50 protein-coding genes and 3 pseudogenes (2 of these 53 only partly in view) are annotated in these 56,303 nt (G+C 73.2%); 37 read left to right on the top strand and 16 right to left on the bottom strand.

Annotated features, from left to right (window positions below):
• Window positions 1-321, bottom strand: partial view of an MSMEG_6728 family protein gene (locus ACFV9M_RS17345; protein ID WP_385079513.1) — the 5' portion only. It extends 159 nt beyond the left edge of the window; 321 of the gene's 480 nt are visible here — the first part of the coding sequence; the start codon lies at window positions 319-321; the stop codon falls past the left edge of the window.
• 177 nt (window positions 322-498) lie between these two features.
• Here ACFV9M_RS17345 and ACFV9M_RS17340 point away from each other — a divergent pair, with 177 nt between their 5' ends.
• Window positions 499-1,356 (top strand): DMT family transporter, encoded by an 858-nt coding sequence (locus ACFV9M_RS17340; RefSeq protein ID WP_385079516.1) that lies wholly within the window; start codon window positions 499-501, stop codon window positions 1,354-1,356.
• 87 nt (window positions 1,357-1,443) lie between these two features.
• Here the strand turns inward: ACFV9M_RS17340 and ACFV9M_RS17335 are convergent, their stop codons facing one another.
• On the bottom strand, window positions 1,444-1,989 hold the full coding sequence (locus tag ACFV9M_RS17335) for a heme-binding protein (protein ID WP_385079803.1): 546 nt from the start codon (window positions 1,987-1,989) through the stop codon (window positions 1,444-1,446).
• A 248-nt stretch (window positions 1,990-2,237) separates the two neighbouring features.
• Between ACFV9M_RS17335 and ACFV9M_RS17330 the strand changes: the two genes are divergently transcribed.
• The 4 genes and pseudogenes from ACFV9M_RS17330 to ACFV9M_RS17315 form a co-directional block, all read left to right on the top strand.
• Complete coding sequence (locus tag ACFV9M_RS17330) at window positions 2,238-3,629, top strand: sensor histidine kinase (RefSeq protein WP_385079800.1); 1,392 nt, start codon at window positions 2,238-2,240, stop codon at window positions 3,627-3,629.
• Window positions 3,626-4,285, top strand: a complete 660-nt coding sequence (locus ACFV9M_RS17325) for a response regulator (RefSeq protein ID WP_385079797.1) — start codon at window positions 3,626-3,628, stop codon at window positions 4,283-4,285. Before ACFV9M_RS17330 ends, ACFV9M_RS17325 begins: the two co-directional genes overlap by 4 nt.
• Before the next feature lie 208 nt (window positions 4,286-4,493).
• Window positions 4,494-5,156, top strand: coding sequence for a YceI family protein (locus tag ACFV9M_RS17320; RefSeq protein WP_385079795.1), 663 nt, complete (start codon window positions 4,494-4,496; stop codon window positions 5,154-5,156).
• Between the two features lie 142 nt (window positions 5,157-5,298).
• Window positions 5,299-5,685 (top strand): annotated as a pseudogene (locus ACFV9M_RS17315) (NAD(+)/NADH kinase); the annotation flags it as partial.
• 111 nt (window positions 5,686-5,796) lie between these two features.
• Here the strand turns inward: ACFV9M_RS17315 and ACFV9M_RS17310 are convergent.
• The 5 genes from ACFV9M_RS17310 to ACFV9M_RS17290 all read right to left on the bottom strand — a co-directional run bounded on the left by ACFV9M_RS17310 (window position 5,797) and on the right by ACFV9M_RS17290 (window position 10,599).
• Window positions 5,797-6,363 carry a universal stress protein gene (locus tag ACFV9M_RS17310; protein ID WP_385078163.1) on the bottom strand — a complete coding sequence of 189 codons (567 nt, stop codon included), beginning with the start codon at window positions 6,361-6,363 and terminating at the stop codon, window positions 5,797-5,799.
• A 268-nt stretch (window positions 6,364-6,631) separates the two neighbouring features.
• The gene (locus ACFV9M_RS17305) at window positions 6,632-7,177 is read right to left on the bottom strand and encodes a TetR/AcrR family transcriptional regulator (RefSeq protein WP_385078160.1); all 546 of its coding nucleotides are present in this window, start codon (window positions 7,175-7,177) and stop codon (window positions 6,632-6,634) included.
• 13 nt (window positions 7,178-7,190) lie between these two features.
• Window positions 7,191-7,772, bottom strand: coding sequence for a sugar O-acetyltransferase (locus ACFV9M_RS17300; RefSeq protein WP_385078158.1), 582 nt, complete (start codon window positions 7,770-7,772; stop codon window positions 7,191-7,193).
• A gap of 152 nt (window positions 7,773-7,924) precedes the next feature.
• Window positions 7,925-9,217 carry a cytochrome P450 gene (locus ACFV9M_RS17295; RefSeq protein ID WP_385078155.1) on the bottom strand — a complete coding sequence of 431 codons (1,293 nt, stop codon included), beginning with the start codon at window positions 9,215-9,217 and terminating at the stop codon, window positions 7,925-7,927.
• A gap of 26 nt (window positions 9,218-9,243) precedes the next feature.
• Window positions 9,244-10,599 (bottom strand): glutamine synthetase family protein, encoded by a 1,356-nt coding sequence (locus ACFV9M_RS17290; RefSeq protein WP_385078152.1) that lies wholly within the window; start codon window positions 10,597-10,599, stop codon window positions 9,244-9,246.
• 336 nt (window positions 10,600-10,935) lie between these two features.
• Here ACFV9M_RS17290 and ACFV9M_RS17285 point away from each other — a divergent pair, with 336 nt between their 5' ends.
• From ACFV9M_RS17285 to ACFV9M_RS17240, 10 genes are all read left to right on the top strand, one after another.
• Window positions 10,936-11,124 carry a ferredoxin gene (locus ACFV9M_RS17285; RefSeq protein ID WP_086728499.1) on the top strand — a complete coding sequence of 63 codons (189 nt, stop codon included), beginning with the start codon at window positions 10,936-10,938 and terminating at the stop codon, window positions 11,122-11,124.
• A 4-nt stretch (window positions 11,125-11,128) separates the two neighbouring features.
• Window positions 11,129-12,337, top strand: coding sequence for an NAD(P)/FAD-dependent oxidoreductase (locus tag ACFV9M_RS17280; RefSeq protein WP_385078149.1), 1,209 nt, complete (start codon window positions 11,129-11,131; stop codon window positions 12,335-12,337).
• 12 nt (window positions 12,338-12,349) lie between these two features.
• Complete coding sequence (locus tag ACFV9M_RS17275; RefSeq protein ID WP_385078146.1) at window positions 12,350-13,156, top strand: acetoacetate decarboxylase family protein; 807 nt, start codon at window positions 12,350-12,352, stop codon at window positions 13,154-13,156.
• Between the two features lie 32 nt (window positions 13,157-13,188).
• Window positions 13,189-14,652: an aldehyde dehydrogenase gene (locus tag ACFV9M_RS17270; protein ID WP_385078143.1), complete on the top strand. Its 1,464-nt coding sequence runs from the start codon at window positions 13,189-13,191 to the stop codon at window positions 14,650-14,652.
• Window positions 14,645-15,568, top strand: a complete 924-nt coding sequence (locus tag ACFV9M_RS17265; protein WP_385078140.1) for a 3,4-dihydroxyphenylacetate 2,3-dioxygenase — start codon at window positions 14,645-14,647, stop codon at window positions 15,566-15,568. Before ACFV9M_RS17270 ends, ACFV9M_RS17265 begins: the two co-directional genes overlap by 8 nt.
• Before the next feature lie 13 nt (window positions 15,569-15,581).
• Window positions 15,582-16,427 (top strand): fumarylacetoacetate hydrolase family protein, encoded by an 846-nt coding sequence (locus ACFV9M_RS17260; protein WP_385078138.1) that lies wholly within the window; start codon window positions 15,582-15,584, stop codon window positions 16,425-16,427.
• A gap of 28 nt (window positions 16,428-16,455) precedes the next feature.
• Entirely contained in the window at window positions 16,456-17,070 is a 615-nt protein-coding gene (locus ACFV9M_RS17255) for a TetR/AcrR family transcriptional regulator (protein ID WP_385078135.1), read from the top strand.
• 277 nt (window positions 17,071-17,347) lie between these two features.
• Entirely contained in the window at window positions 17,348-18,829 is a 1,482-nt protein-coding gene (locus ACFV9M_RS17250; RefSeq protein WP_385078132.1) for an APC family permease, read from the top strand.
• Window positions 18,830-18,928: 99 nt separating this feature from the next.
• Window positions 18,929-20,419: an aldehyde dehydrogenase gene (locus ACFV9M_RS17245; protein WP_385078130.1), complete on the top strand. Its 1,491-nt coding sequence runs from the start codon at window positions 18,929-18,931 to the stop codon at window positions 20,417-20,419.
• Window positions 20,416-21,141 carry a gamma-glutamyl-gamma-aminobutyrate hydrolase family protein gene (locus ACFV9M_RS17240; protein ID WP_385078127.1) on the top strand — a complete coding sequence of 242 codons (726 nt, stop codon included), beginning with the start codon at window positions 20,416-20,418 and terminating at the stop codon, window positions 21,139-21,141. The genes ACFV9M_RS17245 and ACFV9M_RS17240 overlap by 4 nt, the downstream gene beginning before the upstream one ends.
• Before the next feature lie 63 nt (window positions 21,142-21,204).
• Here the strand turns inward: ACFV9M_RS17240 and ACFV9M_RS17235 are convergent, their stop codons facing one another.
• Window positions 21,205-21,777, bottom strand: coding sequence for a MarR family winged helix-turn-helix transcriptional regulator (locus ACFV9M_RS17235; RefSeq protein WP_385078124.1), 573 nt, complete (start codon window positions 21,775-21,777; stop codon window positions 21,205-21,207).
• Window positions 21,778-22,074: 297 nt separating this feature from the next.
• Between ACFV9M_RS17235 and ACFV9M_RS17230 the strand changes: the two genes are divergently transcribed.
• Together ACFV9M_RS17230 and ACFV9M_RS17225 are read left to right on the top strand one after the other, a co-directional pair.
• A complete protein-coding gene (locus tag ACFV9M_RS17230) occupies window positions 22,075-22,428 on the top strand; it encodes a hypothetical protein (protein WP_385102479.1) in 354 nt (117 codons plus the stop codon).
• 110 nt (window positions 22,429-22,538) lie between these two features.
• A complete protein-coding gene (locus ACFV9M_RS17225) occupies window positions 22,539-22,736 on the top strand; it encodes a hypothetical protein (protein WP_385078118.1) in 198 nt (65 codons plus the stop codon).
• 145 nt (window positions 22,737-22,881) lie between these two features.
• Here ACFV9M_RS17225 and ACFV9M_RS17220 read toward each other — a convergent pair whose 3' ends face one another.
• Complete coding sequence (locus tag ACFV9M_RS17220) at window positions 22,882-23,592, bottom strand: TetR/AcrR family transcriptional regulator (protein WP_385079317.1); 711 nt, start codon at window positions 23,590-23,592, stop codon at window positions 22,882-22,884.
• A gap of 261 nt (window positions 23,593-23,853) precedes the next feature.
• Between ACFV9M_RS17220 and ACFV9M_RS17215 the strand changes: the two genes are divergently transcribed.
• The 6 genes from ACFV9M_RS17215 to ACFV9M_RS17190 all read left to right on the top strand — a co-directional run bounded on the left by ACFV9M_RS17215 (window position 23,854) and on the right by ACFV9M_RS17190 (window position 33,021).
• Window positions 23,854-25,131 (top strand): CaiB/BaiF CoA transferase family protein, encoded by a 1,278-nt coding sequence (locus tag ACFV9M_RS17215; protein ID WP_385079314.1) that lies wholly within the window; start codon window positions 23,854-23,856, stop codon window positions 25,129-25,131.
• Window positions 25,131-26,156: an LLM class F420-dependent oxidoreductase gene (locus ACFV9M_RS17210; RefSeq protein WP_385079311.1), complete on the top strand. Its 1,026-nt coding sequence runs from the start codon at window positions 25,131-25,133 to the stop codon at window positions 26,154-26,156. Before ACFV9M_RS17215 ends, ACFV9M_RS17210 begins: the two co-directional genes overlap by 1 nt.
• Window positions 26,157-26,217: 61 nt before the next feature.
• The gene (locus ACFV9M_RS17205; protein ID WP_385079309.1) at window positions 26,218-27,360 is read left to right on the top strand and encodes an acyl-CoA dehydrogenase family protein; all 1,143 of its coding nucleotides are present in this window, start codon (window positions 26,218-26,220) and stop codon (window positions 27,358-27,360) included.
• 84 nt (window positions 27,361-27,444) lie between these two features.
• A complete protein-coding gene (locus ACFV9M_RS17200; RefSeq protein WP_385079306.1) occupies window positions 27,445-28,659 on the top strand; it encodes an acetyl-CoA C-acetyltransferase in 1,215 nt (404 codons plus the stop codon).
• A gap of 149 nt (window positions 28,660-28,808) precedes the next feature.
• The gene (locus ACFV9M_RS17195; RefSeq protein WP_385079304.1) at window positions 28,809-30,995 is read left to right on the top strand and encodes a 3-hydroxyacyl-CoA dehydrogenase NAD-binding domain-containing protein; all 2,187 of its coding nucleotides are present in this window, start codon (window positions 28,809-28,811) and stop codon (window positions 30,993-30,995) included.
• Window positions 30,996-31,185: 190 nt separating this feature from the next.
• Entirely contained in the window at window positions 31,186-33,021 is a 1,836-nt protein-coding gene (locus ACFV9M_RS17190) for an AMP-dependent synthetase/ligase (protein WP_385079301.1), read from the top strand.
• A 101-nt stretch (window positions 33,022-33,122) separates the two neighbouring features.
• Here ACFV9M_RS17190 and ACFV9M_RS17185 read toward each other — a convergent pair whose 3' ends face one another.
• Window positions 33,123-34,262 carry an acyl-CoA dehydrogenase family protein gene (locus ACFV9M_RS17185; protein WP_385102476.1) on the bottom strand — a complete coding sequence of 380 codons (1,140 nt, stop codon included), beginning with the start codon at window positions 34,260-34,262 and terminating at the stop codon, window positions 33,123-33,125.
• A gap of 181 nt (window positions 34,263-34,443) precedes the next feature.
• On the opposite strand from ACFV9M_RS17185, the gene ACFV9M_RS17180 reads away from it, so the two are divergent.
• A complete protein-coding gene (locus ACFV9M_RS17180; protein ID WP_385063404.1) occupies window positions 34,444-35,070 on the top strand; it encodes a TetR/AcrR family transcriptional regulator in 627 nt (208 codons plus the stop codon).
• Window positions 35,071-35,092: 22 nt separating this feature from the next.
• Here the strand turns inward: ACFV9M_RS17180 and ACFV9M_RS17175 are convergent, their stop codons facing one another.
• The 4 genes and pseudogenes from ACFV9M_RS17175 to ACFV9M_RS17160 form a co-directional block, all read right to left on the bottom strand.
• On the bottom strand, window positions 35,093-36,598 hold the full coding sequence (locus ACFV9M_RS17175; protein ID WP_385063402.1) for an aldehyde dehydrogenase family protein: 1,506 nt from the start codon (window positions 36,596-36,598) through the stop codon (window positions 35,093-35,095).
• A 443-nt stretch (window positions 36,599-37,041) separates the two neighbouring features.
• Window positions 37,042-37,917, bottom strand: a pseudogene (locus ACFV9M_RS17170) (oxygenase MpaB family protein); the annotation flags it as partial.
• Window positions 37,918-37,929: 12 nt separating this feature from the next.
• Complete coding sequence (locus ACFV9M_RS17165; protein ID WP_385063400.1) at window positions 37,930-39,477, bottom strand: DUF6114 domain-containing protein; 1,548 nt, start codon at window positions 39,475-39,477, stop codon at window positions 37,930-37,932.
• Between the two features lie 24 nt (window positions 39,478-39,501).
• Window positions 39,502-40,134 carry a DUF6230 family protein gene (locus ACFV9M_RS17160; RefSeq protein ID WP_385063398.1) on the bottom strand — a complete coding sequence of 211 codons (633 nt, stop codon included), beginning with the start codon at window positions 40,132-40,134 and terminating at the stop codon, window positions 39,502-39,504.
• A 136-nt stretch (window positions 40,135-40,270) separates the two neighbouring features.
• Here ACFV9M_RS17160 and ACFV9M_RS17155 point away from each other — a divergent pair, with 136 nt between their 5' ends.
• From ACFV9M_RS17155 to ACFV9M_RS17145, 3 genes are all read left to right on the top strand, one after another.
• Window positions 40,271-41,200, top strand: coding sequence for an oxygenase MpaB family protein (locus ACFV9M_RS17155; RefSeq protein ID WP_385063396.1), 930 nt, complete (start codon window positions 40,271-40,273; stop codon window positions 41,198-41,200).
• A gap of 1 nt (window position 41,201) precedes the next feature.
• Window positions 41,202-42,086, top strand: a complete 885-nt coding sequence (locus ACFV9M_RS17150; protein WP_385063394.1) for an oxygenase MpaB family protein — start codon at window positions 41,202-41,204, stop codon at window positions 42,084-42,086.
• Between the two features lie 391 nt (window positions 42,087-42,477).
• A complete protein-coding gene (locus ACFV9M_RS17145; protein WP_385063430.1) occupies window positions 42,478-43,332 on the top strand; it encodes an endo alpha-1,4 polygalactosaminidase in 855 nt (284 codons plus the stop codon).
• A 39-nt stretch (window positions 43,333-43,371) separates the two neighbouring features.
• Here the strand turns inward: ACFV9M_RS17145 and ACFV9M_RS17140 are convergent.
• Window positions 43,372-43,533, bottom strand: a pseudogene (locus tag ACFV9M_RS17140) (FCD domain-containing protein); the annotation flags it as partial.
• Between the two features lie 126 nt (window positions 43,534-43,659).
• Between ACFV9M_RS17140 and ACFV9M_RS17135 the strand changes: the two are divergent.
• Complete coding sequence (locus ACFV9M_RS17135) at window positions 43,660-44,400, top strand: class I SAM-dependent methyltransferase (protein WP_385063391.1); 741 nt, start codon at window positions 43,660-43,662, stop codon at window positions 44,398-44,400.
• Between the two features lie 255 nt (window positions 44,401-44,655).
• Here the strand turns inward: ACFV9M_RS17135 and ACFV9M_RS17130 are convergent, their stop codons facing one another.
• A complete protein-coding gene (locus ACFV9M_RS17130) occupies window positions 44,656-47,685 on the bottom strand; it encodes a glycosyl hydrolase (protein ID WP_385063389.1) in 3,030 nt (1,009 codons plus the stop codon).
• A 410-nt stretch (window positions 47,686-48,095) separates the two neighbouring features.
• Here ACFV9M_RS17130 and ACFV9M_RS17125 point away from each other — a divergent pair, with 410 nt between their 5' ends.
• From ACFV9M_RS17125 to ACFV9M_RS17085, 9 genes are all read left to right on the top strand, one after another.
• The gene (locus ACFV9M_RS17125) at window positions 48,096-49,094 is read left to right on the top strand and encodes a polyphosphate polymerase domain-containing protein (protein ID WP_385063387.1); all 999 of its coding nucleotides are present in this window, start codon (window positions 48,096-48,098) and stop codon (window positions 49,092-49,094) included.
• Window positions 49,091-49,768 carry a DUF4956 domain-containing protein gene (locus tag ACFV9M_RS17120; protein ID WP_385063386.1) on the top strand — a complete coding sequence of 226 codons (678 nt, stop codon included), beginning with the start codon at window positions 49,091-49,093 and terminating at the stop codon, window positions 49,766-49,768. Before ACFV9M_RS17125 ends, ACFV9M_RS17120 begins: the two co-directional genes overlap by 4 nt.
• Window positions 49,768-51,654 carry a CotH kinase family protein gene (locus ACFV9M_RS17115; protein WP_385063384.1) on the top strand — a complete coding sequence of 629 codons (1,887 nt, stop codon included), beginning with the start codon at window positions 49,768-49,770 and terminating at the stop codon, window positions 51,652-51,654. The genes ACFV9M_RS17120 and ACFV9M_RS17115 overlap by 1 nt, the downstream gene beginning before the upstream one ends.
• Window positions 51,655-52,068: 414 nt before the next feature.
• Window positions 52,069-53,700, top strand: a complete 1,632-nt coding sequence (locus tag ACFV9M_RS17110) for an ATP-binding protein (RefSeq protein WP_385063382.1) — start codon at window positions 52,069-52,071, stop codon at window positions 53,698-53,700.
• Entirely contained in the window at window positions 53,697-54,104 is a 408-nt protein-coding gene (locus tag ACFV9M_RS17105; RefSeq protein ID WP_385063380.1) for a roadblock/LC7 domain-containing protein, read from the top strand. The genes ACFV9M_RS17110 and ACFV9M_RS17105 overlap by 4 nt, the downstream gene beginning before the upstream one ends.
• Window positions 54,101-54,448, top strand: coding sequence for a DUF742 domain-containing protein (locus ACFV9M_RS17100; protein WP_385063379.1), 348 nt, complete (start codon window positions 54,101-54,103; stop codon window positions 54,446-54,448). The genes ACFV9M_RS17105 and ACFV9M_RS17100 overlap by 4 nt, the downstream gene beginning before the upstream one ends.
• 13 nt (window positions 54,449-54,461) lie before the next feature.
• Window positions 54,462-55,055, top strand: coding sequence for an ATP/GTP-binding protein (locus ACFV9M_RS17095; RefSeq protein WP_385063428.1), 594 nt, complete (start codon window positions 54,462-54,464; stop codon window positions 55,053-55,055).
• Window positions 55,052-56,269: a cytochrome P450 gene (locus ACFV9M_RS17090; RefSeq protein ID WP_385063378.1), complete on the top strand. Its 1,218-nt coding sequence runs from the start codon at window positions 55,052-55,054 to the stop codon at window positions 56,267-56,269. The genes ACFV9M_RS17095 and ACFV9M_RS17090 overlap by 4 nt, the downstream gene beginning before the upstream one ends.
• Window positions 56,270-56,271: 2 nt before the next feature.
• A protein-coding gene (locus ACFV9M_RS17085; protein WP_385063377.1) for a cytochrome P450 crosses the window boundary here: on the top strand, window positions 56,272-56,303 show its beginning. 1,204 nt of this gene lie beyond the right edge of the window; 32 of the gene's 1,236 nt are visible here — the first part of the coding sequence; it begins with the start codon at window positions 56,272-56,274; its stop codon lies off the right edge, out of view.

The raw sequence follows: 56,303 nt of genomic DNA, 5'->3' as shown, positions 1-56,303 counted from the left end.
CTCACCGTCCTCGGCGAGCTGCTCCTGCGTGCGGACTTCCGCGTCGGCGCGCCGCCCGGCGAAGTCGGTCACCAGGGAGGCGGCGCAGGTGTCGGCGCGTCCGATCGCCGTCCAGGTGGCGCACATCTGGAGGCCGTAGCGCACCAGCGCCTCCTCGTACCCGGTCCACATGCGCACCGCCGGGTGGTGCCGCCAGCCGTAGCCGGGGACCGTCAGGCCGCGCAGCACCTGAAGCGTCTCGACGCGCTGCTTTCCCAGCCGGCGCGGGTCCAGGGCGGCGGCCGACGCGGCGAAATCGGGGTACGGCAGGAAAGTCTGCATGGTCCATCCCCGGCACGGCGGCCCGCCGTCCGCAACCGCGCGTGCGTCGAACGGGCCGTACGCCGCGCGGCGCCACCGCCCGCGGCCACCGTGACGGCGCGGTTCGGTCCGAGAGGGCGCCCGGGCTGAGCGGGCGCCCGGGCTGAGCGGGCGGCGAAACGGATGCATGGTGGACTCATGATCGAGCTCGCCGTGCTCTTCGCCGTCCTGGGGGCCGCCAGCAACGCCGTGGGCACCGCCTTCCAGCGCAAGGCCGCCTCCACCGTGGCCCAGGGGGGCGGACTGCGGCTGCTGCGCGCGCTGGTGCGCAAGCCCGCGTGGTCGATCGGTATCGCGGGCGTGGTGGGAGCCGCGCTGTTCCAGGCCCTCGCCCTGGTCAACGGGCCCATGGCGCTGGTCCAGCCCCTGTTCATGCTCGAACTCCCGTTCGCCCTGCTGATCGCCGTGCCCCTGCTGCACCGCCGGCTGTCGGCCGCCGCCTGGTGGGCGGTCGCCGCGGTGGTGGCCGGGCTCGCCCTGCTCCTGATCGCGGCGGCCCCCTCCGGAGACCTGCACCAGGCCTCCATGGAGCGGTGGATCCCCGTGCTGGTGCTCACCCTGGGAGCGATGACGGTGGCGGTCGTCCTCGCCCGCTCAGCGTCCTCGCCGCTGTTCCGCGCCGCCGCGCTGGCGACGGCCGCCGCGGTCGGCAACGCGCTCACCGCGGCCCTGCTGAAGTCGGCCACGGACCGTCTCGCCGACGACGGGCTGCCCGCCTTCCTCACCACCTGGCAGACCTACGGATTCGCGCTCACCGGCGTCGCCTCCGTCCTGCTCCTGGAGAACGCGCTCCAGGCCGGCCCGCTGGTCGCCTCGCAGCCCGCGCTGACCGTCGGGGACGCGGCGGTGAGCCTGGTCCTGGGCGTCGCGCTGTTCGACGAGACGGTCCGCGCGGGCTGGTGGCTGGTGCCCGAGGCGATCGGCGCACTCCTGATCCTGTGGGGCGTGATCCGGCTGACCCGGGTGGTGCCCCGGCTCGCCGACGTCGTGGGGTGATGCCGTACGACACACGGCACCGGCCGGCGACCTTCCACGGTCGCCGGCCGGTGCCCGCCCACGGTCGCCGGCCGGCGACCGTCCGTGCTAGCGGCCCAGGGCCGCGGCGCCCGCCTGCGCGTACTTCTCGTCCAGCGTGCCGGACGGCGCGCCGGCGACGCCGATGCCGGCGATCGGCGCGTTGCGGGAGGTGACGGGGACGCCGCCGCCGAGGAACAGGGTGCCGGGGATGTCCTTCAGGTTCGGCGTCTGCTCCAGGCGCCCGGCCAGCTCGGAGGTGGGCGCGTTCCAGGACACCGCGGTGAACGCCTTGCGCTCGGCCGACTCGTACGACTGCGGACCGGCGCCGTCGCCGCGCAGGGTGACGACCGTGCTGCCGTTGCGGTCGACGACGGCGACCGTCACCCGCTGGCCGTCCTCCTCGGCCGCGTGGAGGGCGGCCTGCGCGGCCTTGGTGGCGGCCTCGATCGTCAGGTGGGTGGAGGCGGTGGTGGTACCGGCCGCGGCGGCCGCGGCCGGGACGGTGGCCGGAGCGGAGGCGTTCGCGGACACCGTGCCGAAGGCCGCGGCGCCGACGACGGCGAGGGCGGCGGCGCCGGTGGTGATGCGGGCACGCCTGGAGAGGGACTTCATGCTGGTCTGCTCCTCGGATCGGATGGGGCGGCCGCTGTGTGGTCCCGGCTGCCCGTCTGCTCTCCACCCTCGCCCCGCACCAGGGGCCGGAGGGTCGGTGGTCCGGCTGCTCCCGGCCTGCGGAACGGGTGACGGCGGTGTCATCCGATCGGTTGACCCGCCGGTTGTGCGGAGCCCGCACAATGGGAGTGTTTGCGCAGTTCAGCGCGGCAGGACCGAGGAAACGGGCGGAAGGGAGACGGGTGCGCGTGCCGAAGCCGTACGACCCGGACAACCGGTGGCCGGGTGCCGTCATGCACACGGCGTTCTTCCTGCTGCTCGGCGGTGCCCTGGCCCGCTTCCTGCTGCGCCACCCCGGCGAGCCCCGCACCCCGTGGATCATCGCCCTGTCCGTCGCCCTGGCCGCACTGCACCTGCTCGACCTGCTCGGTCCCGCCCTGGGCGGCGCCGCGGCGAGACGGGACCGAGGACGGACGGGCCCCCGGGTACCGGACCACCAGGATCACCGGGAGCTGGATCACCGGGCACTGGATCACCGGGCACTGGATCACCGGGAGCTGGATCACCGGGCGCCGGACCATCCAGCATCCCGCCCGCCGCTCTCCGCCGTGCCCGGACCCGCCGTGCCCGGACCCGCCGCGCCCGGACCCGCCTGGCTCGGACCAACCCGGCTCGCCGCCGTCGTCGTGGTGTGGATGGTGCTCGTGGTGCTCGCGCCCAGTTTCTCCTGGTGCGCGGTGCCGCTCTTCTACACGGGCCTGCGCACCCTGCCGACCCGCGCGGCCCTCGCCCTGGTGGCCGTCCTGACGGCGTTCGTCGTCGCCGCGCAGTTCCGGCTGGCCGGCACCTTCGACCCGAACCTGCTGCTCGCGCCGCCCGCCGTCGCCGCCATCGCCACGGCCGTGTTCCTGCGGACCGAGGATCAGGCCGCCCGGCAGCGCGCCCTGATCGACGACCTGATCCGCACCCGCCGCGAACTCGCCGCGTCGGAGCGCCGCACGGGCACCCTCGCCGAACGCCAGCGGCTGTCCATGGAGATCCACGACACCCTCGCGCAGGGCCTGTCCAGCCAGCGCATGCTGCTCCAGGCGGCGGAGCGGGTGTGGGAGTCCGACCCGGACAAGGCGCGGGCCCACGTCCGGTCCGCCGCGTCCGTCGCGGAGCACAATCTCGCCGAGGCCCGGCGTTTCGTGCACGATCTCGCCCCCGCCGACCTCGCCCGCGGCGACGGTCTCGACGCCGCGCTGCGCGCCCTGGCCGCACGGGAGTCCGGCGACCGCCTCACCGTACGCGTCCACGTCGACGCCGGCGGCCGGCCCCCGCGACTGCCGGACCGCGTCCAGTCGGCCCTGCTGCGCATCGCCCAGGGAGCCCTGGCCAACGTCCGGGAACACGCGGGCGCGTCCTCCGCCGCGCTCACCCTCACCGTCCTGGACGACCAGGTGGTCCTGGACGTCACCGACGACGGACGCGGCTTCGACCCGGCCGCGCCGCCCGCCTCCGTCGCCGGGGCGCGCGGTCACGGCCTGCCCGCGATGCGTGCCCGGCTGGGACAGCTCGGTGGCACCCTGACCGTCGAGTCGGCGCGGGGCGAGGGCACCGTCCTGTCCGCCGCCGTCCCCCTGGAGGCAACCCGATGACCGACCCCGCGGGACCGGCCGCCGTCCGGCCCCCCGTGCGCATCCTGGTCTGCGACGACCACGTCGTCGTCCGGGCCGGGCTGCTCGCCCTGCTCGACAGCGCCCCCGGCATCGAGGTGGTCGGCGAGGCGGGAACCGGCGAGGAGGCGCTCGCCCTCGCCGCCAAGCTGACGCCGGACGTCGTGCTGATGGACCTGCAACTGGGCGCGGGCATCGACGGGGCGGAGACCACCCGCCGCCTCACGACCGCCCCCGGACCCCGCCCGCACGTCCTCGTGCTGACCACCTACGACACCGACGCCGACATCACCCGTGCCATCGAGGCGGGCGCGACCGGCTATCTGCTGAAGGCCGAACGCCCCGAGGAACTGTTCGCCGCGATCCACGCCGCCGCCCAGGGCCGTACGGCGCTCTCCGCGCCGGTCGCCGGCCGGGTCATGGCCAACATGCGCAGCCCGCGCCCCTCCCTCACCAACCGCGAACGCGACATCCTGGCCCAGCTCGCCCGCGGCCTCGGCAACCGGGAGATCGCCCGGGCCCTGTTCATCAGCGAGGCCACGGTCAAGACGCACCTGCGCCGGATCTACGACAAACTCGGCGTGGACACCCGCGCGGGCGCCGTCGCGGTCGCCAAGGAACAGCGCCTGCTGCCGTGACACCCCCGCACGCCCCGCCTGCCCGGCCGGCGCCCTTTCCGGTCGACGGCCCGTCCGTGAATTCTTGCGGATTCGGTGACGGCTTCATGGATTTCCGTGCGTCGAATATGTGAAGGAAGTGCAGGAGCGGTCCGCCCCGGAATCCGAAATCCCCTTATGTCGACGGGGACTTGATCGCGCGAACTCCCGTGCAGTAATCAAATGAATCATGAATCTGTTCAGTCGCGGTACGTCGTCCCGCCGCCCCGCACTCCCGGACGCGCCCGAACCCGGCTTCGGTGCCTCCGCATCCGCCACCGCCGTGCTTCCGGACCCCGCCCTGGCGGAACTCACCGGGGACTGGGTCATCGACCCCGCGCACAGCAGGATCGGGTTCTCCGTCCGGCACGCCATGGTGACCACGGTCCGCGGGGCGTTCACCGAGTACGAGAGCCGCCTCTGGTTCGACGGCCGCGACCCGGCCCGGTCACGCGCGGAGATCGTGCTGTCGACCGCCAGCGTCGACACCGGGGTGGAACAGCGCGACGCCCATCTGGTGGGCCGCGACTTCCTCGACGCCGCGGCCTACCCGCACATGCGGTTCACCAGTACCGCCGTCGAACTCGACGGTACCGACGTCTACCGCATGACCGGTGACCTCACCATCAAAAGAGTCACCCGTCCCGTCGTGCTGGAACTCACCTACATCGGGCACGTCACCGACCCGTTCGGCTATCAGCGGGCCGGGTTCGACGGCACGACCACCATCGACCGTTGCGCCTGGGGCCTGTCGTACAACTCCAGACTGGCCGAGGGCGGGGCGATGGTGAGTGAGAAGGTGCGCCTCCAGTTCGACATCGCCGCCATCCGTACCACCCCGTCGGCCGGCTGACGTCACGGAAGCCGACGTCAAGGTGTGCGGGACGGCCGCCCGCCGACCGGCTCGCGCCCCCGCCCCCGCCCCCGGCGTGGCACGCCGGGGGCGGGGGCGGGGGCGGTGCACTGAGGGCCGGCCGCGACGCTGGGAGGCGGACGTGACGGTGAGCCGGCTCGGCCTGGTCGTGCACGGTGGGCGCCCGGAAGCCGTGGCGGCCGCCCGCACCGTCCGCGCGTGGTGCGCGGACCAGGCCGTGCCCTGTGCGGACATCGACGTGTGGCGGGACCGCGGACGGCGCAGCGCGGGTGAGGAGGTCGACGCCGCCGGCGATCCCGACCTCGTCGTCACCCTGGGAGGCGACGGCACCTTCCTGCGCGGCGCCCGGCTGGCCGCCGAGCACGACGCCCTCGTCCTCGGCGTCGACCTGGGGCGCGTGGGCTTCCTGACGGAGGTGCCCGTCGCCGACGTCCGCACCGCCCTGGACGCCGTACGGGAGGACCGGCTCACGGTGGAGCACCGCATGCTGCTCACCCTGCGAGGCAGCTCCTGCTGACACCGGCGGCCCGGCCGCGCCGCGCCGGGCTCCGGACCGTGCCGCGCCGGGCCCCCGACGCGTCGCCCGCCCGCCACCGCGCTCCCGCGGCGTGCGGGACCGTCAGACGTCGGGCGGTACGGACGCGAACTCGCGCTCCAGGTGGCCGGTGTCCAGCCGCAGCCGCCACAGGTTGCGACGGCGTGCCCTCGCCAGCTCGGCCTGGAGCGGGGAGGGCGGCACCGCGAGGACGGGGCAGGCGGCGTGGGCCAGGCAGTACCGGCCGACCGACGGCCACAGCGCCCGGCCCAGCGGGCCGCGCCGGCCGGCTCCCACGACGAGCAGGTCGTCCTCGCGGCCCGCGATCCCCACCAGCGCACGGCCCGGCGCGCCCCGGGCGACGCGGGCCCGGACGGGCAGGTCGGCACCGCTGTCGCCGAACACGTCACGCAGCGCGGACAGCAGGATCCGCCGTGCCAGCCGCTCATGGTCCTCGCCCGCGACGGACGCGTCCGGGAGCCGGTGCGCGGCGAGGTTCCCGCCGGGCGGCTCCCAGGCGAGCACGGGCCACAGCTCCGCCCGCCGCTGCCGGGCCTCGTCGGCGGCCCGGCGCAGCGCCGTGAGGCTTCCGGGCGAGCCGCTGACTCCGACGACGACACGAGTGACCGGGCGCCCGTCGGACACGGACATCGCCTCCCCGTTCTCCCGGCGCCGGCGGACGGGCCCTCCCGTTCGCCGAGCGTCACCGCGACCTCTTCCATCCCCGCTCCTGCCCCGGATCCCCGCGGACTTGCCACCCCGGCCGCACGGTCGTCGGCGGCAGTGGGCCCGTGAGGACGCGGTGTCAGGCCCGCGCCCCCACGGGCGGTCTCGGATGCCGGGGGTGTCCCGTCCGGTTCGGGTGCCGGGAGGTGTTCGGCCGGGTAGGCGTGTGCCAGGGCGTGCCGGAGGAGCCGTCCTAGTCGGTCGAGGTGACGCGGGTGACCGCCAGCAGGGTCAGGTCGCGGCTCTGGGGGGCGGTGTCCAGGGAGCGGTGCAGTGCGAGGCCCTCGATCAGGGCGTCGAGCTGCCGGGCGGTGTCGGCGTCGAAGTGCCGTTCCAGGAGCCGGCGGCTGCGGTGCATCCAGTTCTGGGTGAGCTCGCGGTACTCCGGACGCCGGGCGGCGAGGGTGTACAGCTCGTGGGCGAGGATCAGGTCGCGGCGGGGGCCCTCGGACAGGGCGTGGACGAGGTCGGTGACGGCTTCCCGGGCCTCGGCGGGGGTGCGGGCCGGGCTCAGATGGTGCTCGAAGACGGTGACGATGCGGTCGGCGAAGCGCCGGAACGCCTCGTGGAGCAGGTCGTCGATGCCGGCGAAGTGGTAGGTCATCGATCCGAGGGGGACGCCGGCCCGGCCCGCGATCCTGCGGTGGGAGACGCCGGCGACCCCCTCGTCGGCGATGTGGTCGAGGGTGGCGGCGAGGATGCGCTCGCGCCGCTGCGGGTCGGTGTGTCCGGTGGCCATGGGCGTGCGCCGGTCAGATGTCCCGGACGGGCCGGGCCGGGTTGCCGACGGCGACGACGTTCGCGGGGACGTCCCGGGTGACGACCGCGCCGGCTCCGATGACGGAGTTGTCGCCGATCGTCACGCCCGGGCAGACGATGACGCCACCGCCGAGCCAGACGTTGTCGCCGATGGTGATCGGCCGGGCGGCTTCCAGCTTGTCCCGGCGCGGGCCGGGCTCCACGGGGTGGGTGGGGGTGAGGAGCTGGACGTCGGGGCCGATCTGGCAGTCCTCGCCGATGGTGATCGCCGCGACGTCCAGGGCGGTCAGGTTGTAGTTGACGAAGGTGCGGGCCCCGATGGTGATGTTGCTGCCGTAGTCGACGTGGAGCGGCGGGCGCAGGTCGACGTCGGCGCCGACGGAGGCGAGCAGTTCCGCCAGGAGCGGCCGGGCGGCACAGGCGTCCTCAAGGTAGGCGGCCTGGTAGCGGGCGGCGAGCCGCATGGCGCGCTGCTGGCGCCGGGCGATCTCGGGGTCGTCGGCGATGTAGAGGTCGCCCGCGAGCATGCGTTCGAGGTTGGTGCGCGGGTCGCCCGCGAAGTGGTCCGTCGGCATGCGTACGATCGTACACTCCAGAACGTACGGTCGTACACTCCGGAACGTACGGTCGTACACTCCGGTGCCGCACATGACGCTCGCTCCCGCGAACGCGGGGTGGCCGGTCCCCGTTGCGGGAGCCGGCCACCCCAGTCGTCCTGTCCGTGCCCTCAGGCGAGGGTCACCTCGACGGGCAGTTTCTTGATGCCGTTGACGAAGTTGGACCGGACGCGCGGGACGTCTCCCGCGAGCCTGATGTCCGCGAGGCGCGGGATCAGCTCCTCGAACATGATGCGGATCTCGGTGCGGGCCAGCAGGTTGCCCAGGCACAGGTGCGGGCTGCCCTTGCCGAAGGTGACGTGGTCGTTGTCCCGGCGGGCGACGTCGAAGTCGTAGGGGTTGCCGAAGACCTCCTCGTCGCGGTTGCCGGAGGCGAACCACATGACGACCTTGTCGCCCTCCTTGACCCGCTTGCCGCCGAGCTCGACGTCCCGGGTGGCGGTGCGGCGGAAGTGGTAGACGGGGGAGGCCCAGCGCAGGAACTCCTCCACCGCCGTCGGGATGAGGGAGGGGTCCTCCTGGAGCCGGGCGAGCTGCTCGGGGTGCTGGAGGAGGGCCAGCATCGAGTGGGTGATGGTGTGGCGGGTGGTCTCGTTGCCGGCGACGACCAGGAGCAGGAAGTAGTTGTCGAAGTCCTGGGGGGAGAGGGGGACGCCGTCGCGCGGGGTCTCGTTGACGAGCCGGGAGATCAGGTCGGTGCCGGTGCCGCCGCGCCGCTGCCGGGCCAGTTCCCGGCCGTACTCGAAGACCTCCAGGGAGGCGGGGGAGCGGAAGGGCAGGTCGCGGTACTTCTCGCTCTCCTCGCTGTGCAGGAGGACGTCGGCGTAGTCGGGGTCGGTGTTGCCGATGATGCGGTTGCCCCAGTCGATGAGCTGCTGGTTGTCCTCCGGCGGTACGTCCAGGAGGCGGGCGAGGACGTTGATGGGGAAGTCGGCGGAGACCTCGCTCACGAAGTCGAAGGTGCCCTTGGCGAGGGCCGCGTCCAGGGTCGAGGCGGTCAGTCCGCGCAGGAAGTCGGTGTAGCCGTTGATCACGGTCGCGCCGAACTGGCGCTGGAGCAGGCTGCGCATGGCCCGGTGACGGACCCCGTCGAGCTCCAGGATGGAGGCACGCTTCTTGATCTGGTCGTCGTCGACCTCTTCGAGGTTGACGAACCGGGTGGAGGTGAAGGTCTCGGCGTCGCGGTCGACGCGGGCGATGTCGGCGTGCCGGGTGACGGCCCAGAACCCGGAGTTCGGGGCCTCCTCGGGCTGCCAGTGGACGGGGTCCTCGTGGCGCAGGGTGTGGAACATGCGCCACGGGGTGACGCCGTCGGTGAAGTTGTCCAGGTTCGCGAGGTCGACGTCGGCCAGGGGCAGCGGCTCGCGCACGGCCTCGGTCGCGGACTGGGCGGTGGTGGTCATGGGGTGTGGGCTCCTCGGCGTCGATGTCACAGGTGGTAGGCGTACTCGGTGAACTCCCAGTCGGTGACGTGCCGGTGGAAGCGCGCGACCTCGTCGCGCTTGTACGAGAGGTAGGAGGCGGTGAAGTCCTTGCCGAGCACCTCGGTCAGCGCGGTGTCCGCCTCCAGGGCGTCCAGCGCCGCGGGCAGGGTCGTCGGCAGGACGGCGGCCTTCGTGGTGTCGTAGCCGTAGCCCTCCAGCGGGGCGCAGGGCTCCTCGCCGGCCAGGATGCCCAGAAGGGCCGCGGCGATGGTGCCGGCGATCAGCAGGTAGGGGTTGGCGCTCGCGTCGCCCAGCCGCAGTTCTAGGCGGGCGCCGGAGCCGCGCTCGGGCGGGATGCGGACCATGGCGCTGCGGTTGTCCAGCCCCCAGTCGATCAGCCAGGGCGCGAGGGTGTCGGGGCCGAAGCGTTTGTAGGAGTTGACCGTGGGGTTGGCCAGCGCGGCGAGTGCGGGGGCGTGGGCGAGGACGCCGGCGACCGCGTGGCGCGCGGTGGCGGACAGGCCGTAGGGGGCGGCCGTGTCGTCGAAGGTGTTGTCACCGCGGTCGTCGACGCAGGACAGGTGGAGGTGGAAGCCGGAGCCGCCCGCGCCGTTGAACGGCTTGGCCATGAAGGTGGCGAGGCGGCCCTCCTTGCGGGCCAGTTCCTTGACCGCCGCCTTGAAGCGGAAGGCGCGGTCCGCGGCCCCGAGGGCGTCCGAGTGGGTCAGGTTGATCTCGAACTGGGACCCGTCGAACTCGTGGTTGCCGCTGGTGACGCCGATGTCCAGGTCGCGCAGCAGGCGCAGGGTGCGCAGCAGGTGGTTGTCGCCGTCCGCGCGCAGGCCCGCGGTGTAGACGACTCCCTCGGCGTCGCTGTAGCGGCGCCAGCCCGCGGGGGTGTCGGGGGCCGCGTCGCAGAGGAAGTACTCCAGCTCCGGGCCCACCACCGGGCGCAGGCCGTGCTCGGTACACCGGTCGATCACGGCGCGCAGCAGGTCGCGGGGGGACTCCGGCGCGGGCAGCCCGGTGGCCGGGTCGGTGACGTCGCCCAGACAGCCGGCGACGCCCGGCTCCCACGGCAGCGCGGTCAGGGTGTCGAGGTCGGGGCGCACACAGATGTCGGGCAGGCCGGCGTCCAGGCCCCCGGCCACCGGGACGACGTCGCCCTGGGGGCTGGTGTGGTAGACGGCGCGGCAGAAGGCGAGGCCGTGGTCGCAGGCCGAGGGCAGATGGTCCAGCAGGACGTCCCGGGCCCGTTCGGTGCCGATGAGGTCGGGATAGGTCACCCGGACCACGTCGATGCCCTCGGCGGCGAGCCGCTCCATGTGGTGCCGGACGGATGGGATGTCGGATGCGCTCACCGGTGTCTCCTCCAGTGAAAGGGGGCGCCTCCCGGAGCACTGGGCGCTGGGGGAGAGGCAAGGGGGCGCGGCTTTCGGACTGCGGGGAAGTGCGCAGGACGCCGCTTGTTTGGTGCCAAACGGTATGGACGTCTTCACCTTCCCGCAAGGGGTCTGTCCCAGAAATTTATCCATCCGGATAGCTATTGACCAGACCTTCGCCGCTTCCTATGTTGTTTGAAGCCAAACGAGTTGGGGTCGGCGTCAGCCCACCCCTTTGGCCGGGGCCCGGCCCCCAGCGGTCCGGGCCCCTCTTCCCCTCTCCCCGACGCCCCCTCAGCACCAGGAGGACCGGCCATGAAGGTCGTCGTCGACATGAACAAGTGCCAGGACCACGGCCAGTGCGTCTTCGCCGCACCCGACGTCTTCAGCTTCGACGACGCCGGGCACCTGGCCTACGTCCCCGACCCCGACGAGGCGCTGCGCGACGAGGTCGAGGAGGCAGCCGACGTCTGCCCCCTCCAGGCCATCCGGATCGAGGACTGAGCCGATGAGCGCATCCGTCGTGGTGGCCGGCGCCTCCATGGCCGGCCTGCGCGCCGCCGAGCAGCTGCGCGCCGCCGGCTGGGACGGGCCGATCACCCTGGTCGGCGACGAGCCCCACATGCCCTACAACAGGCCCCCGCTGTCCAAGGAGGTCCTGGCCGGCAAGGCATCCTTCGACTCGCTCGCCTTCCGGCCCCGCGCCAGCGTCGCGGACGTGCGGTGGCGCCTGGGCACCAGGGTCGTCGCCGCCGACCTCGACCGGCACGTCGTCGAACTCGACGACGGCGAGGTCCTGCCCTACGGCGGCCTGGTCGTGGCCACCGGCATGCGGCCCCGGCGGCTGCGCTGCCCCGGCCCCCGCACCGGCCGGCACACCGTCCGCACCCTGGCCGACGCCCGGGGACTGCGGGAGGCGCTCACCCGGCCCGGCGCGCGCGTGGTCGTGGTCGGGGCCGGGTTCATCGGCTGCGAGGTGGCCGCCACCGCCGTGGCCCTGGGCGCCGCCGAGGTCACCGTGGTCGACCCGCTGCCGCTGCCCATGGCCGGCCCGCTGGGCGACCTGCTCGCCCGGGCACTGCTCGACCGCCACCAGCAGCGGGGCGTGCGCTTCGCCCTCGGCACCGGGGTCACCGGCTTCGAGGGCGACGACCGGGTCACCGGCGTGGTCCTGGCCGACGGCACGGTGCTCGCCGCCGACGTGGTCGTGGAGTCGGTCGGCTCCGTCGCCAACACCGAGTGGCTCGACGGCAACGGCCTGGACCTGACCGACGGCGTGCTCACGGACGAGCACCTGCGGGCCGGCGGCCGCCCCGACGTCATCGCCGTCGGCGACGTCGCCCGCTTCCCCAACGCCCGCTACGACGGCGTCCCGCGCCGCGTCGAGCACTGGTCGATCCCCACGGACACCGCCAAGCACGCCGCCAAGGTGCTCGCCGCCCACCTCATCGGCACCGACGCCGGCCTCCCGCCGTTCGCCCCGCTGCCCACCTTCTGGAGCGACCAGCACGACTTCCGGCTCCAGTCCTTCGGCGCCCCCGCCCTCGGCAAGGAGGACGTGCGCGTCCTGGACGGCGACCTCGACGGCGACGTCCTGGTCGGCTACCACACCGGCGGCCGCCTGGTCGGCGTCGTCGCCCTCGGCGGGCAGGCCGCCGCGGCCGCCGCCGCCCGCCACCGCGCCGCACTCCTCCAGCAGCCCGCCCTCACCGCATAAGGAAAACCCCCAGTGACCAGTGTCCGTGGATTCTTCCACCCCAAGACGGCGACGGGTGCCTCGTCGCTGATCCCCTCTCCGCCCTGGCGCTACTCCGGCGACCTGCTCACCGTCGAGTACCGCACCGATCCGGCCCGCGTGCGCGAACTGCTGCCCGAGCCGCTCGAACTCGCCGACGAGGACCCCGGCGCGGTCGCGCTGATCTGGGCCGACTGGCAGTCCTGTTCCGCGTCGGGCCAGGAGCTCCTCGACCCGGTGCTCGCCCAGTACAAGGAGGCCTTCGCGGTCGTCCGCTGTCAGTACAAGGGCCGGACCTACACCCGCTGCGTGTACATCTGGGTCGACAAGGACTTCGCGATCGCCCGCGGACTGCACCAGGGCTATCCGAAGAAGCTCGGCTCGATCCACCAGACCCGCCCGCACCCCTACGGACCGGCCCCGCGCATCGAGGCCGGCGCCCGCTTCGGCGCCACCCTCGCCGCCGCCGACCGCCGCCTCGCCCAGACGGTCGTCACCCTGCGCGAACCGTCGGACACCAACGGCTTCGTCAACGGCCACCCGATGGCCCACCACCGCTGGCTGCCCTCCATCGAGAAGGGCAAGGGCCTGGCCCTCGACGAGCTGATCGAGTCCGGCGCCGCCTCCTTCGAGGGCGGACAGCCCTGGGTCGGCGACGCCGAGCTGGAGCTGTTCGAGGCGCCCACCGAGGAGCTGGCCCGGCTGGAGATCCGCGAGCCGATCGCCGCGTACTACCGGCAGGTCGGCGTGGTGTGGGACGGCGGCCGACTGCTTGAGTCCCCTTCCTCCGGCGCCGAGTGACCCCTTCGTCCCACCACCTGGAGCCCGTGAACATGAGCGCACACATCACGACGGTGGCCGGAGTCGCCGTCGACACCCGGCACTGGATCGGCGGCGAACGCGTCGCCTCCACCGACACCTTCACCGACGTCTCCCCGATCGACGGCAGTGCCCTCGGCGAGATCGCCCGCGGTACCGCCATGGAGGCCGCCGCCGCGGTCGCCGCGGCGAAGGCCGCCTTCCCCGGCTGGGCCGCCACACCGCGCGCCGAGCGCGCCCGCATCCTGCACGCCATCGCCGACGGCGTGGAGAAGCGCATCGAGGACCTCGCCGTCGTCGAGACCAACGACAACGGCGCCCTGCTGCGCTCCCACCGCCGCGGCGTCATGCCCCGGGTCGCGCACAACTTCCGCTTCTTCGCCGACTGGCTGCTGACGCTGGACCACGAGGACTTCGACACCCGGGGCCACACCAACCACGTCTCCTGGGACCCGGCCGGCCCGTGCGTGCTGATCACCCCGTGGAACGCCCCGCTGATGCTCGCGACCTGGAAGGTCGCCCCGGCCCTCGCCGCCGGCAACACCGTCGTCCTCAAGCCCGCCGAGTGGTCCCCGCTCACCGCCTCGCTGCTCGCCGACATCGCCGCCGAGGCCGGCCTGCCCGCCGGTGTCCTCAACGTCGTCCAGGGACACGGCTCCGAGATCGGCGACGCCCTCACCTCCCACCCGGACGTGCGCCGCATCAGCTTCACCGGGTCGGTGCCCACGGCGAAGCACATCGCCGCCTCCGCCGCCGGCAACCTGACCCCGCTCAGCCTCGAACTCGGCGGCAAGTCCCCGCTGCTGGTCTTCGCCGACGCCGACCTGGACCTCGCCGTCGACCTCGCGGTGGAGCAGTACGACAACGCCGGCCAGGTCTGCCTCGCGGCCACCCGCATCCTCGTCGAGGAGCCGGTCGCCGAGGAGTTCACCCGCCGGTTCACCGAGAAGGCGGCTCGGCTGCGGCAGGGCGACCCGCGCGACGAGGCCACCGACATCGGCCCGAACATCCACCCCCGACAGCTGGAGAAGATCGACGGGTTCGTGCGGCGGGCGCTCGCGGCGGGCGCCCGCGCGGTCATCGGCGGCCACCGGAAAGACGGCGGGTACTACGCGCCGACCCTCCTCACGGACGTGGCCCAGGACTCCGAGATCGTGCAGGAGGAGGTCTTCGGTCCCGTCCTGACCCTCCAGACCTTCACCACCGAGGACGAGGCCGTGAGCCTGGCCAACGACACCCGCTTCGGCCTGGCCGCCACCGTCGCCACCGGCGACCCAGAGCGCGCCGAACGCGTCACCGCGCAACTGGTCGCCGGCACCGTCTGGGTCAACTGCTTCTTCGTCCGCGACCTCCAGGCGCCCTTCGGCGGCTCCCGCCACTCGGGCGTCGGCCGCGAGGGCGGCACCTGGAGCTTCGACTTCTACTGCGACCTGAAGAACACCGTCACCGCACCGAAGGGCTGGAAGGACCATGGGTGAGATCGTCGGGGCGGGCCTGCTCGCCCACGTCCCCACCATCGTGCTGCCGGAGGCCGACCGGCTGGAGCTGAACGAGGGCAAGGAGATCACCCTCGTCACCGGCCTGGAGCAGCTCCGGAAGGACGTCTTCGCGCGCGACGACTACGACACCGTCGTGGTCCTCGACTCCCACTGGGCCACCACCGTCGAGTTCGTCGTCACCGCGCAGGACCGCAGGGCCGGCCTCTTCACCTCGGAGGAACTGCCGCGCGGCATGTGCCGGATGCCCTACGACTACCCGGGCGACCCCGAACTCGCGGCGAACATCGCCTCGTTCGCCGACCAGCACGGCACCTGGATCACCCCGATCGACGACGCGTACCTGCCGGTCTACTACGCCACGATCAACCTGTGGAAGTTCCTCGGCGAGGGACTGCCCGACAAGCGGTGGGTGACCATCGGGGTCTGCCAGACCGGCGACATGGAGGACCACCTGCGCCTCGGCCGCGCGCTCGCCGACGGCATCGCGGCCACCCCCGGCCGCCGCGTCCTGCTGATCGCCTCCGGCGCCCTGTCGCACACCTTCTGGCCGCTGCGCGAGCTGCGCGACCACGAGGCCAGCGACCCGGTCCACATCTTCACCCCCGAGGCCCGTGAGGCCGACCACGAGCGGATCGCCTGGTTCAAGGAGGGCCGCCACGACAAGGTCCTCGACACGATGGACGAGTTCTGGAAGTACAAGCCCGAGGCGAAGTTCTTCCACTACCTGATGATGGCCGGCGCCCTCGGCGAGCAGGCGTGCACGGCGAAGGCCCGCCAGTACGGCGCGTACGAGAACTCCATCGGCACCGGCCAGGTCCACCTCTGGTTCGACCGCCCGGCCGACGGCTGGACCGGCACCGGCCGGCCCGCATCCGCTCCCACCGACCGCGCCTAGAAGGACACCCGACATGCCCGAGTACCGCCGCATCCTCCTCGACGGCGCAGCCGTCCAGGTCACCGTCGACGGTGACGAACTCGTCGCCGGCGACGGCCGCCGCATCAAGATCGACGACGCGCAGCACCTCCCCCCGGTGGTGCCGTCGAAGGTGATCGCCGTCCACCTCAACCACCGCAGCCGCGTCGACGAGTTCCGCATCGGCCTGCCCGACACCCCCACCTACTTCCACAAGCCGACCTCCGCCCTCAACTCCCACAAGGGCGCGATCGTCCGCCCCGAGGGCTGCAAGTGGCTCAACTACGAGGGCGAGGTCGCCATCGTCATCGGGAAGACCGCGCGCAACATCGCCCCGGCCGACGCGGGCGAGTACATCGCCGGCTACACCGTCGCCAACGACTACGGCCTGCACGACTTCCGCGACACCGACGCCGGCTCCATGCTCCGCGTCAAGGGCTCCGACACGCTGTGCCCGCTGGGCCCCGGCCTGGTCACCGACTGGGACTTCCACGGCAAGCGGCTGCGCACCTACGTCAACGGCGAGGTCGTCCAGGACGGCTCCACCGACGAGATGACGTGGGACATGCACTACCTCGTCGCCGACATCGCCCGCACCATCACCCTGTACCCCGGCGACGTGCTGCTGTCCGGCACGCCCGCCAACTCCCGGCCCGTCCAGCCGGGGGACGTCGTCGAGGTGGAGGTCGAGGGCCTGGGGCGGCTCACCAACCACGTCGTCACCGGCCCCACGGCCGTCCGGACCGACGTCGGCGCCCAGCCCACCGAGTCCGAGGAGGTGCTCTCCACCGCCCTCGGCGGCGACTGGGAGTTCCGTGGCATCAGGCCGCCGAAGCGCTGACCGGAGGCCCGCCGGTAGGGTCGACGCCATGACCGACCCCGTCGACCCCACCGGCGAGCACCGCCCCCGCAAGCGCGTGACGAACTACGGCACCGGGCGGGTCGCCCTGCTGGACGCGGCCGTGCGCGTGGTGGCCCGGGGCGGTCTGCGCAAGCTCACCTACCGGGCCGTCGCCCAGGAGGCCGGAGTCACCCACGGGCTCGTCGTTCACCACTTCGGTTCCCGTGACGCGCTGATCGAGGAGGCCGTCACCCACGCCATCCGCTCCTCGCTGAACAGCAGCGCGCTCGACATCGGCACGGGCCGGGCGATCGACTTCGCCACCGGCCTCCCGGACATGGTCGAGTCCGGCCCCGAGCTCCAGGCCTTCCAGTACGAGCTGCTGCTGGAGGCCCGGCGCAGGCCGGAGCTGCTGCCGCACCTGCGGAGCCTGTACGAGGAGTACTTCGAGGCCAGCCGGCGTGAGCTGTCCCGGCTGCTGCCCGAGCCGGTGGGCCGGGGCATGTCCCGGCTGGTCTTCGCCGCACTGGAGGGGCTGGTCCTGCACCAGCTCGTCTTCGGTGAGCGCGAGGTCACCGAAGAGGCGCTGACGGAGCTGCGCGCCCTGCTGGAAGGGCTGGCCGAGCGCCCGTCCGGGAACTGATCCCGAGCTCCACGAGGTCGTCCGCCCGCCCGATCGCGGTGGCGTGGCGTTGCCCCCCGGTCGGGGTGGCGTGGCGTTGCCCCCCGGTCGGGGTGGCGTGGCGTTGCCCCCCGGTCGGGGTGGCGTGGCGTTGCCGCCCGGTCGCGTGGCGTAAGGATTCGCCGCGCCGCGGGATTCCCTGCCCCCACCCCCTTGTCAAACGGATAGTTCCGCCCCACGATGAGGCAACTCGTTTGGCCTGAAACGACTTCTTCCCTTTCTCTGGCAGGTGATCCGAGTGGACAGTCAGACGGTTTCCGCCCAGCGGACCGTGCGGGACGCCCCCACTGCAGCCACACTCAAACCCAACGCCCTGGGTGTTCTGGGCATCCTCTTCTTCGTGCTGTCCGGCCAGGCCCCGCTCACGGGAATCGCCGGCGCGGCCCCCCTCTCGGTCGCCCTCGGCAACGGAGCCGGCACCCCCGCCGCCTACGTGCTGGCCGGAGCCGTGATCCTGCTCTTCTCCGTCGGCTTCGTCGCCATGGGCCGGCACGTCGTGGACGCCGGCGCCTTCTACACGTACGTCGGCACCGGCCTCGGCCGGACCGCCGGCGCGGGCAGCGCGAGCGTCGCCCTGTTCGCCTACTGCGTCATCCAGGCCTCGATGTACGGCCTGTACGGCTCGATCGTCGGCGCCCTCGTCGCCGACCACACCGCACTCGACCTGCCGTGGTGGGTGTACGCGCTGGTCACCATGGCCGTGGTGCAGGCGCTGGGCGCGGCCGGCATCGAGATGGGCGCCCGCGTCCTGGCCGTGTTCGTGCTCGCCGAGTTCAGCATCCTGCTGGTGTTCGGCCTGGTCACCCTGGTCACGGGCGGCGGGCCCGAGGGGCTCGGCGTGGCCGACAGCTTCTCCCCGTCCGCCGCCCTCCAGGGCGCACCGGGCGTCGCCGTGATGTTCGCCGTGGCGTCGATGTTCGGCTTCGAGGCCACCGCCATCTACGGCGAGGAGGCCAGGGAGCCGAAGAAGACGGTGCCGCGCGCCACCTACCTGTCGGTCGTCGTGGTCACCGGCTTCTTCGCCCTCACCTCCTGGATGCTGATCTCGTCCTACGGCGCCTCGAAGGCTCCCGAGGCCGCGGGCCGGGCGCTGGCCGCCGGGGACTCCTCCGGCTTCGTCTTCGCCCCCATCGCCGACCGGTTCGGCGGCTGGGCCGGCGACGTCCTGCCGGTCCTCCTGGCCACCTCCCTGTTCGCCGGCATCCTCACCTTCCACAACTCCGCCAACCGCTACCTGTTCTCCCTCGGCCGCGACGGGCAGCTCCCCGCAGGCCTGTGCCGCCTCAACCGCCGGCACGCCCCGTGGCTCGCGGGCTGCGCGCAGACCGTCATCGCCGCGGCCCTGGTCGTGCCGTTCGCACTGGCCGGCAAGGACCCGGTGGTGCACCTCTTCTCCTGGTTCAGCGGCCTGGCCGTGCTCGCCATGATGCTGCTCTACCTGCTGACCTCGGTGTCGGTCATCGTGTTCTTCCGCCGCCGGCGCGTGGACGACCGGGTCTGGAACACGCTGGTCGCCCCGGTGCTCGGCGCACTCGGCCTCGCCGGCGCCATCTGGCTCGTCCTGGCCAACTTCACCACCCTGATCGGCGGCGAGGCGAGCACGGCGCTGTGGCTCGTGCTCTCGGTGCCCGTCGTCATGGCGCTCGGCGTCGCCAACGAACGCGTCCGGCGCCGGCGCACCGCACCCCCGACGGACCGATCCGCGCGCCGGCCCGACTGATCCGCGCGCCGGCCGCCCGGACGCGCGCCCCCGACGCGCGCCCCGGGCGGCCGGCCCCGCCCCCCTTCGTACTGTTCACGACGTGGTCTGGAGGACCGCATGACCGCTGCCACCCACGAGGAATGGCTCCGCCGGGCCAAGGCGCTGGAGCCGCTCCGCGCGCATCTGATCGACGGTGCCGAGGAGGCCGGTGGCGGCAGCACGTTCTCCGCTGTCTCGCCCCGCGACGGCCAGGTGCTGACCGAGGTCGCCGACGGCGGCGCCGCCGAGATCGACGCCGCCGTCGCCGCCGCGCGACGCGCCTTCGACCACGGCCCCTGGCCGAGGCTGGCCCCCGCCGACCGGGGCCGCGTCCTGGTGCGCCTGGCCGATCTCCTCGAAGAGCACCGCGCGGACCTGGCGCTCACCGTGAGCCTGGAGATGGGCAAGCCGGTCAGGGACGCCCACGACATCGAACTCCGCGCCCTCATCGGCACCTTCCGCTGGTACGGGCAGCTCGCCGACAAACTCACCGACGAGTCCCCGCACACCGCACCGGACGCGCTCGCCCTGGTCACCCGGGAGCCGGCCGGCGTCGTCGGCGCGGTCGTGCCCTGGAACTTCCCCCTGACGCTCGCCGGATGGAAGGTCGCCCCCGCACTGGCCGCCGGCTGCACGGTGGTCCTCAAACCCTCGGAGAACTCCCCGCTGTCGGCGCTCCTGCTGGGCCGGATCGCCCTGGAGGCCGGTCTGCCGCCGGGCGTGCTCAACGTAGTCAACGGCGACGGCCCCGTGGCCGGCCGCGCCCTCGGCCTGCACCCGGACGTCGACGTGCTGGCCTTCACCGGTTCCACCGCCGTCGGCCGCCACTTCCTGCGCTACTCCGCCGACTCCAACCTCAAGCGCGTCTGGCTGGAGCTGGGCGGCAAGTCCCCCAACATCGTCCTGCCCGACGCCCCCGACCTGGAGAAGGCCGCGGCCACCGCCGCCTGGGGGATCTTCTTCAACCAGGGCGAGATGTGCACCGCGCCCTCCCGGCTGCTGGTGCACTCCTCGATCGCCGAACAGGTCACCGAGGCCGTCGTCGCGCGGGCCCGCGCCCTGCGCGTGGGCGACCCCCTGGACCCCGCCACCGAGATGGGCGCCCTGGTCGGCGAGAGCCATCTGGAGCGCGTCCTCGGCCACGTCCGGGGCGGCGGCGAGGACGGCGCCCGGCTGCGCACCGGCGGTGCGCGCACCCTGACCGGGACCGGCGGCGTCTACCTCGAACCGACCGTCTTCGACCGGGTGGCCCCGGACAGCCGCCTGGCGCGCGAGGAGATCTTCGGACCCGTGCTGTCCGTCCTCGCCTTCGACGACCTCGACGAGGCGGTCGCCCTCGCCAACGCCACCGAGTACGGCCTCGCGGCCGGACTGTGGACGTCCGACCTGTCCACCGCCCACCGGGTCTCCCGGGCCCTCAGGGCCGGCACGGTGTGGGTCAACTGCTACGAGGAGGGCGACCTGACCGTGCCCTTCGGCGGTATGAAGCAGTCCGGCAACGGACGCGACAAGTCCGCCCACGCCCTGGAGAAGTACACCGAACTCAAGACCACCTGGATCCAGCTGTGACGCACCGCCCGCTGATCGCGATCCCCGCGCGCTTCTCCGCCACCACCTCGGCCCTGCGGTACGCGGCGGAGGTCAACGCCCGCGCCCTGGTCGAGGCCGTCTGGCGGTCGGGCGGCGAGCCCGTCACCGTCCACCCGCACGCCCCCGGCGGCACCGCCGACCCGGACGAGGTCGCCGCCCGGCTCGCCCGCTTCGACGGCCTGCTCCTCCCCGGCGGCGGCGATATCGCCCCCCACCGCTACGGCGCGGCCGACGCCCACGAGGCGGTCTACGACGTGGACGACGAGCAGGACGCGTTCGACCTCGAACTCGCCCGGCAGGCCCTCGCGGCCGGGATGCCGCTGCTGGCCGTCTGCCGCGGCCTCCAGGTCGTCAACACCGTCCTCGGCGGCACGCTGCACCAGGACATGGGCGGCCCCGAGCGCGAGCACCGCCACGTCCGGCACCCCGTCTCCCTCGCTCCCGGTTCGGCGCTGAGCCGGGTCACCGGCGCCGACAAGGCCGAGGCGTCCTGCTACCACCACCAGCGCGTGGACCGTCTGGGGGAGGGCCTGTCGGTCACCGCCCGTGCCGCCGACGGAACCGTCGAGGCCGTCGAAGTCGCGGGCGGCGACGGCCGGTTCCTGGCCGTGCAGTGGCACCCGGAGGACACCGCGCACGAGGACCCGGTCCAGCAGCGGCTCTTCGACGCCCTGGTCCGGTCGGCTCGCGGGACCCGCTGAGGGGGAGCTGCTGAGGGGGAGCCGCTGAGAGGAGCCGCTGAGGGGGAGCCGCTGAAGGGAGACTCAGCCCCTGGCGCGCCGCCCGCTGCGGCGCGGCGCGGGTTCCACGCCGTTCAGCAGTGTCCGGCGCCGGTCCTCGCCCTCCTCCTCGACCTGGAGCACCACGCGCCGCAGTCCGTCGGCGAGGCCGCGGCACTCCGCGTCGCTCAGCCGGGAGGTGACGAACGCCTCCTCCTCGTTGAACGCCGGGAACACCCGGCGCATGAACTCCTCGCCCTCCTCGGTGAGGGCGAGGAGCACCAGGCGTCCGTCGGTGGGATGGCCGGCCCGCCGCAGCAGACCGCGCGACTGGAGCGTGCGTGCCACCCCGGTCAGCGTGCCCTTGGAGATCCCCGCCTCCTCGGCGACGTGCCGGGTCTCGGACTCGCCCCACACCCACACCACCCACAGCACGACGAAGGCGGTCCAGGTCAGGTCCGAGCCGCGCAGCACGGAGTTCTCCAGGTGCTGGCGCACGGCGGACGCCGCCCGGTAGATGTTGGCCACGGCCGCCATCTGCTCCCGCTGGACGGGAATGCCGCCGAGCTTCGCTTCCGCGAGCTTCTCCGCCTCGCTGATGGACCGCTGGCTGGGCACGGTTGCTCCCTCGCGTCGTCATCGGACCGGGGCCCGGCGGCTCCGGTCGTTCGGTACCGAATTGTACGGGCGCCACAGCACCGACCATGCGACGAGAGGGACGAATGACTAGAGCGACCAGAGTCACGAATGACTAGAGCGACTAGAGAGACGAGCGGCTAGAGCGACTAAAGAGACTAGAGACAAGAGCGACTAGATGGCTTTGGGGGCGTTCGAGTGGTCTGCGGGGGATCGCGCAACCGACGGCCGTTCGAGGCGTTCTCTCCGTTCGGGACGAACGCCCGGAAGCTGGAGGTCATGATGCGGGAACGGCAGTACCCACCGACGGTTCTGACGGTGCCTCGGCTGGTCCTCGATCCCTACCGCTGCGGTGTCGACGTCGCCGCCGCGCAGGACTGGACGGTGGAGTGGAGCGACGAGGACTGGCGTGTCCCGTCCCAGGCGCGGACCGGGCAGGACGACGACTCCGGGGCCGCCGCCGGCTCCTCCCGGCGGCTGCCCCCCGCGGACCGCCGGCGGCTGGAGCTGCACGCCGCCCTCACCCGCGTCGGCGTCGCGCCCGCGCCGGAGGATTTGCACGCCATGGAGGCGCTGAGCGCTCTGGACGACATGACGAACGCCGCCGTCCGGCGCTGGATCGGCACGCGCTGACCTGCCGTCCCGGCGGAGACGACCGAGGGCCGCGGACCCTCCGCCGTGGTGTCCGCGAGGCGTGCCGGCAGCGTGTGCGGGAAGTGTCCGCCGGGGGAGGGGAGCACGTCATGGGGGACAGGAGCCGGGTGGGGCGGGCCGGCGCGGGGCCCGCCGGATCCGAGCGGATGGTCGCGGAGGCCCGGAAGGCGTTCTTCGTGATGTTCGCCTTCGTGGTCCTCGTCTGGCTGGTGCAGCTCGCCAACTTCGCCGATGCATCCGAGGGGCCCGGCCGGCCGGAAGCAGGAGCAGGGGCTCCCGCCCTGTGACCCCCGAGCAGGGGCGGGAGCCCCGTCCACCCGCCACGCCCGTGCCGCCCCGCCACGCCCGTGCCGCCCCGCCACGCCCGTGCCGCCCCGCCACGCCCGTGCCGCCCCGCCACGCCCGTGCCGCCCCGCCACCCCCGCCGCCTCGTCAGCGGGCCGCACGCGGCTTCTGCGCCCGGCGGCGCGGCGCGGGCGGCGCGGGCAGCGCGGCCTCGGCCTCGTCGCCGGTCCGCCCGGGGAAGCCCACCGTGCCCAGGCTGAGCAGCACGTGCCGCTCGGCCACCTCCTCGGCGGTCAGCGGACCGTCGGCCCGGTACCAGTTGGCGACGCCCTGGCACATGATGAGCACCGCGCGGACCGCGTCGGCCGGGATCGGTGTGGTGAAGGTGCCCCGGGCGATGCCCGCCTCGACGGTGTCGAGCAGCATGTGCTCGAGGTAGTCGCGCAGGGCCACGTAACGGGCCCGGTTCTCGGGTTCCAGGCTGCGGATCTCGGTGTCCAGGAAGGCGAGCCCCTTCCGGTTCGCCATGTACAGCACGATCGACTCGACCATGCCGCAGAACCGGGGCAGCGGATCGTCGCCGGCCTCGGCGGCCGCGGCCCGGCAGCGGTCCAGGACGTCCTTCATGGACGTCTCCAGCAACGTGGCCAGGAGGGCCTGCTTGTTCGCGTAGTGGTAGTACAGGGCGGGCACGGTGACGCCGACCCGGCCGGCGATATCACGGACCGACGTGCCGTGGTAGCCGTGCTCGTTGAACGCGGTCATGGCGTGCACCAGGATCGGATGGAGATCGAGCGGTCCGTACGAGCGCCAGTGGTGCGCGGGGGCTGCGGTGTCCTGGCTCGGTTCGGTGCTCAACGACTCTCCTTCTGACCGGTCGGGCGGGTCGGGCGCCGAGGGACATCCTACGTCCGCGGAGACGCCCTTCCGCCGCTGGATCACTTAGCGATCGTTCAGTGAATCACGGACGAGCCTGAAGGCTGCCCGATCAGGATAGTCAAAAACTCGGTGTGCGCCAGGAGTTGACCGGCGGCATCGCCTTTCCTACCTTCTTAGCGAACGCTCAGTAAGTCCCCGGCAGGCGGGCCGTGCGACGGCCTGCCTCCGAGAGAGGAACCGATGAGCCAGACCCGTCACACCCCAGCCCGCGGCACCGGGCCCCTGGCCGGCGTGCGCGTGGTGGAGCTGGCCGGGATCGGACCCGGTCCGTTCGCCGCGATGCTGCTCGCCGACCTCGGCGCCGACGTCGTACGCGTCGACCGGCCCGGGCCCGCCCCGTTCGGCCTCGACCCCGCCCGCGACGTGACCCACCGCAACAAGCGGTCCGTCGTGGTCGACCTGAAGGCGGCGCACGGGTCCGCGGCGGTGCGGGCGCTCGTGCGCCGCGCCGACGTCCTCATCGAGGGGTACCGCCCCGGTGTCGCCGAACGCCTCGGAGTGGGACCGGAGGAATGCCTGGCCGCCAACCCCGCACTCGTCTATGGGCGGATGACCGGCTGGGGCCAGTCCGGACCGCTGGCGCCCCGGGCGGGCCACGACGTCGGGTACATCGCCACCGCCGGGGCCCTCGGCATGATCGGCCCGCCCGGCGGCCCGCCCGCGATCCCCGCCAACCTGCTCGGCGACTACGCCGGCGGCTCCCTCTACCTGGTGACCGGCGTGCTCGCGGCCCTGCTCAGCGCCCGGGGCACCGGCCGCGGCCAGGTGGTGGACGCCGCCATCGTCGACGGCACCGCCCACCTCACCGCCCTTTTCTGGGGCATGCTCGCCATGGGCACCTGGCGCGACGACCGGGGCACCAACCTGCTCGACGGCGGGTGCCCCTACTACGCCGTCTACGAGACGGGCGACGGCGGATGGATGGCCGTCGGCGCCCTGGAACCGCAGTTCTACGCCGAGTTCGTACGGCTGCTGGGACTCGCCGACGAGCACCTGCCCGACCGCGACGACCCGCGCCGGTGGCCCGAGCTGCGGGCGCTGTTCACCGCGCGGTTCAAGACGGCGAGCCGCGACGAATGGGCCGCCGTCTTCGAGGGCACCGACGCCTGCGTGGCCCCGGTGCTCTCCCTGCGCGAGGCCGCCCGCCACCCGCACCTGACGGCGCGCGGCACCTTCACCGAGGCGCACGGCGTCGTCCAGCCCGCTCCGGCCCCCCGCTTCTCCGCCACTCCCGGCGCACTGCGCCTGCCGCCCCCGCTGCCCGGCGCGCACACCGCCGAGGTGGCCCGCGACTGGGACGTCCCCGACCTCGTCCACGCGCCCGGCCACGCCCCCGACCTCGTCCACGAGCCGCCCGCTCCCGGGCCGTCCGCCCATGAGCCCCCGGCACCGGAAACCCCCGCCCCCGGATCTCCGGCGCCCGCCCCGGCGGCGTCATCCCGGAAGGACCCCCGCTGATGGAACTGTCCACGCCGCTGACCTACGCCGGCGACCCGCGCGCCGCCGCTGACGAGGCCGCCGCGCTGGAGTCCGCGGGCCTCGACGCCGTCTGGGTGGCCGAGGCGTACGGCTTCGACTCCCCGACGATCATGGGCTATCTGGCCGCGCGCACCGGGCGGCTGCGCATCGGCTCGGCCGTCCTCAACGTCTACTCGCGCAGCCCGGCGCTCATCGCGCAGACCGCGGCCGGGCTCGACGCCCTCACCGGCGGCCGCGCCCTCCTCGGCATCGGCGCGTCCGGCCCCCAGGTCGTGGAGGGATGGCACGGCCGCCGCTACGACCGGCCGCTCGGCCGCACCCGCGAGGTGATCGGCCTGTCCCGGCGCATCCTGCGCCGCGAGGTGATCGAGCACCACGGCATCACCGACATGCCGCTGCCGCCGGAGAAGGGCGGCACCCTCGGCAAACCGCTGAAGCTCCTCACCCGCCCGGTCCGTGACGCCGTCCCCGTCTACGTGGCCGCCCTCGGCCCGGCCAACGTGCGGATGACCGCCGAACTCGCCGACGGCTGGCTGCCGTTCCTCTACGTCCCCGAGCACGCCGCCAAAGTGTGGGGCGCGCCCCTCGCGGAGGGCGCCGCGCTGCGCGATCCGTCGCTCGGCCCGCTGTCCGTGGTCGCCGGCGGGCTGCTCGCCGTCGGCGAGGGCGCCGAGGCGGTGCGCGACCTGATGCGCCCCATGATCGCCCTCTACGTCGGAGGCATGGGCGCACCGGGCCGCAACTTCTACCACGACCTCGTGTGCGCGTACGGCTACGAGGCCGAGGCCGCCGCCATCCAGGAGCACTACCTCGCCGGCCGCAAGAAGGACGCCGAGGCCGCCGTACCGGCCGAACTGTGCGAACTGGTCAGCCTGGCCGGGCCCGAGGGGTACGTGCGCGACCGTGTCGAGGCGTTCCGCGAGGCGGGCGTGACCATGCTCAACGTCACCCCCGTCGGACCCGACCCCGCCCGGCTCGTCGAGCGCGTCAAGGGCTGGCTGTGACCACCCGCCGGCCCGTGACCGCGCGACCGCCGCACCCCGCCCCCACTGCCTGGGAGACGACATGAAGCGTGACCTCTACGGTCCCGAGCACGAGGCCTTCCGAGAGACCGTGCGCACCTTCCTCGCCAAGGAGGTGCTCCCGCACCACGAGCGGTGGGAACAGCAGGGCGTGGTCGACCGCGAGGTGTGGCGCTCCGCGGGCCGCCAGGGACTCCTCGGCCTCTCGGTCGACGAGGAGTACGGCGGCGGAGGCACCGACGACTACCGCTACAGCGCCGTGCTCGCCGAGGAGTTCGCCCGCGCCGGCGCCACCGGTCTCGCCCTCGGACTGCACAACGACATCGTCGGGCCCTACCTGACCCGCCTCGGCACCGAGGAGCAGAAGCGGCGCTGGCTGCCCGGCTACACCTCCGGCGAGATCATCACCGCGATCGCCATGACCGAACCCGGAGCCGGCTCCGACCTCCAGGGCATCCGCGCCACCGCCACCGACCAGGGCGACCACTACCTCCTCAACGGCACCAAGACGTTCATCTCCAACGGCATCCTCGCCGACCTCGTCGTCGTGGTGGCCCGCACCACCCCCGAGGGCGGCAGCGGCGGCCAGAGCCTGCTCGTCGTGGAACGCGGCATGGCGGGCTTCGAACGCGGCCGCAACCTCGACAAGATCGGCCAGAAGGCCCAGGACACCGCCGAACTCTTCTTCAACGACGTCCGCGTGCCCAAGGAGAACCTGCTGGGGGAGGAGAACCGGGCGTTCACCTACCTCATGGCCAACCTCGCCCAGGAACGGCTGGCCATCGCCGTCGCGGCCGCGGCCGCCGCCGAGGAGATCCTGGACGTCACCGTGCGGTACGTGAAGGAACGCGAGGCCTTCGGCCGGCCCCTGGCGCGGCTCCAGCACATCCGCTTCGAGATCGCCGAGATGGCCACCGAGGCCGCCGTCGCCCGCACCTTCCTCGACCGCTGCGTCGCCGAGCACAGCCGGGGCGAACTCGACGCCGTGCACGCCTCGATGGCCAAGTGGTGGGCCACGGAACTCCAGAAGCGGGTCGTCGACCGGTGCCTGCAACTGCACGGCGGCTACGGCTACATGACCGAGTACCGCGTCGCCAAGGCGTTCCTGGACGGCCGCATCCAGACCATCTACGGCGGCACCACCGAGATCATGAAGGAGATCATCGGCCGCTCCCTGCTCGGTTGAGCGCCGCCCGACCCGCCCCTCTCCCCGCCCCGCATCTCCCACGTGCCGAGTCGACTCGACTCGGCTGGACCGGAAGGCATCCAGGTGACCAGCGAAGCGTACGTGTACGACGCGATCCGCACCCCGCGCGGCCGCGGCAAGGCGAACGGCGCCCTGCACGGCGTCAAACCCGTCGACCTCGTCGTCGGACTCATCGACGAGGTGCGCCGCCGGTACCCCGGCCTCGATCCGGCGGCCGTCGACGACATCGTGCTCGGCGTCGTCAGCCCCGTCGGCGACCAGGGCGCCGACATCGCCCGCACCGCGGCCCTGGCCGCCGGACTGCCCGACACGGTGGCCGGCGTCCAGGAGAACCGCTTCTGCGCCTCCGGCCTCGAAGCCGTCAACCTTGCCGCCGCCAAGGTCCGCTCCGGCTGGGAGGACCTGGTCCTGGCCGGCGGCGTCGAGTCCATGTCCCGCACCCCGATGGGCAGCGACGGCGGGGCCTGGGCGCTGGACCCGCGCACCAACCACGACACCGGCTTCGTACCGCAGGGCATCGGCGCCGACCTCATCGCCACCCTGGAGGGCTTCACCCGCCAGGACGTCGACGCGTACGCCGCCCTCTCCCAGGCGCGGGCCGCCGAGGCGTGGAAGGACGGCCGCTTCGACCGGTCCGTCGTGCCCGTCCGCGACCGCAACGGACTGCTCGTCCTGGACCGCGACGAGCACCTCAGGCCCGGCACCACCGTGGAGAGCCTCGCCGGGCTCCGGCCCTCCTTCGCCGTGGCCGGCGAGGCGGGCGGCTTCGACGCGGTGGCCCTGCAGAAGTACCACTGGGTGGAGCGCATCGACCACGTCCACCACGCGGGCAACTCCTCCGGGATCGTGGACGGCGCGGCGCTGACCGTCATCGGCTCCGCCGCGGCGGGGGAGCGGCACGGACTGCGGCCCCGGGCCAGGATCGTCTCGGCCGCCGTCTCCGGCGCCGACCCGACGATCATGCTGACCGGCCCCGCCCCGGCCTCCCGCAAGGCCCTCGCCAAGGCCGGGCTGACGGTCGCGGACCTGGACCTGGTGGAGATCAACGAGGCCTTCGCCGCCGTCGTCCTGCGCTTCGTCCGCGACCTCGGCCTCGATCCCGACCGGGTCAACGTCAACGGCGGCGCCATCGCGATGGGACACCCGCTGGGCGCGACCGGCGCCATGATCCTCGGCACGCTCGTGGACGAACTGGAGCGCCGCGACCTGCGCTACGGGCTGGCCACCCTCTGCGTGGGCGGCGGCATGGGCATCGCCACGGTCGTCGAACGCCTCTAGAGCGTGCGGGTCCTCGGGCCCGGCGACCACCCGGACATGCCCCGGCCCGGACGGGCCGCCCCGCCCGCCCCGCCCGCCGGCTCCGTGCCGTCCGCGCACGGGCCGCACCCCACCCACAGCCGTCCGCACACCCTTGGAGAGCCTCTTCCATGGCCACCACAGCCGCCGACAGCAGCACCATCCGCTGGGAGGAGAGCGACGACCACGTCGTCACCCTCGTCCTGGACGACCCCGGCCAGTCCGCCAACACCATGAACGCCGCGTTCATCGACTCCCTGGACGCCGTCGTGGACCGCCTGGAGTCGCGCCGCGACGACATCAAGGGCGTCATCCTCACCTCCGCCAAGAAGAGCTTCTTCGCCGGCGGCGACCTGCGCGACCTGATCGCCGTCACCCCCGCGACCGCCGGACGGTCCTTCGAGGCCGGCATGCGGATCAAGCGCGCCCTGCGCCGGCTGGAGACGCTGGGCAAACCCGTCGTCGCGGCCGTCAACGGAGCCGCCCTGGGCGGCGGTTACGAGCTCGCGCTGGCCTGCCACCACCGGATCGTGCTGGACCACCCGGCCGCCCGCGTCGGACTGCCGGAGGTCACCCTCGGGCTGCTGCCGGGCGGCGGCGGGGTGGTCCGCACGGTCCGCATGTTCGGCGTCGTCGACGCCCTCCAGAAGGTGCTGTTGGAGGGCCGGCGGTACGGCCCGGCCCAGGCCCTCGAAGCCGGCCTGGTCGACGAGGTCGCCGCCGACCCGCAGGACCTCCTCGCCCGCGCGCGGGCGTTCGTCGACGCCCACCCCGAGTCCCGCCAGCCCTGGGACGAACCGGGCCACCGCATCCCCGGCGGCACGCCCGCGCACCCCGCCTTCGCGGCGAACCTGCCCGCCTTCCCCGCCACCCTCCGCAAGAAGCTGGGCGGCGCCCCCTACCCGGCGCCGCGCAACATCCTGGCGGCGGCCGTGGAGAGCACCCAGGTCGACATCGACACCGCCTTCGTCGTCGAGGCCCGCTACCTGACCGAACTCGTCACCGGGCAGACGGCCAAGAACATGATCCAGGGGTTCTTCTTCGACCTCCAGGCCGTCGACTCCGGCGCCAACCGCCCCCAGGACCTGCCCGCCCGCACCGTCGCCAAGGTCGGCGTGCTGGGGGCCGGGATGATGGGGGCCGGGATCGCGTACGCCTGCGCGAAGGCGGGCATCGAGGTCGTGCTCAAGGATGTCTCCGCCGAGGCGGCCGAACGCGGGAAGGCGTACTCCGCGGGCCTGCTGGAGCGGGCCGTCGCCAAGGGCCGCACGACGCGCGCCCGCGGCGACGCGCTCCTCGACCGCATCGTGCCCACCGCCGACGCCCGCGACCTGGCCGGCTGCGACGCGGTGATCGAGGCGGTCTTCGAGGACCCCGCGCTCAAGCACCGGGTGTTCCGGGAGGCGCAGGACGCCGTCGCCCCGGACGCGCTGCTGTGCTCCAACACCTCCACCCTGCCCATCTCCCTGCTCGCCGAGGGCGTCGACCGGCCCAAGGACTTCATCGGGCTGCACTTCTTCTCCCCCGTGGACCGGATGCGGCTGGTAGAGATCATCCGGGGGCGGGAGACCGGCGACGAGGCGCTCGCCCGCGCCTTCGACCTGGTCCGGCAGATCGGCAAGACGCCGATCGTGGTGAACGACTCCCGCGGCTTCTTCACCTCCCGGGTCATCGGCCACTTCATCAACGAGGGCGTCGCCATGGTCGGCGAGGGCATCGACCCGGCGACCGTGGAACAGGCCGCCGCCCAGGCGGGGTACCCGGCCAAGGTGCTCGCCCTCATGGACGAGCTCACCCTCACCCTGCCCCGCCGCATCCGCGAGGAGACCCGCCGGGCCACCGAGGAGGCGGGCGGCACCTGGCGGCCGCATCCGGCGGACGCCGTCGTCGACCGCATGATCGACGTGTTCGACCGCCCGGGACGGTCCGCCGGCGCCGGCTTCTACACGTACGAGGACGGCCGGCGGGCGGGGCTGTGGCCCGGACTGCGCGAGCACTTCACCGACCCTGCCGCACAGCCCGCCGACCTCACCGAGCTGACGGAGCGGATGCTCTTCGTCGAGGCCCTGGACGCGGTGCGCTGCCTGGAGGAGGGCGTCCTGGTGTCCGTGGCGGACGCCAACGTCGGCTCCCTGCTCGGCATCGGCTTCCCGGCCTGGACCGGCGGCGTCCTCCAGTACATCAACGGCTACGAAGGCGGACTGCCGGGATTCACGGCACGGGCGCGCGAGCTCGCCGCGCGGCACGGGGAGCGTTTCGACCCGCCCGGACTGCTGCTGCGCAAGGCCGAACGGGGCGAGGTCTTCACCGATTCGTGAGCCGACTTCCTGGGCCGACTGCGTGAGCCGACTTCCTGAACCGACTTCCTGAACCGACTCCTGAGCCGAGACCCGAGGCCCGAGCCGGCTTCCGAGGCCGCTCCTCGGATCGCCCGTTCCTCCCGCGGCGCGGCGCCCCGCCGCGCCGCCCCCTCCGACCGCACCGACCCCGACCCGCAAGGAGGCCCTGATGACATCAGCCCCCCGCACGACCGGGGAGCCCCCCGGACCGCCGGCGGAGGCGACCGTGCCCCTGGTACTGGAACGCAACGCCCGGCTGTACCCCGAGCTGCCGGCCCTGTCCTGGCAACAGGAGGACGGCGGCCCGGACGGCTGGACCACCCTCACCTGGGCGCAGGTCCGCGAGCACACCGCCCGCCTCGCGGCCGGCTACGCGGCGCTCGGCGTCGGCCGCGGCGACCATGTGCTGCTGATGACGGGCAACCGGCCCGAGCACTGGCTGTCCGACCTGGCGCTGGTCCGCCTCGGCGCCGTCCCGGTCAGCGTCTACGGCACCTCCGCCCGGGAGCAGGTCACCCACATCGCGCGCAACTGCCGGGCCCGCCTCGCCGTCGTGGAGGGGGCGGCGCAGGTGGAGCTGTGGGCGCCGCTGCTGGACGACGCCGGCACACCGCTGGAGCGGCTGGTGGTGGTCGAGCCCGGGGCCGAGGGCGTCCACCTCCCGTACGCCGCCCTGCGGGCGGAGCCGGTGCCGGAGCGCTTCGACAAGGCCCTGGACACCGCCCGCCCCGAGGACCCGCTGACCGTCGTCTACACCTCCGGCACCACCGGCGAGCCCAAGGGCGTGGTGCTCAACCACCGGCACGTGCTGGCCAACGCCCTGGCGCTGGACGCGGTGGTGGAGCTGCCGCCGCACGTCGAGCACATCTGCTACCTGCCGTTCGCCCACATCGCCGAGCGGATGCTGGGCATCTACCTGCCCTGCCACCGCGCCTCCCACGTGTATCTGTGCGCCGACCCGGCGAAGGTCGCCGAGACCGTGCGCACGGTGCGGCCGGCGCAGTTCTTCGGGGTGCCGCGGGTGTGGGAGAAGCTGGCCGCCGCCGTCCGCGCCGTGCTCTCCCTGCTGCCGCCCGAGCAGCGGACGGTCATCGAGGAGGCCGCGCGGGTGGCACGGGAGCACGTCGGCTTCCGGGAACGCGGCGAGCTGCCGCCCGCGGAGCTGGAGGAGGCCTACGGCCGGGCCCGCGAGGACGTCCTGCTGCCGCTGCTCACCGCGGGCGGGCTGGAGCGGGTGGTCTGGGCGGCCAGCGCCTCGGCGCCCATGCCGCTCGACGTGGTGCGGTTCTGGGCCGGCTTCGGCATCGTGATCATGGATGCGTGGGGGCTGACCGAGACCACCGGCGTGGCGACCACCAACAGTCCCCGCACCGGCTTCCGGCTGGGGTCGGTAGGCCGTCCCGTGTCGTCGGTGGAGATCCGCACCGCCGAGGACGGCGAGATCGAGGTGCGCGGGACGACCGTCTTCTCCGGCTATCTGCGCGAGGACGGTTCGGTGCGGTCCGCGGTGGACGCGGACGGCTGGCTGCGCACGGGCGACATCGGCCGTGTGGACGAGGACGGCTTCCTCTGGCTCACCGACCGCAAGAAGGAGATGATCATCACCTCGACGGGCAAGAACGTCTCGCCCGCGCTGGTGGAGAACGCGCTGAAGGAACACCCGCTGATCGGGCAGGCGCTCGTGCACGGCGACAACCGCTCCTACCTCGTCGCCCTGCTGGTGCTCGACCCGGAGGCCGCGCCGGCCTGGGCCACCGCCCACGGCGTCGAGGCCGGCACCGGCCTCGCCGACCTCGTGGCGCACCCGACCGTGCGGGCGGAGGTCGACCGGGCGGTCGCCGCCGCCAACTCCCGGCTGAATGGGACCGAGCAGGTCAAGCGGTACACGCTGCTGGCCGAGGAGTGGGGCCCGGCGACCGGGGAGCTGACGCCGTCGCTCAAGATGCGGCGCCGGGTCATCCGGGAGAAGTACGGCGCCGCGCTGGACGGGCTGTACGAGGGCTGAACGCGGCCGGGACCCCGGGCGGGGGCTGAACGCGGCCCGGACCGCGGCGGGGGGCCGGCCATCCGGGAACGGGTGGCCGGCCGCCGTCGTGGCGCGGGCGCTCAGAGGCCGTAGGTCTTGCCGATCACGTCCCGCTGGATCTCGCTCGTGCCGCCGTACACCGTGGAGACGACCGCGGCGCGCAGATGGCGCTCCATGTCGTACTCGGTGGCGTAGCCGTAGCCGCCCATCATCTGCATGCCCTCCAGGGCGACCCGCTTGGCGGTCTCGGTGGCCTTGAGCTTGGCCATGGACGCCTCCCGCGGGAACAGGCGGTCCGGCTCCGCGTCGCAGTCCCGGGCCACCTCGCGCACCAGCAGCCGGGTGCACTCGATCTCCGTGGCGAGGTCGGCGATCCGGTGCCGCAGCGCCTGGAACGAGCCGACGGGGCGCCCGAACTGCTCGCGCTCGCGGACGTAGGCGACCGCGTCGTCGAAGGCGCGGCGGGCCAGGCCCAGCATGTTCGCCGCCAGGAACAGCCGCTCGTAGTTCAGTCCCGCCATCAGCTGCCGCCAGCCGTCGCCCACCTCCCCGACGACGGCGTCGGCCGGCAGCCTGACCCCGGTGAGGAACACGTCGTTGACCTCCCGGCCGCCCATGGTCTCGATGCCCCGGATCTCCACCCCGGTGGTGTCGGCCGGCAGGTGGAACATGGTGAGCCCGGCGTGCTTGTCGGGACCGGTGCGCGCCACGAGCAGGATGGCGTCGGCGCAGTGGGCGTTGGAGATCCAGGTCTTCTGACCGTCGATCAGCCAGTCGCCGTCGGGGCTCTGCCGCGCCCGGCAGCGCAGCGCGCCGACGTCGGAGCCGGCCGACGGTTCCGACATGGCGATGGCGAGGACCCCGCCGCCCACGGCACGGGACAGGACGTCCCGCTTCTGCGCCTCGGTGCCGAACCGTTCGTAGGCCTTGGCGGCGATGACGGTGGTGACGAAGCCGCCCGCCGGGACCAGGCCGTAGGAGGTCTCCTCCAGGAACAGGCAGGCGTCGGCCAGTCCGCCGCCGGCGCCGCCGTACTCCTCGGGCAGGCACACCCCCAGCCAGCCGAGGTCGGCGAGCCTGCCGTACAGCTCGGGGTTGTGGGGCTCCGTGCCCCGCGCGGTCAGCGCGTCCCGCTGCTCCCGCGTGCCGCACTCACGCTTGGCGAAGTCGCGTAAGGCCGCGACGAAGTCCGTCTGCTCCGGGGTGAGACGACTGCCCATGAGAACCCTCCAGGTCCGGTGAGTCACAAAGCTCGGTCACCGAGCTCGGTCACCAAGCTCAGTTACAAAGCTCAGTTACAAAGCTCAGTTACAAAGCCCGGTCACAAAGCCCGGTTACAAAGATATAGATAATGTTGCATAGTTTCATCGGCTGGTGGGTGCCGGTATCGTGAGGAACACCATGAAGACTTCTGCGAACGACTCCCTGCTCGCGCGGGCCATCGCCCAGCCCGAGACGGAGGAAAAGGTGGCCCGGCGGATCCTCGACGCCGCGCTGGAGGAGTTCACGGCCTTCGGCCTGCGCCGGTCCTCGATGGACGACGTCGCCAAACGGGCCGGTGTCTCCCGCGTCACGGTCTACCGACGCTTCCAGAGCAAGGACAAGCTGGTCGAGGCCTGCCTGCTGCGCGAGGGCAGCAGGTTCTTCCAGCAACTGGACGAGGCCGTGGCGGCGTTGCCCACCATGGAGGAGCGCGTCGTGGAGGGCTTCGTGGTGGCCCTCCGCCACACCCGGGCGCACCCGCTGTTCGGCGGGCTGCTGCGGCTCGAACCCGAGTTGGTGCTGCCCTACTTCACCGTCCAGGGCGGTCCCTCGCTCGCGGCCACCTGCGACTACCTGACGGCGCATCTGCGCCGCGCCCAGCGGGCCGAGGGCCGCCCGGACTCCGACCCGAGGCCGGTCGCCGAGCTGATGGTCCGGGTGGCCGTCTCCTTCCTGCTGAACCCGGCGAGCTGCATCGAGATGGAGGACGAGGACCAGGCCCGGGCCTTCGCCCGCCGCTACCTCGCCCCCCTGCTGGACGCCTGACGGCCCGCGCCCGCGCCGCACGTCAGCGCCGCCGGTGCAGCCACCGCGCGACGGCGACCGCGCGGGCCCTGGCGGCCGCGGGGGTGGTGAAGGCGGTCAGGTTCACCGGCGGGGCGAAGCGCTGGACCGTGACCGACTGCGGCGCGGTGAACGCCTTCAGGCCCTCCTCCCCGTGGATGCGCCCGAAACCGGAGTCCCCGGAACCGCCGAACGGCAGCGCGGGGACGGCGGCGAAACCGAGCACCGAGTTGACGGAGACGGCGCCGGCCCGCAGCCGGGCGGCGATCGCGGCCCCCGCCCTCCGGTCGCCGCAGAACACCGAGGCGGCCAGCGCGTAGGACGAGGCGTTCGCGCGCGCCACCGCCTCGTCCACGTCGGCCACCGCGTTGATCGCCACGGTCGGCCCGAAGGTCTCCTCCCTCATCGCGGCCGAGTCCTCCGGCACGTCGGCCAGGACGACCGGGGACACGTACCTCCCGGACACCGACGCGGACCCGCCCAGCAGGGCACGCGCACCGGCCGCCAGCGCCTCGTCCACGTGCCGCCGCACCACGGCCGCCTGCCCCGGCATCGTCATCGGACCGTACACCGCGTCCGCGTCCGGGCCCACCGGCAGCGCACCGGCCCGCTCCACCACCTTGCGGCAGAGCGCGGCGTGCACCTCCCGCACGGCGTAGACGCGTTCGACGCCCGCGCAGGTCTGCCCGGCGTTGCTCATCGCGCCCCACACGACGGCGTCCGCGGCGGCGTCGAGGTCGGCGTCGGCGGTGACGACGACCGCGTCCTTGCCGCCGCACTCGGCGAGGAACGGCGTCAGCGACTCGGCGCACACCGCCATCACCTTGCGCGCGGTCCCCGGTGAGCCGGTGAACGCCAGCTTGTCGACACCGGACCGGGCCAGCGCCTCGCCCGTCGCGGCCGCCCCGGTGACGGTGCCGAGCAGACCGGCGTACCCGGGCACCGCCGCGTCGAAGAGCTCGGCCAGCAGCACGCCCGTGCCGGGGGTGTGCTCGGACGGTTTGAACACCACGGCGTTGCCGGCCGCCAAGGCGTAGCCGATCGACCCCATCGGGGTGTAGAGGGGGTAGTTCCACGGTCCGATCACGCCGATCACGCCGAGCGGCCGGTGGACCAGTGTGGCGCGCTGGTTGGCGGCCAGCAGCCCGGAGCGCACGCCGCGCCGCCGCAGCACGCGCCCGGCGTTGCGCGCCGCCCACGACAGGTGTTCGAGGGTGAGGACCACCTCCAGCTCCGCGTCACCGCGCGGCTTGCCGGTCTCGGCGGCGATGGTGTCCGCGACGCCGTCCAGCGCGGACGCGAGCCGTTGTTTGAAACGGAGCAGGTGGTCGCGGCGCCGGGACGCGGGCTCGGCCGCCCAGCGGTCCCCGGCCGTCCGGGCCCGCCGCACGGCGCCGGCGACCTCCTCCGGCCCGGCGACCGGGTGGTCGGCGAGCGCCTTGCCCGTCGCCGGGCTGTGGACGGTGAAGGTCGCGGGGTGAGGCGTGGTGTCCCGGGCCGTCTCGGTCATCGCTGCTCCTGAGGTGTGTTCCGGTCCGCCGGGCGGCCGGGCGACGTCACGGCCGCCGAGGGCTCGTCCGCCGAGGGCTCGTCCGCCGACCGCCGGGAGGCGGGCTGCTTAGGGGTGGGCTGGTGGGGGGTGACCCGCGCCTCGCCGTCGTGCACGGCGACGACCGACGGACGCGGCTGCTGGTCGGTCGGCCGAGAGGGGATCGACTGCTGGTCGGTCGGCCGAGAGGGGATCGACTGCTGGTCGGTCGGCTGCGGGGGGATCGACTGCTGGTCCGTCGGTTGTGGGGAGGCCGGCCGTTGGTCGGTCGGCCGCCGGGAGGCTGACCGCTGGTCGGTCGGTCGCGGGGAGGCCGGCCGCTGCTCCGTCGGTTGCCGGTCGGCCGGCGTTCCGTGTGCCGGCGGCTGGTCCACCGGCGGCTGGGGAGCCGGGGCCGTTCCCGCCGGGTGCTCGTCCCGGAGCGGCTTCAGCGGCCTGGTGTGGGCCCAGTGCGGGCCCAGGTCGTCCAGGGTCCATCCGAAGGGGTAGCTACGGGGCTGCTGCCGGTACGGCCACCAGTTCGGCCGGGGCGGCAGGCGGCGCACCACGGCCGCCCGGACGCGCAGGGCGCGGTGGGCGGCGCCGCGGACCGGCCGCGGCTGCGCGGGCAGGCCCAGCGCGGTGAGCAGCGGTTCGTCGAGGAGGGCGAGCGAGGCGCGCGCCGCCAGCGGCCGCAGCAGCCTCGGATACCACTGGGTGACGACCCGCAGCGTGGCCGCGGCGACCCGCCGGTTGGCCGGGTCGTACGCGAACATCTCCCGCTCGTAGCTGTCGTGCAGGTGCGCGAACCCCGCGTAGTCGGCGGGCAGGTCGCCGATGCCCATCATGCCGCCCATGCGCCGCCCCACGAGCGCGATGCTCTCGGTCTCCTGTTCGCACAGGGGCCGCCAGCCGTACCGGTCGATCCACCGTTTGGGGCCGACCACGGTCGTGGCCAGGACGTACAGGTAGTCCTCGTTGGGTATGCGGTAGCGGCCGTGGATGCGGTTGAGGTGGCGGGCGGCGGCCCGGGCGCGCTCGGAGTCCATGCCGTCCACGACCATCTCGTGGGCGATCAGCACGGTGTCGTCGTACCGCTTCTGTCCGGCGCGCTCGAACTCCTGGGTGCGGTCCAGGAGCTGGGAGATGCGCGGAACGCCGTAGTCCCGCAGGAAGGCGATCGAGAGGCCCTGGAGGTAGTCCCAGGGGAACTCGTACCGGGTGACCCAGTGGAAGATCTCCTCGTAGTCCTGCCGCGGGTCCATCTGCTGGATGCGGTGGAGCCGGCTGTAGCGGCCCATGGGCGGTCTCTCCTAACGGTGCCTGCTGCGTATGGACAGGTCGGCGAAGTTGACCGTCTCGGCGTCGACCAGGACCTGGCCGGCCTCCACCGCGGTCACCGACAGCTTCGGCAGCTGTACGGCGATGGGAAGGTTCGCCGGGACGATGTCGGCCCCGACGCAGATGCGCGGGGTGCCGACCCCGAGGACGGGGATGGTGATCGAGCCGGTGAGCTGGGTGACGTAGATGTCGACCTGCGGGATGTCGAGGTCGACGTCGATCGTCTGGACCTGGCCCGCGCTCTCCAGCCGGAAGGCGTAGTCGTCCGCGACCAGCCGGTCGGCGTGCACCCACAGCACCTTCAGCTGCCGGCCGTCGGCGGTGGGCAGGTAGGTGGCGCCGTGGATGATGGCGCCGTAGGCGGTCAGGGTGTCGGCGCCGACCTCGGGGTAGAGCGGGCTGACCGGGTAGGTGGCCCGCGGGCGGCCGGGCTGGTCGCCGATGACGATCGGCGGGCGCAGCGCGGTCAGGTCGTCCGGGTCGTCGGCGGTCTCGCCGGGTGTCGCCTCCTCCGGCTCCTGGTCGGGGTTGGGGAGTCCGCCGGTGTCGATGCCGGTGAGGCACGGGAGCGTCACCTGGGCGGCGCCGGCCTTCTCCTCCTCTTCCTCTTCCTCATCCTCCTCCGTCGCCCTGCCGTCGTCCTCGTCCGGGGAGGGTGTGGCCGAGGGGGAGGAGGAGCCGGAGGCGGTGGGGGTGGGCGCGGCCGAGCCGGTGGCGCCGGAGGCCTGGCCGCCGGTCGCCGACACGGTCGGGGCGGGGGTGGGGGAGGGCGACCCGGCGGACTCCCACGGCCAGGTCAGGGTGGGCCAGGGCAGGGGGAACACGTCCGTGCCCGGTGCCGCGGCGGCGGTGCCGGCGGCCGGGAGTCCGGCCGCCGCCACCACCGCGCTCACCACGAAGAGGACCGCGCCCCGCACGGGCCTCCGGCGGCTGCCGGAGCGGGCGCGGTCCTCACGGGCTTTTGGGGCGGCGCCCTCCCCCCGCGCGTCCGCCCCGCCGGTCATGGCGTCGGCGGGCACCGCCGCGGCCGCGGCGTCCCGCTCGGCGCCCGACGCCCCGGACCGGGGATCCGGGCCGTCGCCGTCCGCCGCCCGCTCGGGGTCGGGCATCCAGCCGAACGCCATCGAGGAGCCGATCAGTCCGGCCAGCATGCCGATGCCGAAGCCGCCCAGGTTCGTGGTCGCCATCGACGTCAGCGAGGCGATCGCGGTGACGACGGAGACGAACATCCGCTGGTCAGGCTTGAAGAGGAAGAACAGGCCGCCCGCGATCAGGACCAGGCTGATGCCGACGGCCGACATGGCACCCACCCCGATCTTGATCATCAGGGGGAGCGGGGCCATCGGGATGGCGACCATCTCCACGCCGCCCGCGATGACCCACACCGCCGCCCAGAACGGACGCCTTCGGCGCCAGCCGCGCAGGGAGCGGCGCAGCCGGGGCGCGGGCAGGATCCGGTCCAACCAGTCGCCGGTCTCACGGGCCAGTTCCGACAGGAAGCCGAAGACGAAGCTGAACATGACCGAGTCCGTCCGTCGTCGCCGTCAGAAGCACTGCTTGCCGGAACGGCTGAACTCGATCTCCAGCTTCTCCAGCGTCAACGTGCCCCCGTTCGCGGAGTACGCGGTGCTCCGCACGTCATGGGCGACGGCGGTGCTCGCCTGGACGCCGAACGTGCCCTCGGGGCCGGTCACGCCGGGCGCGCCGGTCAGGGTGGAGGCGTCCCGGCCGGCCTGGACGCCGGTGACCTTGCCGCCGCCGCCGGTGAGGGCGTCCGCGTTCACCACGAGGTCGCTTCCCTCGAGCGGCTTGTCCGCCCCCGAGTGCACCAGCATGGTGACGTCCCCGACCAGCGGCAGATTCTGCTTGAGCGAGACGCACACGTCGGAGACCGTGCCGCCCTTCACGGCGGCCAGCAGGACCGGCTTGGCGTCGCTCGCCGAGCTGCCGATGGAGGAGGGGAACGAGGACACGCCCTCCGCGGTGACCTCGGACGCCGACACCTTGAACGCGGCGCCGGAGACCGCGAAGGAGGCGGCGAGCGCGCCCTGGGCGAGGGCGATGCCGAGAGCCCCGACGGCCAGGGTGCACGGGACGAACATGACGGCGCTGCGCTTCCAGTGCGTACGACCCGCACCCGGGGTATTCGTCCGGTTATAGGCGTATCTGTCACTCATGGGGAGTCCCTTCCGCAGGACCGGAGCGATGGCGGCGAGCTCTCGGGGGCCATCGGTGAGTCGAAGATACAAAAACTATTGACTTGTTTCACCGGGCGCGTCAATACTCCGGACACAACGGAGAAACGGAGGCGTCATGACCGCTCTGCCGCACATGTCCGCCGACCCAGAACCCGCACCCGACAAGGGAGTTGGCCCCTCGTCGGAGGTGAGGGCGCCGCGCCGGGGCGGAATGGCCTGGCGCCACTTCGGTGACGCCCGCTCCACCCTCATGGCGCCCCAGTTGCTGCTGCTCCAGGTCGCGCATCCCGTCGTCGGCGCCGGGGTCGCGGACCACAGCAACTTCCGCGCCGAACCCTGGCCCCGGCTGATCCGCACCCTGCTCTCGCTGAGCACCGTCATCTACGGAGGGCAGGCCGCCGCCACCGCCGAGGCGCGCCGCCTGATCCACGTCCACGCCGGGATGAAGGGCACCGACTCCGCCGGCCGCCGCTACCACGCCCTCAACCCGGAGGCCTACCACTGGGTGCACGCGACCCTCGTCAAGGGGCCGGTCGACGCGCAGCGCCTGTTCGGCAAGGGCATGGCGGAGCAGGACCTAGAGGAGTACTACCGCGAGATGCGGGACGTGGGACGGGTCTGGGGCCTCAAGGACCACCACCTGCCCCCGGACTGGGCGGCCTTCAGCGCCTACTACGACGACATGGTCGACAACCGGCTGGAGCACAACCAGTCCGTGCAGGACGTCCTCGACGAGCTCGCCCACCCCGCCAAGCCGTTCTCCTGGCTCCCGAACCCGCTCTGGCGGCCCTTCGCCCGGATCGCCGCCCACTACGCCCTGCTGGTCACCGTCGGCGGCCTGCCGCCCCGGCTGCGCGACCGGCTCCACCTCACCTGGAGCCGGCGGCAGGAGCGCGCCCTGCGGCGCTTCGCGCTGCTGGTACGGCTGCTGATGCTGCTCGTCCCGCCCCCGCTCCGCATCACGGGAACCCTCGCCATCGCCTACTGGGCCACCCACCGGCCGGGCACCGAGCCCGCCGCGCGGCGCCCGCTGGGGGCGTGGTGACGTGAAGGCCACCACCGAGCCCACCCCGCTCGCACCGGACACCATCCTCTGGGACATCGCCGGAGATGTGCGTCTCCTGCTCTCGCTGCCCGCCGCGCTCGTCCTCCAGGTCGCCCACCCCGCGGTCGGCGCCGGCGTCGACGACCACTCGGTGTTCCGCACCGACCCCTGGGGGCGGGCCGAACGCTCCCTGGAGTCACTCCAGTTGTGGGTGTACGGCGGCGAGCGGGCGATCGAGGAAGGGCGCCGGCTGCGCCGTCTGCACAAGACCATCAGCGGCACCGACAGCCGGGGCCGCTCCTACCACGCGCTCACCCCCGCCTACTACGCCTGGGTGCACGCCACCGCCTACCCCGTGTTCCTGCGGGCGGCGCGCTACCTCTCCCGCCCGCTCGCCCCCGACGACGAACGCCGCCTCTACGACGAGCTGCTCCAGCTCGGCGGCATCCTCGGCATCCACCCCCGGGACATGCCGAAGACGCCCGAGGAGTTCTGGCCCTACTTCGACGCGATGGTCGACCGGGAGCTGGAGCGGACGGCCGTGGTGGACGAACTGCTCGACCCGCGCCGCCCCGTGCCACCGCCCCCGGGAGCCGGTGCGCTGCTGCGCCGCGTCTGGCCGGTCCTGCGGCGCCCGCTCGCCCGCCTGCACGTCTTCGTCACCGCCGGCCTCCTCCCGCCCTCCTCCCGCGACCGCCTCGGCGTGACCTGGACATCACGGGACGAACGCCGGCTGAAACGCCTCGGTGCCGTCGTCCGCACCGTCGTTCCGCTGCTGCCGGAACGACTGCGCTACCTGCCCACCGCCCGGGCCGCACGGGCGAGGGCCGCCGCGACGGCACACGCTGCCGCCGTCCGCGGCGAACCGGCTCCCGGCCTGCGATGACGCGGCCGCGACCGGGGCGGCGATCCAGCGGCGACCGTGGCCGCCGGATCGTCGCCGGATCGTCGCCGGCCCGCCGCCGGATCGTCGCCGGGCCGCCGTCGGATCGCCGCCAGGCCGCCGCCCCACCGCCGCCGAACCGCCCCCACCCCGCCCCCGCCGCGCACCGTCGTCCGGCGCCCCGCCGTCCCGTCCCGTTTGACGGGCCGTTTCGTGATCGATTACGTTCCGGCACGTCGGGCCGGGCCGGCCCGGCGCTGGTGGCATGTTCAGCCGGTGGCACGACCCCGGGCCGGCAAGGCCTGAGGGGTCGTGGGTGCGGACCGAGTCGCCAGGAGAGCCCCGCGCGTCCGAGGCGGGTACGTGCCCCCCTGCGTCTGGAGCCCGTTTGTCCCTGCACCTGACGCGCGTCCGTCCGCGCCGGTCCGTAACGGCGCTGGTGGCGGCCGCCGCCGTCTCGCTCCTGGTCGCCTCCTGCTCCGCCTCCGAGGACTCCCAGGACCCCGAGGAGAAGCCGGCCGCGGCGGAGGTGACGCCTCCCCCCGTCCACGGCGGCTTCGACTACCAGCTCGGCGGCGCCTACCCCCCGCCCGCCGGCACCTCGATCGTCGCCCGTGACCACACGGCGTCCCCCGCACCGGGGACGTACTCCATCTGCTACGTCAACGCCTTCCAGGCCCAGCCGGACGCGGAGGGGGAGTGGGCCGACGACCTGCTGCTGCGCGACGTGGACGGCGAGGTGGTCGTCGACCCGGACTGGGACGAGGCACTCCTGGACATCCGCACCGAGGCCAAGCGCGAGCGGGTGGCCCGCACGGTGAACGCCTGGATCGACACGTGCGCGGCCAAGGGCTTCGACGCCGTTGAGCCGGACAACTACGACACCTACACCCGCGCTCCCGACGGCCTGCTCACCGCCGAGGACGCCAAGGCGTTCCTCGCCCTGCTGGCCGGCCACGCGCACGCCAAGGGGCTGGCCGTCGCGCAGAAGAACACGCCGGACCTGGCCGCCGACCGCGAGGAGGTCGGCCTGGACTTCGCCGTCGCGGAGGAGTGCGGCAGGTACGACGAGTGCGACGCCTACACGGCCGCGTTCGGCCGGCACGTCGTCGACGTCGAGTACGAGAAGCGGGGCATGGAGCGGGCCTGCGCGGGCTGGGGCGAAGAGATCAGCGTCGTCCTGCGGGACCGGGACGTGCTCCCGCGGGGCGACTCCGGGTATGTACGGGAGACCTGCGACAGTCTCTGATCCCGGCCCGCCCCCGGGTGGGGGAGCCGGCTGCGGGGCGCCGTCCATGGTGGCGCGCAGGCGCGCGCCGGCCGTGCGCATGTGCTCGGGCATCGCCCTGTCCGCGGCCTCCGGGTCACGGTCGCGGATGGCCCGCAGGACCGCGTCGTGCTCGCACAGGGTGCCGCTGAGGGTGCCCTCGACGTCGCTGACGCGCTCCACCCCGTGGGATCCGGCGACACCAAATCGGATGGGGAGTGGCCCCGTACCGCCGGAACGGCCTGACGCCCCCGCGCGACGGCGAAACCGGGTGGAACCGCGGAGCCGGCGCCGCCTACCGTCGGCCCCATGGTTGACGCATGCTTCGGGCGATCACGGCTCGCCGCGCTCTACGACCCTCTCGACCCCGACCGCGGCGATCTCGACGCGTACCTCCGCATGGCGGAGGAGTTCGCGGCGCGCAGCGTGCTGGACATCGGCTGCGGCACGGGGGTGTTCGCGCTCCTCCTGGCCGATCGCGGCATCGAGGTCGTCGGACTCGACCCTGCCGGGGCGTCCCTCGAGGTGGCCCGGGGCAAGCCGGGCAGTGACCGCGTGCGCTGGATCCACGGTGACGCGACCGCGCTCCCGCCGCTGCGGGCCGACCTGGCGACGATGACGGCGAACGTGGCCCAGGCCATCGCGGACCCGGAGATCTGGCGGGAGACCCTGCGGCGGGTCCACGCGTCCCTGCGGCCGGGCGGGCGCCTGGTGTTCGAGACCCGGGACCCGGCCCGGCGCGGCTGGGAGGAGTGGAACCGTGAGGACTCGTACGGCGTGACGGACGTCCCCGGCGTCGGCGTGGTCGAGCGCTGGCACGAGGTGACTGACGTCAGCCTGCCCCTGGTGACCTTCCGGACGACCTACGTCTTCGCCGAGACCGGGGACGTGCTGACGTCGCGGTCGACGTTGCGCTTCCGCGAGCGGCGGGAGGTCGAGGCGGACCTCCTCGCGCACGGCTATGCGATCGACGACGTCCGCGACGCCCCCGACCGCCCGGGCAGGGAGTTCGTCTTCGTCGTACGACGCCCGCGGGAGGGGCACGGGTGAGACCGGGTACGGGGCGGACGGGGCGGTGACGAGCGCACGCCGCCCCGGCGCGACCAGGGGTACGCCGGCCGGACGGGCGGGCTGCCCCCGGCACGTCACACCTGTCCGCGTGCGGAAGCCGGTCCGTGTGCGGACGGTGCCCCACGTCGACGCCGGAGACCGTCCGGACGCGGGCGCGCGACCGCTCCCGCGTCGTGCGGCCCGGCCTCCCGGAGCCGCGGTGGCGGCGTCCGGAGGCCGGGCCCCCTCCTTGCGTCAGGCGATGGCCGCCTGGCGGTGGGGGACGAGCCGTACCGGACCGACGAGGCCGTGATCCTGGCGGGCGGCGCCGCCGAAGACCGCGGGCTGGGCGACCCGGAGCCGGTTGATCAGCGGCGTGGCCACCTCGATCACGATCTCGTTCGCACCGGCCCGCAGCGCCGACCCGAGGTCGACCACGGGATCCAGCCGGTCCGCGGCCGGCAGCCGCGTGCCGTTGACGGTGACCCGGAACGTGTCACTGACCTGACCGAGTTCCAGCGTCGCGCCGTGGGAGCCGTCCCAGCCGGCGGGCAGGGTGACGGTCGTCCGGTAGCGGCCGATGCCCGCGGAGTCGGCCAGTTCGGGGATCTTCGACCACGGCAGCAGGGTGTCGAGGGTCAGGGACCGCGACGTGCGCTCGGTCCGCGTCGCGGAGGAGCCGGGGCCCCAGTCCTCCACCTCCAGCCGCCAGCTCGCCGGGACGACCGGCTCGGGCACCGTGTCGAACGTCGTCGTCACGGTGCGTCCCGTGGACAGGCGCGTGGTGTACCGCCCGGCCGCGGTCGCCCGGACGGACAGGCCACGGGTCGTGAAGCGCACGCTGTCGGCGTCGGTGGCCGTCGCGTACGGGCGGTTGCCGTCCCGGTCCCCGAACAGGCCCGGACGTCCGAGTACGACGATCGTGCTCTGGCCCGGCTGGAGGGTGACGCGGAGGGTGAACTCCTCCCCGTCCCGCGTGTAGTGGCCGGCCCGGGTGACCGCGCCCGACCAGGGGTCGAGCAGATACGGCACCGCGGTGCCGCGCCCGGAGCCGCGGAACGTGCGCCGCACGGTGACGTCGTGGTCGATCGCCGCCACCGCGGGTTTCACGGTCTCCGCGTGCTTGCCGTTGCAGAAGTAGTAGAAGTCGGCGTCGTCGGTGACGCGATGGGCGTTCAGGAGCGTCGAGGACGCGGAGTGCCGCACGTCCGGTGTGACGCCCAGCCGGGCCAGGGCGTCACCGACCGCGGTCTTGTCCGTGATCCGCACGACGTTCGGCAGGCCGAGCAGCCGGGTGAGGACCTCGGTCAGGCTGGCCGTCTCGCCCTCCGCGGGCACTCCCGGGGTGAGCGGCTGGTCGAAGGCGCCGAGCAGGACCACCGGAAGCCCGTCCCGGGCCAGCGCCAGGACGGCCTTCGCGTCGGCGAGTGCGAGCGTGGGGGTGGAGGAGTAGAAGAAGTCTCCCTCCACGAACAGGGCCTTGTAGGCGGGGCCGTCGGGCGCGAGGCGGCCGTCGTCGACGGTCGCGGCGGGCAGGGCGAGGACGGGCCCGCTGAGGAACTGGTGCGTCCAGCCGAGCGGTACACCGGTCGAGGTGAACCAGGAGGCGCCGATGCCGGTGGCGGTGTAGCCCGTCTGGCGGAACACGGCGACGTCCGCGCGGGCCTTCCCGGCCTGGAGCACCCGGTGGACCCGGGAGAGGTAGCCGGAGACGTCCTCGACGTGCTCCCAGGTGGGCTGCCGGGGACCCCACGACTCGCCGTAGCCGGGGGCGCCGTTGTACGGGCTGAAGGCGGCGAAGCCCGGCCAGCTCACGTTCGGCGCGGTGGCGTAGGAGAAGCCGTGCAGCACGGTCTGGTTGACGCCGGCCGCGTAGGCGCCGCCCATGGTGCGCAGGAAGCGGTCCCAGGTGGTGCTGTAGGCGGAGCCGTTGTAGGCGCCCGCCTCGCAGGACAGCACCGTGTGCCCGGCCATGTCCCGGCCGCCCGCCAGGCAGCGGTAGTCGTCGAGGTTCTTGAAGCCGAGCGACTCGCCCTCGGCGATGTCCAGCAGGGCGGCGGAGGCGATCGCGTCGGTCTGCAGGCCGTACGGCTGCGAACGCAGCTCCATGTGCAGCGAGTGCGCCCAGTCCCGCAGGGCGCCCAGGTGATGACGGTTGAACAGCTCGGAGACGGCCTCCCAGAAGTCGTGCCGGATCTGCCGGGTGAGCTGGGCCTCGAAGGCGAACACCTGGTTGCTGTTGTCGAGGACCAGGGCGGGCAGGTACGGCAGGAGGGGACGGCCGGTGTGCTTCTCGAAGGCCTCGGGGAGCCGCGAGGTCCAGACGAGACCGTCCGTCTCCAGCTCCACCGAGTCCTCGAAGAACGCGCCGCCCGCGGCCGTCAGCAACTGCCGGAGCGTGGACGTCAGGATCCGGTCGTCCCAGAAGCCGGTCACCGCGGCGGTGCCGGCGGCGCTGAAGTGGTCGACGACGTACGCGGCGGGCGAGGAGTGCGGGCCCGACTCGGGCTGCTGGGCGGAGCCGCGCTGCCAGTAGGAGATCAGGACCCAGTCGCCGTCGTCCGGTGCCGTCCAGGCCAGCGCGCCGTCGGCGACCGTGGCGGTCAGGTCGAGCACGCTGGCCAGGTCGAGGCCGGTCTCCTTGCGGGTGGAGTTCGCGGTGTCGACGCGGGCGGCCTGCACCGCGATCAGCGACTGCCGGGTGACGCCGGAGGCCGGGGCGTGGACGGGCGGGGGAACGGGGCCCTGGTAGGTGCTCCCGGCGGTCAACGAGACACGGCCGTAGGCGAGTTCCTGCGCCGCGGCGTCGTCGTCCGGGCCCAGGCCCGGGACGGCGACGGGCCAGGCGGGACCGAGGGTCAGGTCGATGGTGACCCCGCGTCGCGCGGCGCGCCGCAGCGCCGCCTCCACACCCTCCCGCCAGGGCCCGCTGCCCCAGCCGTGGTGCTCGGTGTCCAGCACCGACTTGTCCTTGATGCTGTGGTGCACGGCGGCGATCTCCATGCCGCCGAAGCCCGCGTCGGCGATCTGGTCGATCTCGCGGGCGATCTCGTCCGGGTCGACCAGGCCGTCGGGCCACCACCAGCGGAACCTGGGGCGCACGGAGGCCGGGGGCCTGGCGAACCAGTCGGCTCCCGGGGCCTGACCGGTCGCGCCGGTCGCGGGAACCGCCTGCGCGGGGGAGGCGGCCCCGAAGGTGAGCGCGGCTCCGGCGGTGAGTCCTGCGGTCACGGTGAGGACCGAGCGGCGCGTCATCCCGCGGCGCTGGGGGACGGGTTCGTGCATGTGCGCATCCCTAGGTGAAGGGTGAGAGGTGGGCGTCACCGGGATTGAATCGATTCAATCCACGGTAAACGCGGGAACGCTAAGCCTGTGGATCGACCGGGGTCAAGATGTGTGCGGCATGTGTGTCCACGGTGTGTGAGGGCGGGTCGCCGCGGGGCGGGGCGAGTTGCCCCGGTATCGGAGCGCGGCGTCCGCCGTACGTGTCCCACCCGAACGTGCCTCGTCCGCCAGTGCCGGGGCGCGCGGACACCTGCGGGCGCGTCAGAACGACCCCCCGCAACCACCCGCGGCCGAATTCACTTGGAATTAACCCCTGGTACTAAGGCTGTTCAGAGAGGTCTATCACCACTCTCTCATCTCTTACGGGTTCCTTACGGGGGGAGGCCGACACCCCCAACCGAAAGGCACCCATGACTGGCTGGCTGAAAGGCCGCCGCCGTCACCGCCCTGACGACGGCGGCACGGCGGCGCCCACGGCGACCGCGGGATCCGCGGACCCGACCCCCCACGACGAGCCCCTGCGCGTCGCCAGCAGACTCCACGCGTTCAACCGCTACGAGCTGAAGTACCTCGTCCCGGTCGAAGAGGCCGCCCGGATCCGTGACGAGCTCGGTGAGCGGATGGACCGGGACCTGCACAGCCCCGTGGGCGGCTACGGCGTCTGGAGCCTCTACTACGACACGCCCCAGCTGCGCTTCTACTGGGAGAAGATCGAGGGCCTCAAGTTCCGCCGCAAGCTGCGCATCAGGCACTACGGCGACCTCGACGGCGTCACCGACGACTCCCCGGTCTGCGTGGAGATCAAGCAGCGGGTCAACCGGGTGACCCAGAAGCGCCGGATCACGCTGCCGTACGCCGTCGCCCGCCGGCTGTGCGACGGGCGGGAGGAGATCGAGCACTCCGCCAAGGAGAAGGCGTTCGTCCACGAGGTCCTCGAACTCGTCGTCCGGCTGAACCTCCAGCCCACCGCGATCACCGGCTACCAGCGCGAGGCGCTCGTCGGCCGCGACCAGGACACCGGACTGCGCGTCACCTTCGACCGGCGTATCCGCGGCCGTGACCGCGACTTCCACTTCGGTGTGGAGCGCCCGGAGAACCGGTTCATCCTCCCGCCCCACATGTCGGTGATGGAGATCAAGGTCAACGAGCGCGCCCCCTACTGGATCACCGACCTGGCGGCCAGGCGCAACCTCAACCTGATCCGGGTCTCCAAGTACGTCCAGAGCATCGAGTCGTTCGGCCTCGCGCCCCGGTCCGTCTTCCACGTCCGGGAGGAGGATCTGCCGCCGGCGCCCCCCGAGGCCGCCGCCCGGTCGGTCCCGGTGTTCACCGCACCCGTCGTGTCCCCCCGTTCCCCCCTGTCCCCCGTACACCCCACGACCCCCACCACGGAGGTACTGCACCCGTGAACCTCAACCTCCAGGACCTGAGCGGCACGTTCAGCGTCACCGACATCGTGCTGGCCATGGCCCTGTCCTTCGTGCTCTCCACGATGATCGGGTACGTCTACCGCGCCACGCACAAGAACGTCAGCTACAGCCAGTCCTACGTCCAGACCCTCGTCATCGTCGGCATGATCGTCGCCCTGATCATGCTCGTCGTCGGCTCCAACCTGGCCCGCGCGTTCTCCCTGGTCGGCGCCTTGTCGGTGGTCCGCTTCCGCAACGCCGTCAAGGAGACGCGGGACGTCGGCTTCATCTTCCTCGTGATGGCCATCGGCATGGCCTGCGGCGCCCGCTTCTACACCCTCGCCGCCGTCGGCGGTGTCGTCATCGCCCTGATCATCCTGGCGATGAGCAAGTTCAACTGGTTCGCCCTCAACGTCCAGCGCCAGGTGGTCAAGGTCCAGCTCCCGGCCGGCGAGGACCACACCCACGCCATCCAGGACGTCCTGCTGCGCTACACCGACGAGTTCGAGCTGGTGAGCACGGAGTCGATCCGCGGCGGGACGCTGACCGAGGCGTTCTACACGGTGCGCATCAAGAAGGGCCACGAGCCCGGTGAACTGGTCGCGGCCCTCCAGGAGCGGACCATGGGCCAGCGGGTGACCGTCCTCACCGGTTACGACCAGACGGACCTCTGATGGCGACGCCCCGCAGGCGGCTGGTGCACCGCATCCCGCTGCGGCTGCGGCACCACTGGAAGCCGAGCGCGCTCCTGGCCGCGGGCATGGTCGTGCTGCTGGTCTTCTTCGGGGACGCCCGTGTCTCCCCGTTCGTCACCAGCGCCTCCCGCGCGGACGCCGACGGGATCACGGAGAACGTCACCGGGCCGGTCGGCCTGTTCGACGACTCACGCACCCACACCATCAGCCTCACGTACGACGAGACCGACTTCGCCGACATGATGGCGAAGTACCAGGACGAGGGCGAGAAGGAGTACATCGAGGCGGACCTCACCATCGACGGCGTGTACCTCAACGACGTCGGGATCCGCCTCAAGGGCAACTCCACGCTCCAGAGCCTGCGCCAGACCACTCAGAGCGGCGGACAGGGCCCCGGCGGAGGCATGCAGGGCGGTATGCAGGGTGGCACGCAGGGTGGCATGCAGGGCGGCGCGCCGACGGCGGACGGTCAGCAACAGGACACCGGCCAGGACCAGCAGGCCACCGGCGAGGACCAGCAGGCCACCGACGAGGACCAGCAGAGCACCGGCGAGGACCAGCAGAGCACGGGTGAGGACCAGCAGGACACCCGGCAAGGCGGGCAGGAGGCCGGGCAGGGGCAGCAGCAGGGCCGGGCAGGAGGGGGCGGCATGGCGCAGTACGACCTGTCCGCCGACCGGCCCGAGGAACTGCCCTGGCTCATCAGCGTCGACGAGTACGTCGAGGGGCGCGCGTACCAGGGCCACCGGGAGCTGTCCCTGCGGCCCGGCGTCGACGACGCCCTGCCGCTGAACGAGGCCCTGTCGCTGTCCCTGATGGAGAAGTCCGGGCAGACGGCGGAGAACTACGCCTTCACCGCCCTGACGGTCAACAACCGGCCGACCGCGACGCGGCTCATGGTCGAGAACCCGAGCAAGGACTACGTCGACACGGAGATCCCCGCCACCGGCGTCGCCTACAAGGCGCGCGCGGGCGGCAGCTTCGACTACGTGGGCGACGACCCCACCGACTACGAGACGTCCTTCAAGCAGCTCAACCTCAAGGGCAGCCAGGACCTCTCACCGGTGATGCGCCTGCTGAAGTGGGTGAACCAGGCCTCGGACGAGGAGTTCGCCGAGGAGCTCGACCAGTACGTCGACGTCGACTCCTTCGCCGAGTACGTGGCCACGCAGAACCTGATCCTGAACTCCGACGACATGGCCGGACCGGGCAGCAACTACGTGCTCTGGTACGACCTCGACACGAAGAAGTTCTCGGTGCTCGGCTGGGACTTCAACCTCACCTTCAGCGGGACGGCCACCACCGGACCCGACGACGACACCAGCATGGGAGGCGGCGGAGGCGGCATGATGCCGGGAGGCGCCGCCGCCACGGAGACCGGTGGAGAGACCGGTGGAGAGACCGGCGGACAGATCGGCGGACAGGCGGCCGGAGGTACGGGCGGGGACACGCCCGCCACCGGCACCGCGCCGTCGGGCATGCCGTCCGGTATGCCGTCGGGCATGCCCGGCGGTACGGGACCGCAGGCGGGGAACGGCCAGGGCGGCGCGCCCACGGGCCAGGACGGCGCCGGCGCGGGCCCGGGCGGGGCAGGCGGGGGAGGTGGCGGCATGGGCGGCAACATCCTGAAGGAGCGCTTCCTGGAGACCGACGCCTTCGACAGCGTCTACCACGCCGCCTACCGTGAGCTGTACCAGCGGTTCTACGCCTCGGGCTACGCGCTGGACGCCCTCGACTCGCTCGCCGCGTGGGCGAAGAAGTCGGGTGCCGACGCCACCGGGGTCTCCACCACGGCGAAGTCACTGCGCTCCACGGTCACCACCCGGACCAGCAGCCTCGCCGAGAACGAGGTGATCACCGGCTGAGCTGACCCCGGCTCCCGCACCACCACGCATCGGCGTCCGGACCTCGCCAGAGGCCCGGGCGCCGATGCCGCATGCCCGGCGCGGGTCCACCGAAAGCCAGCCGCGCACCCCGTGAACTCCCCGTCCGCGGGACGAACTCGCCCACGGGGCAACGGACATGCTCATCGCACAGCGCGGGCACAGAACGTCCGGTCACGTGCGGATGTGCCACCCGTTCCGTGCGGGCCGGGCTGCCCCGAAGTCCGCTCCCGGAAACACGGTTCGAGAACGGGCTGGTCAACTCCTGTGGGATTGATCGCAGTCTCTCGTATAGTGACGCCCAGTTGATCGCTGCCTACAGAATTCTGCTCGCATTTTTCCCCAGGACGACACAAAAGGGCCGCCTCCCGAAGCGGCCGCCCAAGGACCCGAGTGATGACCGCGCCCGCCTCTTCCGGCGACCGATCCAGCATCCGAACCCTTCTTCCCCCTGCCCTGCTCACCGCCGCCCTGTCGGCCCTCGCCGTCTGGTGGGCCGTCGCGACCGCACCCGCCGCCGCGCAGGGCCTGGTCGGAGCGTGCGGTGCCGCCGCCGCGGTCCTGCTGTGCGTGGCCGTCACGGTCGCCGCGCAGGCGCGGCGCGCGGCACGAACCGCCCGCGCCGCGCTGCGCACGGCGACCGCCGACGCCGAGCGGGCCAACCAGGCACGTGACCTCCAGGCCGCGCAGTGGCGTCAGGAACACCAGCGGTACACCGACGCCGCCGCCCACGAGCGAGCCCGCCTCGCCGAGGAGTTCACCCGTGAACGGGCGCGCACCGCCCAGGAGGGTGAGGCCGAGCGCGCACGGCTCGCCGCGGAGGTCCGCGGGCTCACCGAGCGGCTCGACCGCGCCGTCGCCGAACGGGATCTCGCGCTCTCCGCCACCGCCAACGCGGCGGGCCGCATGCAGGCGCTGGCCACCGGAACCCTCGCCGACCTGCGGGCCATGGAGGAACGGCACAGCGACGAGGACGTGCTCGCCGACCTCCTCCACCTGGACCACCGCACGGCCCAGGCCGGCCGTCTCGCCGACTCCATAGCCGTGCTCACCGGCGCGCGCTCGGGACGCCGGTGGGCACGCCCCATCTCCATGGAATCCATCCTGCGCGGCGCGATGGGCCGGATCAGCGGCTACCAGCGCATCCGTCTGCACTCGGTCAGCGACGCCGCCGTGGCCGGCCACGCGGCCGAGGGCGTCATGCACGCCCTCGCGGAAGTGCTCGACAACGCCGCCAACTTCTCGCCGCCCAACGCCGAGGTGCACGTCTACGTCGAGGAGGTGCCGGCCGGCGTCATCGTCTCCGTGGAGGACAGCGGGCTCGTCATGAGCGACGTGCAGCTGCGCCGCGCCGAGCAGGCCGTGTCCGGCGAGGTGACCGAACTCAAGGGCCTCAACGGCACCCGCCTCGGCCTCGCGGTCGTCGGGCGCCTGTCGCGCAAGTACGGGATGAAGGTGTCGTTCCGGCCGTCCGCGCGGGGCGGCACCGGCGTCCTCCTGCTGGTCCCCCAGGACATCCTCACCGCGGCCCCCGTCGAGGCCCGGCCGCCCGCCGCCGAACCGCCTCGCCACACCGCCCCGGCCGACACCCCGCAGCCGGACCGCACCGCCCCCGCCGAGCCCGTCGCCGCCGAGGCGTCCGAGGAGACGGACACCACCGGCCCGCGGGACACCACCGGCCGGCAGGACGCCACCGGCCCGCAGGAGGGCGCGGGGCTGCCCAAGCGCCGCCGCGGACGCACCCTGGCCGCCGCCGAGAACGCGCGGGCCGCCGCCCAGAGCGCCGAACGCCGCCAGGACAGCCCCGAGGACATCCGGACCCGCGCCGCCCGCTTCGGCAGCTTCCGCCGGGCGGTCCGCGCCTCCGACGCGGGGGAGAGCACCGGCGGGCACCCGCTGCCGCCGGGCCTCGACGACCCGCACTCCTCCCCGTCGGCCGCGCACTCCCCGGACGCCCCGTTCCCCCGCGCCACGACGGCCCCCGACACCCCCACCCCCTCGCACCCGGAAGGCGACACCACCTCATGACCGGCACGACCACCGCCGACGAGAAGCTCACCTGGCTCATCGAAGGACTCCTGGAGCGCACCCCCGGCGCACGGCACGCCCTCGTGCTCTCCCGCGACGGCCTGAAACTGTGCCGCACCCCGGAGCTGACGGTCGACCAGGCCGACCAGCTGGCCGCCATCGCCGCCGGCATCCAGTCGCTGTCGCACGGGGCCTCGATCGAGTTCGGCGACGGCAGCGGAGGCGTGCGCTCGTCGATGACCGAGTTCTACGGCGGGACCCTGTTCATCGTGGAGGCCGGCCAGGGCGCCCACCTCGCCGTCGTCACCAGCGAGGAGGCCGACCCCGGACTGGTCGGACACAACATGAGCGAGCTGGTGGAACAACTCGGCGAGCACCTCACGGCCCAGCCCCGATCCGCATGAAGCGCCCCGGCAGGGACGACGCCCCGGACCGGCTGTACACCCTCACCGGGGGACGCAGCCGCTCCGGGCCCGACAGCCCCTTCGACCTGGTGACGCTGGTGGTGGCCGAGTGCGATCCCACGCCGGGCATGCAGTCGGAGCACGCGGCGATCCTCACCATGGCGCAGGCCCCCACCGCCGTGGTCGAGGTCGCCGCCGAACTGGGGCTCCCCGTGAGCATCACGAAGATCCTGCTGTCCGACCTCCTCGCCTCGGGCCGGGTCAGCGCCCGCCACCCGCAGACCTCAGCCCTTCCCGACCTCGACATCCTGGAGCAGGTGCTCGTTGGCCTCCGCAATCTCTGACGCGCGCACCCCCCTGGGTGCCTCCGCCGACAACGGTCTGAAGATCGTGGTCGTGGGCGGTTTCGGCGTCGGAAAGACGACCATGGTCCGCTCCGTCAGCGAGATCCGTCCCCTCAACACGGAGGAGACGATGACGCAGGCCGGAGAGGCCGTCGACGACATCAGCCGGGTGCGCGGGAAGACCGCGACCACGGTGGCCTTCGACTTCGGCCGGATCACCCTCGACGCGCGCAACGTGCTGTACCTGTTCGGCGCCCCCGGCCAGGAGCGCTTCTGGTTCCTGTGGGACCGGCTGTTCTCCGGCACCCTCGGCGCGGTCGTCCTGGTCGACACCCGCCGCATCGACGACTCCTGGTACGCGATCGACCGGCTGGAGAAGCACGGCACGCCCTTCATCGTGGCCTGCAACGACTTCGGCGGCCCCAGCCACGCCCACCAGGACGTCCGTGAGGCCCTCGACCTGGATCCGGACGTGCCGCTGGTCGACTGCGACGCCCGCTCCCGGGAGTCGAGCAAGCAGGTCCTCATCACCCTCGTCCAGCACATCAAGAACCGGTACACCGGGCAGACGGCCCGAGCCGCCGCGTCACCACGGGAGTTCGCGTGACCACCGACGCCGTTCCACTGGGCGGCCCCCGCTTCCAGACCGACCCCGCCCAGCTGTACCGGGAGATGCGCCGCGACCACGGTGCCGTCACCCCGGTCCTGCTGGACGGGGGCGTCCCGGCCTGGCTCGTGCTCGGCTACCGCGAGCTGCACCAGGTGACCGGCGACCCGGTCCTCTTCAGCCGCGACTCCGAGCTGTGGAACCAGTGGGACGTCATCCCCGGCGACTGGCCCCTGCTGCCGATGATCGGCCGCAAGCAGCCGTCGATCCTCTACACGGTCGGCGAACGGCACCGCGAACGCGCCGCGATGATCAGCAACGCCCTGGAGGAGAGCGACCCGTCCGAACTGCGGCGTCACGCGGAGAGGTTCGCCGACGAGCTGATCGACGCGGTCTGCGCCGGGGGAGAGGCCGACCTGATCGGCCAGTACGCCATGCTGCTGCCCGTGCGGGTGCTGGCGCGGCTGTTCGGCTTCTCCGACGAGGAGGGACCGGGCCTGGTCACCGCCCTCAACGACATGATCGACGGCCGGGAACGCGCCCTCGCCGGCCAGCGCCACCTGGCCGTCTCCATGGCGGAGCTGGTCGCCTCCCGCCGGGCCGCGCCCGCCGACGACGTCGTCTCCCGCATGCTGGCCGACCCGAGCGGCTTCACCGACGAGGAGGTCATGCAGGACCTCATGGTGATGCTGGCGGCCGGCCACCAGCCCACCGCCGACTGGATCGGCAACTCCCTGCGCCTGATGCTCACCGACGACCGGTTCGCCGCCTCCCTGTTCGGCGGCCGCAGCAGCGTCGCCGAGGCGATGAACGAGGTGCTCTGGGAGGACGCGCCGTCCCAGAACATCGCCGGCCGCTGGGCGTCGCGCGACACCCACCTCGGCGGCCAGCACATCCGGGCCGGCGACCTGGTGCTGCTCGGTCTTCAGGCCGCCAACTCCGACCCGCAGGTGCGCCCCCACGGCTCGGCGCTCACCGGCGGGAACAACGCACACTTCTCCTTCGGCCACGGCGAGCACCGCTGCCCGTTCCCGGCCCAGGAGATCGCCGAGGTGATCGCCCGGACGGGCATCGAGGTCGTGCTGGACCGGCTGCCCGACATCGACCTGGCCGTCCCGGCCGCATCCCTCGCCCGCCGTCCCTCGCCCTGGCTGCGCGGGCTGACGGAGCTGCCCGTGCGGTTCACACCCACCCCTGCCCTGGGAGGAAACTGACGATGACGTCCGGAACCGAAGAACTGCGTATCCC

This window comes from Streptomyces sp. NPDC059895 (genome assembly GCF_042731035.1).
GTDB lineage: Bacteria > Actinomycetota > Actinomycetes > Streptomycetales > Streptomycetaceae > Streptomyces.
Note: the sequence above shows the minus strand (reverse complement) of the source record. Positions and strands in the feature narration are given on the sequence as shown.

Bases quoted from the DNA above. Each gene is read 5' to 3' on its own strand.
- ACFV9M_RS17340 (WP_385079516.1), top strand. From the start codon at position 499: ATGATCGAGCTCGCCGTGCTCTTCGCCGTCCTGGGGGCCGCCAGCAAC.
- ACFV9M_RS17335 (WP_385079803.1), bottom strand. From the start codon at position 1,989: ATGAAGTCCCTCTCCAGGCGTGCCCGCATCACCACCGGCGCCGCCGCC.
- ACFV9M_RS17325 (WP_385079797.1), top strand. From the start codon at position 3,626: ATGACCGACCCCGCGGGACCGGCCGCCGTCCGGCCCCCCGTGCGCATC.
- ACFV9M_RS17320 (WP_385079795.1), top strand. From the start codon at position 4,494: ATGAATCTGTTCAGTCGCGGTACGTCGTCCCGCCGCCCCGCACTCCCG.
- ACFV9M_RS17310 (WP_385078163.1), bottom strand. From the start codon at position 6,363: ATGTCCGTGTCCGACGGGCGCCCGGTCACTCGTGTCGTCGTCGGAGTC.
- ACFV9M_RS17305 (WP_385078160.1), bottom strand. From the start codon at position 7,177: ATGGCCACCGGACACACCGACCCGCAGCGGCGCGAGCGCATCCTCGCC.
- ACFV9M_RS17300 (WP_385078158.1), bottom strand. From the start codon at position 7,772: ATGCCGACGGACCACTTCGCGGGCGACCCGCGCACCAACCTCGAACGC.
- ACFV9M_RS17295 (WP_385078155.1), bottom strand. From the start codon at position 9,217: ATGACCACCACCGCCCAGTCCGCGACCGAGGCCGTGCGCGAGCCGCTG.
- ACFV9M_RS17285 (WP_086728499.1), top strand. From the start codon at position 10,936: ATGAAGGTCGTCGTCGACATGAACAAGTGCCAGGACCACGGCCAGTGC.
- ACFV9M_RS17280 (WP_385078149.1), top strand. From the start codon at position 11,129: ATGAGCGCATCCGTCGTGGTGGCCGGCGCCTCCATGGCCGGCCTGCGC.
- ACFV9M_RS17270 (WP_385078143.1), top strand. From the start codon at position 13,189: ATGAGCGCACACATCACGACGGTGGCCGGAGTCGCCGTCGACACCCGG.
- ACFV9M_RS17265 (WP_385078140.1), top strand. From the start codon at position 14,645: ATGGGTGAGATCGTCGGGGCGGGCCTGCTCGCCCACGTCCCCACCATC.
- ACFV9M_RS17260 (WP_385078138.1), top strand. From the start codon at position 15,582: ATGCCCGAGTACCGCCGCATCCTCCTCGACGGCGCAGCCGTCCAGGTC.
- ACFV9M_RS17255 (WP_385078135.1), top strand. From the start codon at position 16,456: ATGACCGACCCCGTCGACCCCACCGGCGAGCACCGCCCCCGCAAGCGC.
- ACFV9M_RS17245 (WP_385078130.1), top strand. From the start codon at position 18,929: ATGACCGCTGCCACCCACGAGGAATGGCTCCGCCGGGCCAAGGCGCTG.
- ACFV9M_RS17230 (WP_385102479.1), top strand. From the start codon at position 22,075: ATGATGCGGGAACGGCAGTACCCACCGACGGTTCTGACGGTGCCTCGG.
- ACFV9M_RS17225 (WP_385078118.1), top strand. From the start codon at position 22,539: ATGGGGGACAGGAGCCGGGTGGGGCGGGCCGGCGCGGGGCCCGCCGGA.
- ACFV9M_RS17215 (WP_385079314.1), top strand. From the start codon at position 23,854: ATGAGCCAGACCCGTCACACCCCAGCCCGCGGCACCGGGCCCCTGGCC.
- ACFV9M_RS17210 (WP_385079311.1), top strand. From the start codon at position 25,131: ATGGAACTGTCCACGCCGCTGACCTACGCCGGCGACCCGCGCGCCGCC.
- ACFV9M_RS17205 (WP_385079309.1), top strand. From the start codon at position 26,218: ATGAAGCGTGACCTCTACGGTCCCGAGCACGAGGCCTTCCGAGAGACC.
- ACFV9M_RS17195 (WP_385079304.1), top strand. From the start codon at position 28,809: ATGGCCACCACAGCCGCCGACAGCAGCACCATCCGCTGGGAGGAGAGC.
- ACFV9M_RS17190 (WP_385079301.1), top strand. From the start codon at position 31,186: ATGACATCAGCCCCCCGCACGACCGGGGAGCCCCCCGGACCGCCGGCG.
- ACFV9M_RS17185 (WP_385102476.1), bottom strand. From the start codon at position 34,262: ATGGGCAGTCGTCTCACCCCGGAGCAGACGGACTTCGTCGCGGCCTTA.
- ACFV9M_RS17180 (WP_385063404.1), top strand. From the start codon at position 34,444: ATGAAGACTTCTGCGAACGACTCCCTGCTCGCGCGGGCCATCGCCCAG.
- ACFV9M_RS17175 (WP_385063402.1), bottom strand. From the start codon at position 36,598: ATGACCGAGACGGCCCGGGACACCACGCCTCACCCCGCGACCTTCACC.
- ACFV9M_RS17165 (WP_385063400.1), bottom strand. From the start codon at position 39,477: ATGTTCAGCTTCGTCTTCGGCTTCCTGTCGGAACTGGCCCGTGAGACC.
- ACFV9M_RS17160 (WP_385063398.1), bottom strand. From the start codon at position 40,134: ATGAGTGACAGATACGCCTATAACCGGACGAATACCCCGGGTGCGGGT.
- ACFV9M_RS17155 (WP_385063396.1), top strand. From the start codon at position 40,271: ATGACCGCTCTGCCGCACATGTCCGCCGACCCAGAACCCGCACCCGAC.
- ACFV9M_RS17135 (WP_385063391.1), top strand. From the start codon at position 43,660: ATGGTTGACGCATGCTTCGGGCGATCACGGCTCGCCGCGCTCTACGAC.
- ACFV9M_RS17130 (WP_385063389.1), bottom strand. From the start codon at position 47,685: ATGCACGAACCCGTCCCCCAGCGCCGCGGGATGACGCGCCGCTCGGTC.
- ACFV9M_RS17125 (WP_385063387.1), top strand. From the start codon at position 48,096: ATGACTGGCTGGCTGAAAGGCCGCCGCCGTCACCGCCCTGACGACGGC.
- ACFV9M_RS17115 (WP_385063384.1), top strand. From the start codon at position 49,768: ATGGCGACGCCCCGCAGGCGGCTGGTGCACCGCATCCCGCTGCGGCTG.
- ACFV9M_RS17110 (WP_385063382.1), top strand. From the start codon at position 52,069: ATGACCGCGCCCGCCTCTTCCGGCGACCGATCCAGCATCCGAACCCTT.
- ACFV9M_RS17105 (WP_385063380.1), top strand. From the start codon at position 53,697: ATGACCGGCACGACCACCGCCGACGAGAAGCTCACCTGGCTCATCGAA.
- ACFV9M_RS17100 (WP_385063379.1), top strand. From the start codon at position 54,101: ATGAAGCGCCCCGGCAGGGACGACGCCCCGGACCGGCTGTACACCCTC.